Origin of the sequence: Enterovibrio makurazakiensis (assembly GCF_050336585.1) — a bacterium.
Taxonomy (GTDB): Bacteria; Pseudomonadota; Gammaproteobacteria; order Enterobacterales; family Vibrionaceae; genus Enterovibrio; species Enterovibrio gelatinilyticus.
This window is the reverse complement of the sequence record NZ_JAKJSE010000034.1, coordinates 1-57,671: the sequence shown is the minus strand read 5'-3', so window position 1 is coordinate 57,671 and position 57,671 is coordinate 1. Positions and strand designations below refer to the sequence as shown.

At 48.4% G+C, this 57,671-nt stretch carries 50 protein-coding genes (1 of these 50 running past the window's edge); 30 read left to right on the top strand and 20 right to left on the bottom strand.

Annotated features, from left to right (window positions below):
- The 3 genes in view from L4D06_RS22510 to L4D06_RS22500 are tightly spaced (at most 13 nt apart) and all read left to right on the top strand, a layout consistent with a single transcriptional unit that may run on beyond the window.
- Window positions 1-644, top strand: partial view of a fumarylacetoacetate hydrolase family protein gene (locus L4D06_RS22510; RefSeq protein WP_274166568.1) — the 3' portion only. Its footprint begins 355 nt before the window's first position; the window shows 644 of its 999 coding nt (coding positions 356-999); its start codon lies off the left edge, out of view; its stop codon occupies window positions 642-644.
- Window positions 645-657: 13 nt separating this feature from the next.
- Window positions 658-1,278 carry a maleylacetoacetate isomerase gene (maiA, locus tag L4D06_RS22505; RefSeq protein ID WP_274166569.1) on the top strand — a complete coding sequence of 207 codons (621 nt, stop codon included), beginning with the start codon at window positions 658-660 and terminating at the stop codon, window positions 1,276-1,278.
- Between the two features lie 8 nt (window positions 1,279-1,286).
- Complete coding sequence (locus L4D06_RS22500; protein WP_429741472.1) at window positions 1,287-3,242, top strand: acetoacetate--CoA ligase; 1,956 nt, start codon at window positions 1,287-1,289, stop codon at window positions 3,240-3,242.
- Between the two features lie 126 nt (window positions 3,243-3,368).
- On the opposite strand, the gene L4D06_RS22495 is transcribed toward L4D06_RS22500, so the two are convergent.
- Window positions 3,369-3,878, bottom strand: coding sequence for an FxsA family protein (locus L4D06_RS22495; RefSeq protein ID WP_274166571.1), 510 nt, complete (start codon window positions 3,876-3,878; stop codon window positions 3,369-3,371).
- Window positions 3,879-4,311: 433 nt separating this feature from the next.
- Here L4D06_RS22495 and aspA point away from each other — a divergent pair, with 433 nt between their 5' ends.
- From aspA to L4D06_RS22455, 8 genes are all read left to right on the top strand, one after another.
- Window positions 4,312-5,772 (top strand): aspartate ammonia-lyase, encoded by a 1,461-nt coding sequence (gene aspA, locus L4D06_RS22490; RefSeq protein WP_274166572.1) that lies wholly within the window; start codon window positions 4,312-4,314, stop codon window positions 5,770-5,772.
- A gap of 212 nt (window positions 5,773-5,984) precedes the next feature.
- Complete coding sequence (locus L4D06_RS22485) at window positions 5,985-7,292, top strand: anaerobic C4-dicarboxylate transporter (RefSeq protein ID WP_429741469.1); 1,308 nt, start codon at window positions 5,985-5,987, stop codon at window positions 7,290-7,292.
- Between the two features lie 201 nt (window positions 7,293-7,493).
- Window positions 7,494-9,362, top strand: a complete 1,869-nt coding sequence (locus tag L4D06_RS22480) for a protein-disulfide reductase DsbD (protein WP_429741467.1) — start codon at window positions 7,494-7,496, stop codon at window positions 9,360-9,362.
- 135 nt (window positions 9,363-9,497) lie between these two features.
- The gene (locus L4D06_RS22475; RefSeq protein WP_274166575.1) at window positions 9,498-10,136 is read left to right on the top strand and encodes a response regulator transcription factor; all 639 of its coding nucleotides are present in this window, start codon (window positions 9,498-9,500) and stop codon (window positions 10,134-10,136) included.
- Between the two features lie 143 nt (window positions 10,137-10,279).
- Window positions 10,280-10,912, top strand: a complete 633-nt coding sequence (locus L4D06_RS22470) for a MarC family protein (protein ID WP_429741465.1) — start codon at window positions 10,280-10,282, stop codon at window positions 10,910-10,912.
- A gap of 191 nt (window positions 10,913-11,103) precedes the next feature.
- Window positions 11,104-11,376, top strand: coding sequence for a DUF4212 domain-containing protein (locus tag L4D06_RS22465; RefSeq protein WP_028024502.1), 273 nt, complete (start codon window positions 11,104-11,106; stop codon window positions 11,374-11,376).
- Window positions 11,377-11,387: 11 nt separating this feature from the next.
- A complete protein-coding gene (locus L4D06_RS22460) occupies window positions 11,388-13,115 on the top strand; it encodes a sodium:solute symporter family protein (protein ID WP_274166577.1) in 1,728 nt (575 codons plus the stop codon).
- Between the two features lie 156 nt (window positions 13,116-13,271).
- Complete coding sequence (locus tag L4D06_RS22455; RefSeq protein ID WP_429741463.1) at window positions 13,272-13,760, top strand: hypothetical protein; 489 nt, start codon at window positions 13,272-13,274, stop codon at window positions 13,758-13,760.
- Between the two features lie 51 nt (window positions 13,761-13,811).
- Here L4D06_RS22455 and L4D06_RS22450 read toward each other — a convergent pair whose 3' ends face one another.
- From L4D06_RS22450 to L4D06_RS22440, 3 genes are all read right to left on the bottom strand, one after another.
- A complete protein-coding gene (locus L4D06_RS22450) occupies window positions 13,812-14,030 on the bottom strand; it encodes a hypothetical protein (RefSeq protein WP_274166579.1) in 219 nt (72 codons plus the stop codon).
- 1 nt (window position 14,031) lies between these two features.
- Window positions 14,032-17,487: a PAS domain-containing hybrid sensor histidine kinase/response regulator gene (locus L4D06_RS22445; RefSeq protein WP_274166580.1), complete on the bottom strand. Its 3,456-nt coding sequence runs from the start codon at window positions 17,485-17,487 to the stop codon at window positions 14,032-14,034.
- 128 nt (window positions 17,488-17,615) lie between these two features.
- Window positions 17,616-18,785, bottom strand: a complete 1,170-nt coding sequence (locus L4D06_RS22440; RefSeq protein WP_429741460.1) for a 3-phenylpropionate MFS transporter — start codon at window positions 18,783-18,785, stop codon at window positions 17,616-17,618.
- A 227-nt stretch (window positions 18,786-19,012) separates the two neighbouring features.
- On the opposite strand from L4D06_RS22440, the gene L4D06_RS22435 reads away from it, so the two are divergent.
- The 12 genes from L4D06_RS22435 (at window position 19,013) to L4D06_RS22380 (ending at window position 32,145) form a co-directional block, all read left to right on the top strand.
- A complete protein-coding gene (locus L4D06_RS22435) occupies window positions 19,013-20,815 on the top strand; it encodes a DUF294 nucleotidyltransferase-like domain-containing protein (RefSeq protein WP_429741458.1) in 1,803 nt (600 codons plus the stop codon).
- A 1-nt stretch (window position 20,816) separates the two neighbouring features.
- Window positions 20,817-21,440, top strand: a complete 624-nt coding sequence (locus tag L4D06_RS22430) for a 3'-5' exonuclease (RefSeq protein WP_274166583.1) — start codon at window positions 20,817-20,819, stop codon at window positions 21,438-21,440.
- Window positions 21,441-21,672: 232 nt separating this feature from the next.
- Window positions 21,673-23,622 carry an acetate--CoA ligase gene (gene acs, locus L4D06_RS22425; protein ID WP_274166584.1) on the top strand — a complete coding sequence of 650 codons (1,950 nt, stop codon included), beginning with the start codon at window positions 21,673-21,675 and terminating at the stop codon, window positions 23,620-23,622.
- A 379-nt stretch (window positions 23,623-24,001) separates the two neighbouring features.
- Window positions 24,002-24,457 carry a type II 3-dehydroquinate dehydratase gene (gene aroQ / locus L4D06_RS22420; protein WP_274166585.1) on the top strand — a complete coding sequence of 152 codons (456 nt, stop codon included), beginning with the start codon at window positions 24,002-24,004 and terminating at the stop codon, window positions 24,455-24,457.
- A gap of 27 nt (window positions 24,458-24,484) precedes the next feature.
- Complete coding sequence (accB, locus tag L4D06_RS22415) at window positions 24,485-24,946, top strand: acetyl-CoA carboxylase biotin carboxyl carrier protein (protein WP_274166586.1); 462 nt, start codon at window positions 24,485-24,487, stop codon at window positions 24,944-24,946.
- A 12-nt stretch (window positions 24,947-24,958) separates the two neighbouring features.
- Window positions 24,959-26,305 (top strand): acetyl-CoA carboxylase biotin carboxylase subunit, encoded by a 1,347-nt coding sequence (gene accC / locus L4D06_RS22410; RefSeq protein WP_274166587.1) that lies wholly within the window; start codon window positions 24,959-24,961, stop codon window positions 26,303-26,305.
- Between the two features lie 278 nt (window positions 26,306-26,583).
- Window positions 26,584-26,865, top strand: a complete 282-nt coding sequence (locus L4D06_RS22405; protein WP_274166588.1) for a YhdT family protein — start codon at window positions 26,584-26,586, stop codon at window positions 26,863-26,865.
- Complete coding sequence (gene panF / locus L4D06_RS22400) at window positions 26,858-28,315, top strand: sodium/pantothenate symporter (RefSeq protein ID WP_429741455.1); 1,458 nt, start codon at window positions 26,858-26,860, stop codon at window positions 28,313-28,315. The genes L4D06_RS22405 and panF overlap by 8 nt, the downstream gene beginning before the upstream one ends.
- Before the next feature lie 151 nt (window positions 28,316-28,466).
- Entirely contained in the window at window positions 28,467-29,351 is an 885-nt protein-coding gene (prmA, locus tag L4D06_RS22395) for a 50S ribosomal protein L11 methyltransferase (RefSeq protein ID WP_274166590.1), read from the top strand.
- A 147-nt stretch (window positions 29,352-29,498) separates the two neighbouring features.
- On the top strand, window positions 29,499-30,464 hold the full coding sequence (gene dusB / locus L4D06_RS22390) for a tRNA dihydrouridine synthase DusB (protein ID WP_274166608.1): 966 nt from the start codon (window positions 29,499-29,501) through the stop codon (window positions 30,462-30,464).
- A 23-nt stretch (window positions 30,465-30,487) separates the two neighbouring features.
- A complete protein-coding gene (gene fis, locus L4D06_RS22385) occupies window positions 30,488-30,784 on the top strand; it encodes a DNA-binding transcriptional regulator Fis (RefSeq protein ID WP_002542007.1) in 297 nt (98 codons plus the stop codon).
- A gap of 197 nt (window positions 30,785-30,981) precedes the next feature.
- A complete protein-coding gene (locus L4D06_RS22380; RefSeq protein ID WP_429741451.1) occupies window positions 30,982-32,145 on the top strand; it encodes a glycosyltransferase family 4 protein in 1,164 nt (387 codons plus the stop codon).
- 124 nt (window positions 32,146-32,269) lie between these two features.
- On the opposite strand, the gene ppnP is transcribed toward L4D06_RS22380, so the two are convergent.
- Window positions 32,270-32,548: a pyrimidine/purine nucleoside phosphorylase gene (gene ppnP / locus L4D06_RS22375; RefSeq protein ID WP_274166592.1), complete on the bottom strand. Its 279-nt coding sequence runs from the start codon at window positions 32,546-32,548 to the stop codon at window positions 32,270-32,272.
- A gap of 260 nt (window positions 32,549-32,808) precedes the next feature.
- Here ppnP and tpx point away from each other — a divergent pair, with 260 nt between their 5' ends.
- Window positions 32,809-33,312 carry a thiol peroxidase gene (gene tpx / locus L4D06_RS22370; RefSeq protein ID WP_274166593.1) on the top strand — a complete coding sequence of 168 codons (504 nt, stop codon included), beginning with the start codon at window positions 32,809-32,811 and terminating at the stop codon, window positions 33,310-33,312.
- 58 nt (window positions 33,313-33,370) lie between these two features.
- Here the strand turns inward: tpx and zntR are convergent, their stop codons facing one another.
- Window positions 33,371-33,781: a Zn(2+)-responsive transcriptional regulator gene (gene zntR / locus L4D06_RS22365; RefSeq protein WP_429741449.1), complete on the bottom strand. Its 411-nt coding sequence runs from the start codon at window positions 33,779-33,781 to the stop codon at window positions 33,371-33,373.
- A gap of 180 nt (window positions 33,782-33,961) precedes the next feature.
- On the opposite strand from zntR, the gene purH reads away from it, so the two are divergent.
- A complete protein-coding gene (gene purH, locus L4D06_RS22360; RefSeq protein ID WP_429741447.1) occupies window positions 33,962-35,569 on the top strand; it encodes a bifunctional phosphoribosylaminoimidazolecarboxamide formyltransferase/IMP cyclohydrolase in 1,608 nt (535 codons plus the stop codon).
- A gap of 125 nt (window positions 35,570-35,694) precedes the next feature.
- Window positions 35,695-36,993, top strand: a complete 1,299-nt coding sequence (gene purD, locus L4D06_RS22355) for a phosphoribosylamine--glycine ligase (protein WP_429741445.1) — start codon at window positions 35,695-35,697, stop codon at window positions 36,991-36,993.
- A 76-nt stretch (window positions 36,994-37,069) separates the two neighbouring features.
- Here the strand turns inward: purD and L4D06_RS22350 are convergent, their stop codons facing one another.
- Window positions 37,070-37,768 carry a DUF1481 domain-containing protein gene (locus L4D06_RS22350; RefSeq protein ID WP_429741443.1) on the bottom strand — a complete coding sequence of 233 codons (699 nt, stop codon included), beginning with the start codon at window positions 37,766-37,768 and terminating at the stop codon, window positions 37,070-37,072.
- Window positions 37,769-37,793: 25 nt separating this feature from the next.
- On the bottom strand, window positions 37,794-38,066 hold the full coding sequence (gene hupA / locus L4D06_RS22345; RefSeq protein WP_002542017.1) for a nucleoid-associated protein HU-alpha: 273 nt from the start codon (window positions 38,064-38,066) through the stop codon (window positions 37,794-37,796).
- A 236-nt stretch (window positions 38,067-38,302) separates the two neighbouring features.
- On the opposite strand from hupA, the gene L4D06_RS22340 reads away from it, so the two are divergent.
- Complete coding sequence (locus L4D06_RS22340) at window positions 38,303-39,487, top strand: hemolysin family protein (protein WP_429741440.1); 1,185 nt, start codon at window positions 38,303-38,305, stop codon at window positions 39,485-39,487.
- A 50-nt stretch (window positions 39,488-39,537) separates the two neighbouring features.
- On the opposite strand, the gene L4D06_RS22335 is transcribed toward L4D06_RS22340, so the two are convergent.
- A complete protein-coding gene (locus L4D06_RS22335; RefSeq protein WP_274166599.1) occupies window positions 39,538-40,125 on the bottom strand; it encodes a YjaG family protein in 588 nt (195 codons plus the stop codon).
- A 138-nt stretch (window positions 40,126-40,263) separates the two neighbouring features.
- Between L4D06_RS22335 and L4D06_RS22330 the strand changes: the two genes are divergently transcribed.
- Entirely contained in the window at window positions 40,264-41,172 is a 909-nt protein-coding gene (locus tag L4D06_RS22330) for a D-2-hydroxyacid dehydrogenase (protein ID WP_429741482.1), read from the top strand.
- A 2-nt stretch (window positions 41,173-41,174) separates the two neighbouring features.
- Window positions 41,175-41,753 carry a uracil-DNA glycosylase family protein gene (locus L4D06_RS22325; RefSeq protein ID WP_429741438.1) on the top strand — a complete coding sequence of 193 codons (579 nt, stop codon included), beginning with the start codon at window positions 41,175-41,177 and terminating at the stop codon, window positions 41,751-41,753.
- A 389-nt stretch (window positions 41,754-42,142) separates the two neighbouring features.
- On the opposite strand, the gene hemE is transcribed toward L4D06_RS22325, so the two are convergent.
- Together hemE and nudC are read right to left on the bottom strand one after the other, a co-directional pair.
- A complete protein-coding gene (hemE, locus tag L4D06_RS22320; protein WP_429741436.1) occupies window positions 42,143-43,210 on the bottom strand; it encodes a uroporphyrinogen decarboxylase in 1,068 nt (355 codons plus the stop codon).
- 432 nt (window positions 43,211-43,642) lie between these two features.
- On the bottom strand, window positions 43,643-44,404 hold the full coding sequence (gene nudC, locus L4D06_RS22315; protein WP_429741434.1) for an NAD(+) diphosphatase: 762 nt from the start codon (window positions 44,402-44,404) through the stop codon (window positions 43,643-43,645).
- 142 nt (window positions 44,405-44,546) lie between these two features.
- Here nudC and L4D06_RS22310 point away from each other — a divergent pair, with 142 nt between their 5' ends.
- On the top strand, window positions 44,547-45,026 hold the full coding sequence (locus L4D06_RS22310; protein ID WP_028024468.1) for an Rsd/AlgQ family anti-sigma factor: 480 nt from the start codon (window positions 44,547-44,549) through the stop codon (window positions 45,024-45,026).
- A 266-nt stretch (window positions 45,027-45,292) separates the two neighbouring features.
- Here L4D06_RS22310 and rpoC read toward each other — a convergent pair whose 3' ends face one another.
- From rpoC to L4D06_RS22265, 9 genes are all read right to left on the bottom strand, one after another.
- Window positions 45,293-49,507 carry a DNA-directed RNA polymerase subunit beta' gene (gene rpoC / locus L4D06_RS22305; RefSeq protein WP_274166603.1) on the bottom strand — a complete coding sequence of 1,405 codons (4,215 nt, stop codon included), beginning with the start codon at window positions 49,505-49,507 and terminating at the stop codon, window positions 45,293-45,295.
- A 114-nt stretch (window positions 49,508-49,621) separates the two neighbouring features.
- On the bottom strand, window positions 49,622-53,647 hold the full coding sequence (gene rpoB / locus L4D06_RS22300) for a DNA-directed RNA polymerase subunit beta (RefSeq protein ID WP_274166604.1): 4,026 nt from the start codon (window positions 53,645-53,647) through the stop codon (window positions 49,622-49,624).
- 231 nt (window positions 53,648-53,878) lie between these two features.
- Entirely contained in the window at window positions 53,879-54,244 is a 366-nt protein-coding gene (gene rplL / locus L4D06_RS22295) for a 50S ribosomal protein L7/L12 (protein WP_274166605.1), read from the bottom strand.
- A 60-nt stretch (window positions 54,245-54,304) separates the two neighbouring features.
- Complete coding sequence (gene rplJ, locus L4D06_RS22290) at window positions 54,305-54,799, bottom strand: 50S ribosomal protein L10 (RefSeq protein WP_274166606.1); 495 nt, start codon at window positions 54,797-54,799, stop codon at window positions 54,305-54,307.
- 233 nt (window positions 54,800-55,032) lie between these two features.
- Complete coding sequence (gene rplA / locus L4D06_RS22285; RefSeq protein ID WP_274166607.1) at window positions 55,033-55,737, bottom strand: 50S ribosomal protein L1; 705 nt, start codon at window positions 55,735-55,737, stop codon at window positions 55,033-55,035.
- Window positions 55,738-55,741: 4 nt separating this feature from the next.
- The gene (rplK, locus tag L4D06_RS22280) at window positions 55,742-56,170 is read right to left on the bottom strand and encodes a 50S ribosomal protein L11 (protein WP_062710350.1); all 429 of its coding nucleotides are present in this window, start codon (window positions 56,168-56,170) and stop codon (window positions 55,742-55,744) included.
- 125 nt (window positions 56,171-56,295) lie between these two features.
- Window positions 56,296-56,841 carry a transcription termination/antitermination protein NusG gene (gene nusG, locus L4D06_RS22275; protein WP_028024461.1) on the bottom strand — a complete coding sequence of 182 codons (546 nt, stop codon included), beginning with the start codon at window positions 56,839-56,841 and terminating at the stop codon, window positions 56,296-56,298.
- A 10-nt stretch (window positions 56,842-56,851) separates the two neighbouring features.
- Window positions 56,852-57,223 (bottom strand): preprotein translocase subunit SecE, encoded by a 372-nt coding sequence (gene secE, locus L4D06_RS22270; protein ID WP_028024460.1) that lies wholly within the window; start codon window positions 57,221-57,223, stop codon window positions 56,852-56,854.
- A gap of 218 nt (window positions 57,224-57,441) precedes the next feature.
- Window positions 57,442-57,671: EF-Tu C-terminal domain-related protein (locus tag L4D06_RS22265; protein WP_489685850.1), on the bottom strand; the 230-nt coding region annotated here is incomplete at its 5' end.

Sequence of the window (57,671 nt, the reverse complement as noted above, 5' to 3'; positions counted from 1 at the left end):
AATTTATTGGACCATGCGAAAACATCGAGTTGTGTGATGAAAGCTGGGGCTGTGATTTTGAAGCAGAAGTCGCCGTTATCACTGACGATACCCCGATGGCAGCCTCTGTCTCCGACGCATCAACACATATCAAACTGCTGATGCTGGTCAACGATGTATCATTGAGAAACCTTATTCCTGGCGAGCTTGCAAAAGGGTTTGGCTTTTTTCAATCTAAACCCGCATCTTCATTTTCCCCCGTTGCCGTCACACCCGATGAATTAGGTGATAGTTGGCAAAGCAGCAAAGTTCACTTGCCATTACACGTCCAACTCAATGGGGATACTTTTGGTGCACCAAACGCAGGTGTCGACATGACGTTCGATTTTTCCGAACTGATTGCGCATGCCGCCAAAAGCAGACCGTTGAGCGCGGGAACGATCATTGGTTCTGGCACCGTATCGAATCTTGATCGTTCAAAAGGATCATGTTGCATTGCAGAGAGACGAATGTTGGAAATTCTGGATCTTGGAGCACCAAAAACACCGTTTCTGCTCTATGGTGATAAGGTCAGTATCGAGATGCATGACAAGGAAGGTCGTTCAATCTTCGGACGGATTGAACAAACGGTTGTCCCCTACCAGATAGCCGAACAAGGAAAGTGAGGAAGAACACGCAGTGAAGCTCTATGACTATCCAAAATCATCAGCCTCTTACCGTGTTCGTATCGCGCTCAATGTTAAGGGGCTGACGTATCAGTCCCATTGTGTGTCTTTACTCGATGGCGACCAAAAAAGTGATGCTTATACAGCCCTCAATCCTAGCGGGTTAGTGCCAACCTTGGTCGACAACGGACAAACACTGACACAATCGCTGGCAATCATAGAGTATTTGGAAGAGGCCTACCCTTCCCCCTCCTTGTTGCCCGCGGCATACGCAGCACGAGCCAAATGCCGTGCACTCGCGTTAGACATTGCTTGTGATATCCATCCATTGAACAACCTTCGGGTACTCAAACACCTAACAGGCCCTATGGGGCACAGTGAGGACGAAAAGCTAGATTGGTATCTGCATTGGCTCCGTGTTGGATTCAGTGCAGTGGAAAAGAAAGTAGAGAATACGCAAACCGCGTTTTGCTGTGATCATATCCCAACACTCGCTGATATTTGCCTCGTCCCACAGCTGTTTAATGCCCGGCGATTTAATCTTGATCTGGCTCCTTACCCAACACTAAAAGAAATAGAACAGCGCTGCCTGGCCCTACCTGCCTTTGAGCTGGCGCATCCAGATAATGTTTAGGAGCAAGCATGCCACATCAGCCTCTTTGGCAACCCAGCACAAAGCGAATTGCCAACGCTAACCTGACAGACTTTATCAACACGATAAACGGTCAGTACGGGTTAAGCCTCACCAATTACGACCAACTGTACGCATGGTCAATCAAAGACAGTGAAGCATTTTGGCAATCACTTTGGCAGTTTTCAGGAGTAGTAGGCGATCAAGGCGAACGCATCGTTGATAAACCCGACACCGACCCGAACAAAAATAGCCGCTGGTTTCCAGATGCAAAACTCAACTTTGCAGAGAATCTCCTGCAATGGGTAAAAGACATGCCAGACAAAGACGCCATTGTCTTTTCCGGCGAGGATGAAAAAGCCAGCACGGTATCGTGGGCTGAATTAGTTCGACAGGTCAGTTGCGTCGCCGCCTACTTAAAGCGTTGCGATGTTCAGAAAGGAGATGTTGTCGCTGGGTATCTACCCAATATCGCCGAAACCGTTGTCGCCATGCTTGCCACCTCATCACTTGGTGCAATTTGGACATCCACCTCTCCCGATTTTGGCACAGACAGTGTGCTAGATAGATTCGGTCAGACCCAACCTAAGGTGCTATTTACCACCGATGCTTACCACTACAACGGTAAATCTCACGACAATATCAACAAGGCACGATCAGTACGCGCTGGCGTTGACAACCTCACTCATATGGTCGTGATCCCTTATGTTGGCGGTACTGCGCTCAATGAAGACGAAACCTGCTGGCGTGCCATATTGGCAGAGCAAGCAGAACCACTCACCTTCACGCGTGTTGGCTTTAACGATCCGCTTTATGTGCTGTATTCCTCCGGCACAACAGGCAAACCGAAATGCATTATTCATAGTGTGGGCGGCATGCTGCTCAACCACTTGAAAGAGCATCAACTTCATTCTGACGTCAAAGCAGGCGACCGCGTCTTCTATTTCACCACCTGTGGTTGGATGATGTGGAACTGGCTAGCGAGCGCATTGGCAAGCGGTGCAACACTGGTGCTGTTTGATGGGTCACCATTTTATCCGGACGCTGGCGTATTGTGGCGTCTCACAGACGCCCAAAAAGTGTCATTGTTTGGTACGTCCGCCAAATACCTCGAAGCACTAGAAAAACAACACTACTCACCAATGCGTGAGCACTCACTAACCAGCCTTCAAGCCCTATGCTCAACAGGTTCGGTGTTGGCACCGGAGCAATTTGACTATGTCTACAAAGACATTAAGAAAGATGTGCAGCTCAGCTCCATTGCCGGCGGCACAGACATCTGTGGGTGCTTTGTATTGGGAAGCCCCATCTCCCCCGTATATCAAGGTCAAAGTCAGGTGCGTGGACTTGGCTTAGACGTCGAAGTGTTCAACAACGAAGGCAAGCCCGTTAGCGGGGAAAAAGGAGAGCTGGTGTGTTGCAACAGCTTTCCCAATCAACCGGTTGGCTTTTGGCACGACACGAACGGCGAACGCTACCACAAAGCCTATTGGGACAAAATTGAAGACATCTGGTTTCACGGCGATTACGTCGAGCTGACAAAAGAAGGTGGCATGGTGTTCTTCGGCCGCTCAGATGCCATCTTAAACCCGGGAGGCGTGCGCATAGGAACCGCTGAAATCTATCGACACGTCAATCAACTGGATGAAATCATCGACTCTGTGGTGATTGGGCAAGAATGGCAAAACGACGTGCGTGTGGTGCTGTTTGTTAAGCTTAAACCCGGTGTCGATTTGGGTGACAACTTAGAACGGAAAATTCGCTCTACGATTCGAACCAGCTGCACACCAAGGCATGTACCCGCCAAAATCGTTGCCATTACCGACATTCCTCGCACTAAGTCAGGTAAGCTCGCTGAACTCGCAGTACGAGACGTCGTTCATGGCCGTGCTGTTGCACAGCTCAGCGCCCTAGATAACCCTGAGTCTCTCGATCAATTTAAAGACAGACCAGAGTTACAGGAATAACCGCTTGTCTCGCCGCGTGAATGCATTTAGCTGCGGTCAATAAAGCACAAAGCCAACCGAAAGGTTGGCTTTGTCGTATCTAAACGCACCGTTCAACTGACCCGTTCGGGCGTTTTTTCAATACGGCTAATTCAGGCGATCGTTATCGTCATTTTTTCGCTGATACTCACCTTCAAACGTACTGCCATTACCAGAGCCGTCACGAGAGGAACCATTGTCATGCCCCCCAAATGGGCCTTGACCAAACGGACCTTGTTGCTGGAATCCACTTTGGAAACTCGCCACCTTCACGCGGCTCATAAATTGTTTGGCTAACCACGCACGCGGCCACGGTAAAAGCACGGCCATGCCCATTGCATCCGTCATAAATCCTGGAGTAAGCAGCAACACACCAGCTACAGCAAGCATCACCCCTTCAACAATCTGCTGCGCGGGTAATTCGCCTTGGTTCATTCGCTGTTGGACCGTCAGCAGCGTTTGTAGCCCCTGACTACGAACTAAAGACGCACCCACAATCGCGGTCAACAGAATCAAAGCAACCGTTGGCCACAGCCCTAATACGCCGCCGACTTGAATGAACAGAGCAATTTCAATAATAGGAACGACAATAAACATCAAAAGCAAAATAGGAAACACGCTGGAACCTCGTTTTCGTTCAAAGGGTCATAAAGCTCACGACCATACTAACACCGCACAACCTCGAATGTTGAGATCACCCATTCATTCGGCTTTACGCCGCTCACGCCATTTCGTCGTCGCGTTCTTTTCATTATCAAGTTCAACCACGATATCGTACAGAGGTTAACAGTATCAATACGTTTCTATAGCGTTGGAAAACAATGAGAAACAAACTCAATGAAGATCTAGATCACATAACTGTGCAATTCGTATCACTTCGTTTTGATTGGTGATCTGACTCATGTTTTTGCGGGAAAGGATGAGTAAAATCCAACAGTATAAACCGGATGAAAACACATCATCATCCAGCCAAAATCTCTGGCGAACGGACTCTACAGCGAAATTTGCGGCTAATTATTATCCAATATAAGTTTCTTTTTAGGGCCAAACTATGTCACAGACGATTGATATCGCAAACAACCTGATCCCTCCGCATCTTGCTACTCGCATTGAAGAAGACTTACTTGGTGAGCGTCACGTTCCTTTTGATGCGTACTATGGTATTCACACTCTACGCGCTATCGAAAACTTCAATATTTCTCGCACCACCATTTCAGATGTCCCTGAATTTGTTCGCGGCATGGTATTCACCAAAAAAGCCGCTGCGATGGCAAACAAAGAGCTTGGCGTGATCCCTTCCGTTGTAGGTGACTACATCATCAAAGCCTGTGACCTAATTTTGGACACTGGCAAGTGCATGGATCAATTCCCGTCTGACGTTTACCAAGGTGGCGCTGGCACTTCCGTTAACATGAACGCCAACGAAGTGATCGCCAACCTAGCGCTGGAGCTCATGGGCAAAGAGAAAGGCGATTACGACGTTGTTAACCCTAACGACCACGTAAACAAAAGCCAATCCACCAACTGTGCATACCCAACGGGATTCCGTGTGGCGGTATACAACAGCATCCTGACGCTAATGAACTCCATCAGCTACCTGCAAAGTGAATTCGAAGGCATTGCCAACGCGAACAAGAACGTACTGAAAATGGGTCGTACCCAGCTTCAAGATGCCGTGCCAATGACAGTAGGCCAAGAATTCCACGCGTTTGCCGTACTGCTAAAAGAAGAAGAGAAGAACCTCAAATACACCGCTGAATTACTGCTAGAAGTTAACCTTGGCGCAACCGCGATTGGTACTGGCCTTAACGCTGCGGCAGGCTACCAACAACTGGCTGTTCAGCGTTTGGCTGAAGTGACAGGTTTGAACTGCACTCCAGCAGAAGACCTTATCGAAGCAACCTCTGACTGCGGCGCGTATGTGATGGTTCACAGTGCGCTAAAACGTCTTGCAGTGAAGCTATCGAAAATCTGTAACGACCTACGTTTGCTCTCTTCTGGCCCTCGTTCAGGATTAAATGAAATTAATCTTCCTGAAATGCAGGCTGGATCGTCTATCATGCCAGCCAAAGTAAACCCAGTTATCCCAGAAGTGGTGAATCAGGTGTGCTTTAAGGTTATCGGTAACGACACCACCATCACCTTTGCAGCAGAAGCGGGTCAGCTTCAATTGAATGTGATGGAGCCTGTGATTGGTCAAGCGCTGTTCGAATCGATTGAGATCCTGTCTAACGCATGTATCAACTTGGGTGAGAAGTGCGTGAAAGGCATTACGGTGAACAAAGAGATCTGTGAGAGCTATGTATTTAACTCAATCGGTATCGTGACCTACTTGAACCCGTTCATCGGTCACCATGAAGGCGACATCGTCGGTAAAATCTGTGCTGAAACCGGCAAGAATGTTCGCGATGTGGTCCTTGAACGTGGACTTCTGACCGAAGAGCAACTCGACGATATCTTCTCTGTCGAAAACTTGATGCACCCTCAATACAAAGCGAAACGCTATAACTAAGTATTGATAAAAAGGGTACTCACATTGAGTACCCTTTTTTATAATCGCTCGCCAGCATCTGGCTGGACACTGAAAACAAACGCAGCGGCTTTTCTCGTATGACATTCCCCACCAAAATCCATTCAAATGATGGTTAAGGGCGACATCGAAGATAGCTACTCCGTTTGTTTTTTTGTTTTTTGTTTTTTGTTTTATTTAAGTAGGAGTTACCTATGGTAGCCGTAGAGTTATTCGTCGTTCTGGCCTTTATCTATTTAGGGGCCCGCATCGGTGGTATTGGTATCGGTTTAGCCGGTGGCGCAGGCGTTATCGCACTGTCATTGTTTCTAGGAATGCCCACCAGCCAAAGCTACATTCCTATCGATGTCATTCTGATCATTATGTCAGTTATCACCGCAATTGCCGCCATGCAGGTTGCTGGCGGTATGGATTGGCTTGTTGAGAAAGCTGAGAACTTCCTTCGCAAAAACCCAAAGAAAATTACTTTCTATGCGCCGATTGTGACTTACCTGATGACACTGATGGCGGGGACGGGTCATACCGCGTTTTCGACATTGCCAGTGATTGCCGAAGTCGCCAAAGAGCAAGGTATTCGTCCATCTCGCCCACTTTCTATTGCCGTCGTCGCCTCTCAAATCGCTATCACAGCGTCTCCAATTTCGGCAGCAGTCGTGTTCTTCTCCGGTATCCTTGAGCCACTTGGCATTGGTTATCTCACTCTGCTGGCGATTTGTATCCCAACCACTTTCATCGCCTGTATGGCGGGGGCTTTCGTGGCGAACTTTATGGGCTGCGAATTAAAAGACGACCCTGTGTATCAAGAGCGTTTATCGAAAGGCCAAATTAAGCTTCAAGGAACGGATAAACGCGTCATCGCGCCAACAGCTAAAAAAGCGACCTACATCTTCCTGACAGCCATCGTTCTTGTGGTGGCTTACGCGGCGGCAATCTCAGGCTCTATCGGCTTGATTGAAAACCCAACATTGGGCCGCAATGAAGCAATCATGACATTCATGCTGGCTGCCGCATCACTCATCGTTCTCACAACGGGCATTGACGCGTCTAAAATTGCCGCTGCGCCAACGTTTCGCTCAGGCATGACAGCCTGTGTGTGTGTGCTGGGTGTGGCTTGGTTAGGGTCGACCTTTGTTAACTCGCACGTTGACGGCATCAAAGAAGTGGCTGGCACTCTGCTGTCTGACTACCCGTGGATGCTGGCTTTGGTGTTGTTCTTTGCCTCAATGCTGCTCTACTCACAAGGCGCAACCACGGTTGCACTGATGCCTGCCGCTTTAGCGATTGGTGTTGCGCCACTGACTGCGATTGCCTCGTTTGCGGCGGTTTCAGCACTGTTTGTATTGCCAACGTATCCAACCTTACTCGCTGCTGTGGAAATGGATGACACAGGGTCCACGCGTATCGGAAACCTTGTCTTCAACCACCCGTTCTTCATTCCAGGCGTGGTGACTATCACGACCTCCGTCGCGCTAGGCTTTATCGTTGGCGGGATCGTGTTGTAGCTCTAGGAGCTATCAGAAAAAGGCTCTTCGGAGCCTTTTTTTATGTTTAAATATCTCGCCACAACCTATCTATAGCAGCACATCCTATCGTTCTATACCGCCCACCATCGATTAAAATTAACAGGCACTTTCTGAAACGAATTCGGGCTTTTCCGGTCTCAGTGATATAGTTCTTTTCTCTTTTAGGAATAACGGTTGCTAATGAAGGCCATGTCAAAGATAGGCTCACGATTTTTCGCCCTTTTTGCCTTTACGCTGATCAGCGTATTTCCAGCGCATGCAGAATTTTCTCTGTTTAATTCACCTGTTCCTTCGATGGACAGTGCCCCCAAATTTATGCCGGCTGATCAAGCGTTTCCATTCAACTTCACGCAGCAAGGCGATCGCGTTTATCTTGATTGGCAAGTCACGCCTGGGTATTACCTCTATCAAGATAAAATAGAGGTCAATGCCAGTGAAGATGCAAAAATCGGCGCCCTCACCATGCGCCAAGGCCTACCTCACAACGATGAGTTTTTTGGCGAAGTCTTTATCTTCAAAAAGCCTCTCACCGTGACCGTGCCGATTGTTCACGCGACTGACAACAGCTCACTAAAAGTGACCTATCAAGGGTGTGCGGACGCAGGTTTTTGCTACCCACCAGAGACAATATCTGTCCCGTTAAGTGCCGTGAGTGGTAGTGGTAGTGGTAGTGGTAGTGGTAGTGGTAGTGGTAGTGGAAATAAAACCACAACCCTTGATACGACGAATACACAAAACTCAAGCTCTACTTTGCCTACAACGGTCGAGGCTCAAACCGCCTCATCAAATTCAAATACCGACGTCAGCAGCTTAGCGGACAATTGGTGGCAACCATTGTTGTTCTTAGGGCTAGGCATTGGCTTGGCTTTCACGCCTTGTGTGTTACCTATGTACCCAATCTTGACTGGCATTGTGCTAGGTGGAGGCAAGAAAACACACGGGCAAACGTTCAAGCTCTCTATGCTCTACGTGCAAGGCATGGCGTTGACATACACCCTTTTAGGCCTCGTCGTCGCATCAGCTGGCTTGCAGTTTCAGGCGGCATTCCAACATCCCTATGTGCTCATGGGGTTAAGCAGCTTATTCGTGTTATTGGCACTGTCGATGTTCGGCGTGTTTAACTTGCAGCTTCCTGCCAGTATTCAAACCAAACTCAGTGAGATGAGTAATCATCAGCAGGGTGGCAGCAGCGCCGGTGTATTTGCGATGGGAGCCATTTCAGGGCTGATCTGCTCACCTTGCACTACAGCACCTCTCTCTGGCGCGTTGTTGTATGTCGCACAAAGTGGCGATTTACTCACAGGAGCAGTAACGCTATACGCACTGGCGTTAGGCATGGGGATTCCACTGATTATCGCCGCCATGTTTGGCAACAAATTACTGCCAAAAGCCGGAGCATGGATGGATCGCGTGAAAACCTTCTTTGGGTTAGTGTTACTCGCAGCCCCAATCTTCCTGTTGGAGCGCTTGTTACCAGAACACATCAGCGTATGGTTGTGGGCGTTGTGGTTATTGGTGTATCTAAGTTGGCTTTATCACATTAGTCGCACGCTTCAACCGGGCAAACTGGCGAGTGCTCTAGGGATCATGGCGATTCTTGGATTAAGTGGCGGCGCTGCCTACACATATAACGCGCTACTCACACCCAGCGTAAAAGCCGCTATACCTTCTGTGGAATTCATCAAGATAACGACAACGGAAGATCTCAATCGCGAATTGGCGGCAGCCAAAAGAGCAGGAAAACCGGTTATGCTCGATTTCTATGCAGACTGGTGCGTAGCCTGTAAAGAGTTTGAAAAATACACCTTTCATGACCCCAGCGTCGCTCCGGAATTACACGACTTTGTCTTGCTGCAGGCCGATGTAACAGCAAATCGCCCGCAAGACATCAAGCTACTCATGTCGCTGAATGTTCTCGGTTTGCCTACGCTAGATTTTTGGGATGAGAATGGCGCCCCAATGCCCGATGCGAGACTAACGGGCTTTATGAGACCCGCTCCCTTTCTTTCTCACCTCGCGCAAAATCAGCTGATTAATTCTCAGAACTAATTGCAGTCAAACTTGATCCCGACGACATTGCCCGCCAATGACGGGGGATCAAGCTCTTAATTCCCACCTATGCAAATTGATCAATTTAATACCGAGTGTTAACTTTTTTGTTAAAGACGTATTAATGAAATTGCTATGGACGCTCAATACACCATTGTCATCGCTGACGATCATCCCTTGTTTCGCAATGCACTGTTTCAATCAGTGCATATGGCGATCAGTGGTGCCAATCTGCTGGAAGCCGATTCACTCGACAGTTTGTCAGCACTCTTAGAAAAAGAACCTGACATTGACTTGCTGCTGCTGGATTTGAAAATGCCCGGTGCCAATGGCATGTCAGGACTGATCCATTTACGTGTGCAATATCCCGAGCTTCCTATTGTGGTGGTTTCAGCCAGTGAAGAAGCCAGTGTTGTTCGACAAGTCAAAGCCAATGGCGCAGTTGGGTTCATTCCTAAATCCAGCGACATGCGTGAGCTGATAAACTCGCTCAATCATGTACTCGATGGGGAACCTTGCTTCCCCGAAGGTATCGACTTTAGCGGACATAGCGACGAAGAAACCATCATGGAAAAAGTCGCCTCTCTGACCCCGCAACAATACAAAGTGCTGGGTATGTTGTCTGATGGTTTGCTCAATAAACAAATTGCCTACGAATTGGATGTGTCCGAAGCGACCATCAAAGCACACATGACGGCGATTTTTCGTAAACTAGGGGTCAAAAACCGCACTCAAGCGGTGATCTTGCTGCAGCAAAGCACTCCCGATCACTAATTCTCCTCGAAGCACTCAAGCTTTACGCGTTATTTTTCTTACATTCAGCCCGCAGTCAGCGCCATGTGATAACATTGCTTATCACAGTTCGCTGTTCTCGCGAGCCATCTTTTGACCTTCTCTACCTGTTTAGGAGGCCATTCTTGCTAACTGCACTGATCACTCAATTTGTCGTCCTTTGGGCTGTCATCGACCCCATTGGCTCCGTTCCTGTTTACCTATCTCAAACCAGCCACATGACCAAACAGCAACGTCGTATTGTCGCCATTAAAGCGGTGACTATCTCGGCGTGTATCTTGCTATTTTTTCTCATTGCCGGACAGTTTTTACTCGAAGCAATGCAAATTCCGCTACCGGCCTTTCAAGCGGCTGGCGGCTTAGTGCTGTTACTGTTTGCATTAACCATGATATTTGGTGAAAGCAAACCCGATCAAGAAACAAAAATGAGCGATGATAACCTGTCACGCTCTGATCTATCTGCCACTGCCGTTTACCCATTAGCCGTGCCTTCTATCGCCTCGCCCGGCACCATGATGGCGATTGTCATGCTGACTGATAACCATCGCTTTGCCCTCGTCGAACAAGCCATGACCGCGGGTATTATGCTGCTTGTATTGGTAGCGACATTGTTGCTACTGCTCAGTGCCAATCTTATCCATAAAATCATCGGTCATGTCGGTGCATCCATCATAAGCCGCGTTATGGGTTTAATCCTTGCAGCTGTTGCAACCAGCAATTTGCTACAGGGCATCCTCGACTTTTACACCTTAGCCTAAAGACTATTAGACCTTTGGCGTAGTTAACAACTCGTTAACACACCAAAGGTTTGTCTCATATCACACAAACCCCTATCTCACAGGCAGTTACGGCCATTTTCGCCTCGACTAAAGTTGCAGTGTTTCCTAATACCTAGGCTGCTATTGTCGAAGCGTAACAATCCGTTAACTCGTCACTTAAGGAGATGGTGATGTCTGAGGAACAGAAAAGAGATAACGCCCAAGCGTACTGGCAGAAAAATGTCAGGCTAATGGCTGGCCTATTAGTCGTTTGGTTCGTGGTGTCATTTGGATGCGGCATCTTGTTTGTCGATGAGCTCAATCAAATTCGCATTGGCGGCTATAAATTGGGCTTTTGGTTTGCACAGCAAGGTTCTATCTACACCTTCCTAGCAATCATTTTTATTTACGCTTTTCAAATGCGCAAACTCGACCGTGAGTTTGGCGTAGAAGACGACGAGTAAGGAGCTGTATCATGGATTTGAAAACCGTTACTTACCTTGTCGTAGGTTTCACGTTTGTGCTGTATATCGGCATCGCAATTTGGGCACGTGCAGGTTCAACGAAAGAGTTCTACGTTGCCGGTGGTGGTGTTAACCCAGTTGCAAACGGCATGGCAACCGCTGCGGACTGGATGTCAGCCGCATCGTTTATTTCAATGGCTGGCCTGATCGGCTTCATGGGATACGGTGGCTCAGTATTTTTGATGGGCTGGACTGGCGGCTACGTGTTGTTGGCTCTGCTTCTCGCTCCTTACCTACGTAAGTTTGGTAAGTTTACTGTGCCCGAATTTATTGGTGAGCGTTTCTACTCAAACACAGCCCGAATTGTGGCCGTTATCTGTTTGATTATTGCGTCTATCACTTATGTAATCGGTCAAATGAAAGGTGTTGGTGTTGCGTTTGGTCGCTTCCTAGAAGTGGACTACGAAACAGGCCTTTACATTGGTATGGCTATCGTATTCATGTACGCTGTTTTCGGTGGTATGAAAGGGATTACCTATACCCAGATTGCTCAGTACTGTGTACTTATTCTGGCATACACCATTCCAGCTATCTTTATTTCGCTACAACTGACAGGTCACCCTCTGCCACAAATTGGCTTAGGCAGTACCATGACAGGTACAGATACTTATCTGCTCGATCGGCTTGATCAGGTGGTGTCCGAACTCGGCTTTAGCGAATACACCACATCGGTACGCGGTGACACTCTTAACATGTTCGTTTACACCCTGTCACTGATGATTGGTACAGCTGGCTTACCACACGTTATCATTCGCTTCTTCACCGTACCTAAGGTGCGTGATGCACGTATCTCTGCGGGTTGGGCACTGTTCTTCATTGCGATCCTTTACACCACTGCACCTGCTGTTGCTGCAATGGCGCGTTTGAATCTAATGGATACTGTTAACCCTGCACCAGGTCAGCACCTCGCCTATGACGAGCGTCCTGATTGGTTCAAAAACTGGGAAAAAACAGGGCTACTCGGTTTTGATGACAAGAACAATGACGGCGAAATCAACTACACCTCAAGCGCTGCAACTAACGAGCTGAAAGTTGACCGTGACATCATGGTTCTGGCGAACCCTGAGATCGCGCAACTTCCTAACTGGGTCATTGCATTGGTTGCGGCAGGTGGTCTTGCGGCAGCACTGTCAACGGCTGCGGGTCTACTATTGGCCATCTCCTCTGCGGTGTCGCATGACCTCTTGAAAGGGGTTCTGATGCCGAGTATATCTGAGAAGAATGAGCTTATGGCGAGCCGGATAGCTATGGCCTTTGCCATCGCCTTTGCGGGGTACCTCGGGCTCAATCCGCCCGGATTTGCCGCAGGCACGGTGGCACTCGCCTTCGGCCTGGCAGGCTCATCCATCTTCCCCGCTCTGATGATGGGTATCTTCTCGAAGACCATCAACAAAGAAGGCGCTATCGCCGGTATGATTGCGGGTATCAGCGTGACCTTGTTCTATGTATTCCAACACAAAGGCATCTTGTTTGTTTCTGATTGGAAATACCTACAAGACTGGGGCAGCAACTGGTTCTTCGGCATTGAGCCAAACGCATTCGGTGCAATCGGTGCGATGGTTAACTTTGCAGTAGCAATTGCAATTTCTCGTGTCACAGCAGAAACACCACAACACGTGAAAGACCTAGTGGAACACGTGCGTATTCCTGCAGGCGCAGGCGATGCACAGTCACACTAATCCTCTTTGTCTCGCTGCTCGCAGCGTAGGAAGCGACTCGCTTCTAAAAAGAAGGGTATAAGCATCACGTTACCGCTAAAAAGCCCCTTAATGGGGCTTTTTTTAAGGTATGTTTAGCCCATAAGCCCAAGGATGAAAGCGAATAGCCTACCTATTATGTTAAAAAACAAACATATAATTGCCGCAATGCTCGTTGCCCCTATCTTAGCCATCATCGCTTATTTCGGTGTAGATCTCGCCGTGAGCGAAAAGCCACATGCGGCAAAAGAAGGGGAATCTTACAAGTTGGTAGCCAGCTCAAACTGCCGATATACCAGTGGTATCTGTACGTTAGAAAATGGCGACTTTAAACTAAAACTGCGCTCAGAACAGCTTACCGACAATGCCTTAGTTATTAAGCTTGTCTCTGATTTTCCTTTGGATGGCGCCAAGATAAGTTTGGTACAACAAGAAGGGAAAAGTGCTACGCCTATCGACATGAGCGTCACCCAAGAAGATAGAAAAGAATGGTTTGTCGACCTTCCTGCACCTACAACAGCAGAAAGTGAGATTCATTTGGTGGTCAAAGCAGGCGAAACGCTCTATTACGGCGAAACTCCCGCTGTATTCGCTGAATACAAAACAATATTTACAGAAGATAAGTAACATCAGTGCGCGTTGCGTTTTCGCATACAACGCGCAACAACAATTCAGTGTTTATTGACCCAAAAGATAATGCTTGGCAGCACTTACCACCGCTGCCACTCTTCCTTCGTGTTCTTGCTCTGAAAGCCAAAAAGTCACATCAACCCAGCCATCAGTACTCATCATCGCTAACTCTGCGAATTGGATATCTACCGTCAATGGATCCCACGCGCCATCAGCACGAATAAGGCCAACTTCAGTATCTAACCTAGGTATAGAAAATGCTTCCATGTCAGCTCACTTTTTGTTGAAGAAGGGTTCTTAGCTTTAAGGGCTTCACTGGCTTGGCGATATAACTAAAACCCAACTCGCGAATTAATGTTCGAGTATCCACAGTGCGATCTGCCGTGATTATCGCGCCAATAAACGCATCATCACCCAGTATTTCCCTGCAGCGTTGCAGTACATCTATCCCTGTTAACGATGGCGCAAGATGATAGTCACTGAGGATGGCATCCGGTACGAGGCCACCTTCCAATAAACTGACGACGTCATCAAGGTCTTCCGCGAGGTCAACCTGGCAGCCCCAGCGAGTTAGCAAGCTTTCCATACCGGACAAGATGTCTCTTTCATTATCCACACAGAGCACACGAACCCCAGCAAGTGGTTCATCAATTTTCACCGATTCTTCAGCCACAACCCCAGTGTTACAATACTGAGGCACTGCGGTGTCACATTGCGCCGTGATAGAAAATACCGTTCCTTCCCCCGGCCAAGATCGCAGACCCAACGGCTGATTGAGAATATGGCTAATGCCTCGCGCGATGGCCAACCCAAGCCCTAACCCCAACTCAGCGCCTTTACGGTCAATACGCGTAAATTCATTAAAAATGTCTTGCTGGCGATCTTCCGGAATACCCAACCCGTTGTCCCACACTTCTATGCGGCATTGTGAGCCTTGCCGGCGCACACCGAGCAAAACGCGGCCATCTGGGTTATAACGAAAGGCATTGGTGAGGAAGTTTTGCAGCACTCTTCGCAGTAAACGTCGGTCTGATCGAATCCATAAGCCGGTGTGTTGCACACGAAAATCCACGCCCTGCTGACGGGCGATCATGCCAAACTCTGCGGCAAGGGTGGAAAATACCTCATCGAGTTGAAAGCGAGTAATCTTGGCTTTCATCTTGCCAGACTCTAGGCGGGAGATATCCAATAAATCACCAATCAAATCTTCAGCTGCACCCAAGGCACTCTCAATGTGAGAGGATGTTTTTTGTACGTCCTTATCTTGTGCCATTTCACTGAGTGATGATGCAAACAAGCGCGCTGCATTCATCGGTTGCATCAAATCATGGCTTACCGCCGCAAGCAGGCGACTCTTCGATTGGGAAGCTTGCTCTGCCTTCGCCGTCGCGCTGATCAGGCGTCGGTTTAGTGACTCTAGCGCTTGAGTACGTTCAACGACACGCGCTTCCAAAGTTTCATTGGACTGCTTCAACGCTTCTTCCGCATCACGGAACGCTGTGATGTCTGTGAAACTCATAACAAACCCACCACCGGGCATAGGATTACCCTGCACTTCGATCACTCGCCCGTCAGGGTGAACGCGCGATGACGTATGCGAGGAGCCTTGACGAAGATAAGAGACTCGCTTTTTCACATGGTCTTCAATCTCACCTGGGCCACATAGCCCGCGCTCTGCGTTATAACGCACCACGTCCGCAATCGGCCTGCCGACTTGAATCAAATCCGGCGGGAAGTTGAATAGCTCCACATATCTTTGGTTCCACGCCACCAGCCTCAATTGCTTATCAACCACTGAAATACCTTGGCTGATATGCTCTATCGCGCCTTGCAATAATCCTCGGCTAAAATCAAACAACTCAGACGCTTCATCAACAATGGTGGCGATTTCTTCGAGTTGCATGTTGCGCCCTTGCAGCGCGGAGGTCAGCACGAGCTTGGCAGACGATGCACCAAACACCCCTGCCAGCACACGCTCGGTGTGACGAATCAGCGCTGCACTGGCTTGTTGTTGTGGCAGTAGCACTTCACCGCGTTGCTCACCAAAGGCGCGGAAAGTTTGACGCATCCGTGTGCGGCCAACAAAACGCGCTGCCAGCATCTCGAGTTCAGCAACCGTCACACGGCTTTGATACAAACTCGAATCATCACCTTCAGGTAATGGCGTTCCCACAAAGCTTGCGGCTTGCAGACGCTCACTTAACGACGGGCGCGTGGCCATCGACACCACCACAAAGCAGGATGTGTTTACCATCAAGCTCAGTACCATGCCCCAATCAACAGGGCTTAATGAGCGGAAAAAAGGAATGTCTGGCGGCGCCAACAACCACAACACGATATTGGTATTGGCGTCCCCAGCCAGCATGCCAGTTTGCATCATCAGGGTCATGAGCCACACGATGAACCCTGAAAGCAATCCCGCATACACGCCTTTTTTATTGGCTTGTCGCCAGTAGATACCGGCGACTAACGGCGGGGCGAATTGCGCAATCGCCGCGAAAGAAAGAAAACCAATCGCAGATAACGACGGCACTTCGAGGATCAGTTGATAAAAGCCCCATGCCGCAATCAACAGCAAGAAAATCAAAGCACGACGCACATTGAGCAAAAGGCCAGAAAATTGCGTAAAGTTGCGGTTAGACACGCGCATTCTGCGCAGCAACTGAGGCAAGACTAAATCGTTCGACACCATGATCGCCAAAGCAATCGTCGACACGATTACCATGCCACTTGCCGCCGAAGCGCCGCCTAAAAACGCCAATAACGCGATGCCTTCATTACCTGTGGAAAGCGGCAATTGGATCACATGGGTTTCGGCTGACAAGTGCGGCAAGAATATCTGCCCCGCATACGCCAGCGGCAGCACAAACATGCCCATCAATAATAAGTAGGAAGGGAACACCCAACGCGCCGTATGCAAATCTTGGGCGCGAGCATTCTCAACGACCATGGTATGGAATTGGCGCGGCAAACAAATAATCGCAGCCATGGTGAGCAAGGTGTGTACTAACAAAGCTCCCCACTGAGGTTCACCAACGAGGTTGGTTTCTTTTAAACTCGGCAAAGGGCCGGGGGCATCAAATAACAAAAAGACCGCAAAAACACCGACCACCAAAAAAGCGACCAGCTTGACGATAGACTCAAAAGCCACCGCCATCATCATGCCTCTGTGATGCTCGGTAGAATCGATATGTCGCGTACCAAACAGCACGGTGAACATCGCCAACGACATACACACAAGCCAAGCTACTTGCCCTTGATTCAGCCCTGCACTTTGACCGATATCTGGCGCAATGACATCTAACCCCATGGTGATCCCACGAAGTTGCAACGCGATATAAGGCAAGATCCCCAGTACGGCGATCACCGTGACCATCACAGCCAATCCCTGCGATTTTCCGTAACGCGCAGCAATAAAATCCGCGATGGAGGTGATGTGTTCGCGCTTGGCGATCAGGATAATTCGAGCGAGGAATCGCCATCCAATGGTGAATACCAATATCGGGGCAAGATAGATAGGAAGGAAAGACCAAGGTTGACTAGATGCTTGCCCTACCGTGCCGAAAAAGGTCCACGAAGTACAATACACCGCAATCGATAGGCTATATATCCACGGACGCCAGCCGCGCAACCAACGCGGTCGGCTATCGCCATACCACGCAATTAAAAACAAAACGCCAAGGTACGCCAGTGCCACTGGCACCACTATCCATCCAGCCGACATAAATCCTTCCATGACATGCGGTTATCAATCGATTATTTACCACGGCAGGTAAAATGCAACAACGTGCATTCCGAATGCCGTGAGCCATCTCTCCCTGACGCATCAACCTCCCTGCTGCATCAACCCTTCTAAGTACGATTCATTGGTGACGTATCTTTTGTTGCTCCTAAAGAGAGGAACAACACTGGTACACCCAAAAGTGCCATGGTGTAAAAACTGTCGCCGGCCCACAACGAATAAAATTCACCACTGATCACCGTCAACACCGCCATCACACCTCCTAGCGGCAATGCGCTATAGAGTGCTTGTAACGCCATGATGTTCTCCGGCACTTGCTGTTGGATGTACCGCATAGCTGCAAGGTGTGCAACGCCAAACGTCACGCCATGCAAGGACTGCGCAACCACGAGAATACCCAATTCCGTCGACCATCCAGTGAGTAACCAACGCACAATCACCGCAAGTGCAGCCAGTCGAAATAGCGATTGCACCGACCAATGCCCAAATAGCCGCTGGCTGAACGCAAACATCAACACTTCCACACCAACGCCCAAACTCCATAAATAGCCCACCCACAAATCTGACACGCCGGATTGCGTCCAATGGAGTGCACTAAATGCATAGTAAGTGGCATGACTACCCTGAATCAGCGAGACAATCAAAAAGAAGACCAACACATTGCGTGATTTGAGCACTTGAATAAGAGGCGGCCTAATCGGGGACGTGAGCGCTTCGTTCTTGGGCAACGGATTGGGTGACACCAAACTCCAGCACCAAGAAATAAGTAATGCACTCGCGGCGAGCGGAACAATGATAGAAGGCCCAAATGTATCAATCATGCTGCCCGTGATCGTCGACCCCACAACAAACGCGAGTGACCCCCAAAGTCTGGCTTTCCCATAATCCACCAGTTTGCGGCGATGGTAATGGTTCGCCAACGCATCAGAAACAGGGATCGCTGGCCCGATCACCGCATTAATCATCACTGACAAAGCCGTTAACCACAGCACATTCGGAGAGGCAATAAGATGAAGAAAACCAATAACAGTAGCAAGAAACGCCAAACCACGAACGGCTGGAAGCAAATGCTCTGGCAAATGAAAACGCGGCGTAACCGTCAGGTTGACGACAAATCGCGTCATGATGCCAGCCCCCAGCACGATGCCAATATCTTCAGGAGAAAGCCCAAGCCAAGCGAGCCAGACTGACCAAAAAGGCAGATATACGCCAAACGCGAAGAAGAAGGTCCCGTAATACATAGACAGCCAACGAAATGGGGAGGGACGATGACGTTTCAAACTGGCGGATCCTTCTACCAAGGTTGAGCCCCTAGCAAGCTGAAGATGCACTGACTTCAGGTGACATAGAGCGAGATAGTTGGAATTCTGACAGCGAATGCAAAAAACTGATAGCGCAAAAAGGTAGCAATGACGCATAGACTAAAGTCTGCTGGCAAGCGTACGAGTCGTAAGACACACTGGAACTATACGCAATGTGCCGTGTTTACTATGCAAAGGGAGTTGCCATGCCAGAGCCATTTGATACGTCTTCTCCGCCGTTTGACCGCCTTGATACTAAGCAGGCGCAAACTTTGCTATCGGCACTCGACGTGGCTTATTACCGCCGCGGTGACACTTTGATTGAAAAAGGCGATCAGAACAGCGCGCTAAACATAGTCATCAAAGGACGGGTACAAGAAGTTAACCCCGACACCAAAGAAGTGCAGGCACAATACATCAAAGATGACTTGTTCGATGCCCGCGCACTTTTGCTCGGGCATTCCCACCATAGCTATCGCGCCGTTGAAGACACCTTATGTTACGTTCTTCCCAAAGCCGTTTTCGTCACTCTTTACGACGAAAATCAAGCGTTCGCTGATTACTTCAACACCAGTTTTAGTCAGCGAAAGCGTCTACTTGAGAAAGCACAACAACAGCAAAATTTGGCCGAATTCATCCTAACTCAAGTTGACGAGACGAATATTCAACCCATTGTCACCTTAAATCACGACACCTCGATTCATGACGCCACACATATCTTGCGCAAACAACGACAAGACTGCGCATTGGTCGCGATGAAAGGAGGGGAAAACGACATAGGGATAATCACGCGAACCAACCTATTACATGCTTTAGTCGAAGATGGTCATTCTCAAGCCCACCCTATCGGCGACGTTGCCAGCGCTCCAGTGATCAGTGTTGAAGTCGGTGATTTTCTCTTTAATGTGATGATATTAATGACCCGAGATAGGGTGAAGCGCGTACGAGTCACTGACAATGGTGAAACCGTGGGTATGCTAGATATGACACAGGTGTTGAGTCTATTCTCAACACACTCCCACGTGCTTACGTTACAAATTAACCGAGCTCACTCTATCGAAGAGCTGGCGCTTGCCGCCAACAACCAACAGCAGTTGGTGACATCACTCACCAACAACGGCATTCACACCCAATTCGTGATGGAGCTCATTTCCGCTGTGAACGAGCAGATTATCGAAAAAGCCTTTCGCCTCACCATGCCAGATGCGTTTTACGATAAATGCTGTTTGTTTGTTATGGGCTCAGAAGGGCGCGGTGAGCAAATACTGAAAACCGACCAAGACAATGGTCTGATCTTGGCGGACGACGCAGATTGGCCAGATGTTCAACATTACATGGCACGCTTTAGTGAAGTATTAAGTCGGCTGGGTTATCCCCCATGCCCTGGCAACGTCATGGTCAGCAACCCTCGCTGGGTAAAAACACAATCTGAGTGGCAAAAAGAGGTACTCGCTTTGTGTCAGATCTCAGATGAAAGAAGTTTAATGGACTTGGCCATCATTGCGGATAGCCATGCCGTAGCGGGCAACAAAAGCTTATTGGAGCCTGTCGCCGATCGACTTCGTAGCACGCTAAAAGGCAATATGCTTGCGCTTAACACCTTTGTTCGTCCCTGCCTTGCGTTTCGTGTTCCTTTGACATTATTTGGCAGCCTTAAGACCGACAAAGAAGGATTGGATGTCAAAAAAGGAGGAATATTCCCATTGGTTCATGGCGTGCGAACACTCGCATTGGAAAAAGGGATCCGCGAAACCAATACCTTCGATCGACTCAATGCATTGGTTGAATGCCATGCTCTCGAACAGGAGACGGCTAACAACCTCACCGAAGCATTGAAGTTATTCGTCAAAACTCGACTGCGCCAACAACTCAATGATGACGCAGCATCAGGCAACCAACTTGATGTCACGCTGCTTCCTCGAACCGAACGAGATTTGCTACGTGATTGCCTAAGTGTCGTGAAGAAGTTTAAAGAACGACTTGCCTCTCACTACCAAGTGAGGGACTAACATGAACGTGCTGTCGCGTTATTGGCATCAGTACAAATGGCGAAATACGTTATATGCCCCGCTTTTTGAGACGCCAACAGATCACGAGCTGGTTGCGCTCGATTGCGAAACCACCAGCCTCGATCCTCACAAAGCCGAGTTAGTGACGATTGCAGCAACAAAAATACGCAACAACACCGTTATTACCAGTGAGCCTCTGACACTCACCTTGCGCGCACCTTCATCGTTAAACGCCCAATCGGTCAAAATACATGGTATACGCCATCAAGATCTCAACGATGGTTTGACCGAAAAAGATGCCATGCAACAACTGATCGATTTCATCGAAAATCGGCCCATCGTGGGGTATTACATTCACTATGACAAAGCCATTCTTGATCGCTATGCCAAACGGCTATTAGGGTTCAAATTGCCTAACGCCACCATTGAGGTCAGTGACATCTACCGCAAAAAGCTCGAACACGTGCTTCCCAACGCCGATTACGATTTGAGTATGGAGGCAATAGGACACAACTTGGATTTACCACTGTCTGGACGACATGATGCACTTCAAGATGCCGTCAGCGCAGCCTTGATATACGTACGTTTAAAGTACGGTGACGTGCCAGTACCCAGATCGTATTGAACATCACGCAACTAGGTGCATTCAAGTGAGATCAGTACCTCATTGCGAGGCTCGTCAGTTCACAAATATCAGAGAAAATGTACACGTCATCCTAAAGTCTAATTGTCGAGAACCCTCATCTGACCGACCTTAATGTAAAACAAGACCACAATACCGTACCCTATTCTTATATGACGTGGTCGAAAAATCAGGATGCCTGACAGCATCACGCAGGAACACAAGGAGAAAGATAATGAGTGAGGTTCACCTGCACCCGGTAATGCCGGAGATTGAAGCAAACGCGCACGTAAACAACGATGGCTACCGTGAGATGTATCAGCAATCTGTTGTTAACCCAGAAGGATTCTGGCGCGAACACGGCAAGATCGTTGACTGGATCAAACCGTACACCAAGGTGAAGCACACCTCTTTTGATACAGGCCACGTCGACATCAAGTGGTTCGAAGATGGCACACTCAACGTTTCTGCTAACTGTATCGACCGCCACCTTGCAACCAAAGGCGACCAAGTCGCGTTAATTTGGGAAGGTGACGACCCAGCTGATGACAAATCACTGACCTACAACGAACTGCACACCGAAGTGTGTAAGTTTGCCAATGCATTGAAAGGCCAAGGTGTTCGCAAAGGCGACGTAGTTTGCCTATACATGCCTATGGTACTTGAAGCTGCCGTCGCAATGCTGGCTTGTACCCGCATCGGCGCAGTTCACACCATCGTATTCGGTGGCTTCTCACCAGACGCCCTTGCAGGCCGCATTGTCGATTCCAACGCAAAAGTCGTTATCACTGCCGATGAAGGCGTACGTGGTGGACGCGCTGTTCCTCTAAAACAAAACGTTGATGCTGCGCTAGCGAATCCAGCGGTCAACTGCGTGGAAAAAGTGGTTGTGTATCAACGCACTGGTAACACTGTTGAGTGGCAATCAGATCGCGACGTATGGTGGCATGAAGCCACGGCTGTCGTATCAGACAACTGCGAACCCGAAGAGATGAGCGCGGAAGATCCACTGTTCATTCTTTACACTTCAGGCTCAACGGGCACACCAAAAGGCGTACTTCACACTACAGGTGGTTATTTGGTTTACGCCACCATGACGTTCAAGTACGTATTCGATTACCAAGAGGGCGAAGTTTTCTGGTGTACAGCAGATGTAGGTTGGATCACTGGCCACAGCTACCTAGTCTACGGACCGCTGGCAAACGGCGCTAAAACCATTTTGTTCGAAGGTGTACCTAACTATCCATCAACGGCGCGCATGAGCGAAGTGGTTGATAAGCATCAGGTCAACATCTTGTATACCGCACCAACGGCGATTCGCGCATTGATGGCGAAAGGCAACGAAGCCGTTGAAGGCACCAAGCGTGATTCATTGCGCATCATGGGCTCCGTGGGCGAACCGATTAACCCTGAAGCGTGGGAGTGGTACTACAAGACCATCGGCGACAGCAAATGTCCTATCGTTGATACTTGGTGGCAGACTGAAACTGGCGGCATTTTGATTTCACCACTGCCAGGCGCAACCGCGTTGAAACCTGGCTCAGCAACCCGTCCATTCTTTGGTGTTCAACCTGCTCTTGTCGACAACATGGGCAACATCGTAGAAGGGGCGACAGAAGGTAACTTGGTCATGTTGGACTCATGGCCAGGTCAAATGCGTACTGTCTTTGGTGACCATGAACGCTTCGAGCAAACCTACTTCTCAACCTTCAAAGGCATGTACTTTACGGGTGACGGTGCACGTCGTGATGAAGACGGTTACTACTGGATCACAGGACGCGTTGATGACGTATTGAACGTATCAGGCCACCGCATGGGTACGGCGGAAATCGAATCTGCGCTCGTCGCATTCGACAAAATTGCCGAAGCCGCTATTGTCGGTGTACCGCATGATATTAAAGGCCAGGCAATCTACGCGTACATCACGCTTAACTCTGGCGAAGTACCAAGTGCAGAGCTAACCAAAGAAGTGAAAAACTGGGTACGTAAGGAAATTGGTCCTATCGCCACTCCAGATTTCATCCATTGGACAGATGCATTGCCAAAAACCCGCTCAGGTAAAATCATGCGCCGAATCCTACGCAAGATTGCAACTGGCGATACTGGCACACTGGGTGACACTTCCACATTGGCCGATCCGGGCGTGGTTGATAAACTGATCGCTGAGAAGTCTAGCGTGGTTTAATGTTCACTTAAGTCGATGAAAAGGCCGCAGTGCGGCCTTTTTTATTCCTATCGTTTTAAACGCAAAGCCACTACTCACCTTTATCAATATCAACGTATTGCACATCGGTTCATGGGAGCGAGATAACACTTTTCGTTTCGGAAGTGGTCAAATCGTGAACTATCACCTCTTAATCCCAGTCATAAACCCGTAATCTATAACGCTGAATGTCTTAATATGTCTGATTAGACCAGTATTTTGCTGCCATTTGCGGTGATTTCTCTATAATTGCCAGTGAGTGAATGGTCGGAGTGCCATTTTATAGGCTCTCGCACCACTCTGTGTTGAAAAGCAGAAGTTACGGTCTTTTCGCAACAAGAACAGGAACAAAGCGATCAATATGACGACAAATCGCAAAGTTTTACTACTCAATGGCCCCAACCTCAATATGCTGGGCGTTCGTGAGCCTGGGCACTATGGACAGAGAACGTTAGACCAAATTGTCGCCGATCTGACCTCACTTGCTGCAAACCTCAACCTCCAGCTTGAACATCTTCAGTCAAACGCCGAATACGCGCTGATTGACAGAATTCATCAAGCCATGGGTAATGTTGATTTCATTATTATCAACCCTGCTGCTTTTACACATACAAGCGTGGCGCTTCGTGATGCCATCCTTGCAGTGGGTATCCCATTCATTGAGGTACACCTATCTAACGTCCACGCACGCGAACCTTTTCGCCACCACTCTTACTTTTCTGATAAAGCAGAAGGAGTGATTTGTGGCTTAGGTGCCGACGGATACGAATTTGCACTGAAGGCAGCGGCTCGCCGCCTGCAGTCAGACGCCAACTGAACAACAATTTTGAAGAGACTAGACACCATGGATATTCGTAAAATCAAGAAACTGATTGAGCTGGTTGAAGAATCAGGCATTGCTGAACTAGAGATTTCGGAAGGTGAAGAATCCGTGCGCATCAGCCGTGCAGTTGCACCTGTTGCAGCTCCAGTACAGTATGCAGCAGCGCCGGTTCCAGCACCTGTAGCACCTGCACCAGCGGCGGCGGCACCTGTTGCAGCTCCAGTTGAAGCAGCACCTGCAGAAGTCTCTGGCCACAAAGTTCTTTCGCCAATGGTAGGTACTTTCTACCGTTCGCCAAGCCCAGAGGCTTCAGCGTTCGTAGAAGTCGGCCAATCAGTCAACGTTGGCGATACACTGTGTATCGTTGAAGCGATGAAAATGATGAACCAGATCCAATCTGACAAAGCAGGTGTGGTGAAGCAGATTTTGTGTGTAGACGGTCAAATCGTTGAGTTTGATGAAGCACTGATCATCATCGAGTAATCGAGGACAGTTATGTTAGATAAAATTGTCATCGCTAACCGCGGTGAGATCGCGCTTCGTATCCTGCGTGCATGTAAAGAGCTAGGCATCAAAACCGTTGCCGTTCACTCTACCGCTGACCGCGATCTGAAGCACGTGCTGCTGGCAGACGAGTCGATTTGTATCGGCCCTGCATCAAGTGTTGAAAGTTACCTGAATATTCCACGCATCATCAGTGCAGCAGAAGTCACTGGTGCTGTGGCTATCCACCCAGGCTACGGTTTCCTGTCTGAGAATGCGGATTTCGCAGAACAAGTCGAGCAATCTGGCTTTATCTTCGTTGGCCCTCGCGCTGAAACCATTCGCATCATGGGCGACAAAGTTGCAGCCATCAATGCGATGAAAAAAGCGGGCGTTCCATGTGTACCGGGTTCAGATGGCCCGTTGGACAACGATGAAGCGAAAAACAAAGCATTTGCTAAACGTATTGGCTACCCAGTAATCATCAAAGCCTCTGGGGGCGGCGGTGGTCGTGGTATGCGTGTTGTACGCTCTGAAGCTGAGCTGGTTGAATCTATCGCGATGACTCGCGCCGAAGCCAAAGCAGCGTTCAATAACGATGTGGTTTACATGGAGAAATTCCTAGAAAACCCTCGTCACATTGAAGTGCAAGTATTGGCAGACGGTCAAGGTGGTGCAATTCACCTTGGTGAGCGTGATTGTTCAATGCAGCGTCGCCACCAGAAAGTGGTGGAAGAAGCCCCTGCACCGGGTATCACCGCTGAAATGCGTCGTTATATCGGTGAGCGTTGCTGCCGTGCATGTATCGAAATTGGTTACCGCGGCGCGGGTACGTTTGAATTCTTATATGAAAACGGCGAGTTCTACTTCATCGAGATGAACACCCGTATTCAGGTTGAGCACCCTGTGACCGAAATGGTCACTGGCGTTGACTTGATCAAAGAGCAACTGCGCATTGCTGCAGGTCAGCCATTGTCATTCACGCAAGACGATATCGTGATTCGTGGCCACGCCATTGAATGTCGAATCAATGCGGAAGATCCAGTGCGCTTCCTGCCGAGCCCAGGTAAAATCGATCGTTTCCATGCACCCGGCGGTATGGGCGTGCGTTGGGAGTCTCACGTATACTCTGGCTACACTGTGCCTCCTCACTACGACTCCATGATTGGTAAGCTGATTTGTTTCGGTGAAAACCGTGACGTAGCAATCGCTCGCATGCGTAATGCATTGAGTGAGACCATCATCGATGGCATCAAAACTAATATCCCGCTTCAGCTGGAAATTATGAAAGATGAAAACTTCCAGCACGGTGGCGCGAACATCCACTACTTGGAAAAGAAATTGGGTATTCATAAGTAATCACGCGATACGCGGATTCCTCAATCTCTCGAAAGGCTGCAGCAATGCAGCCTTTTCTTTTTTCGAAGCCAAATACTCCCCGATTCCATTGCCGATTTATCTTAAGCGATAGAGTCATCTAGCAGGTTGTCCTCGCCGCCCTCTGCTCGACATAAACTAACACGCATCTTACCCCCTGCACCTTATGCAAGATTACGAGTACAATATGCGCCTTTTCTTCACACTGTATTGTTGCAAACAGACGCTGGAAACCACCGTTTCTGTTTTGGAGACGTCTTATGAAGACACTTAGCAGCCGATACCGCCAAGCACATAAAGAAGCTAAATGGGCCATTGCGCTCGCCATCGCTTATTTCGTTTGGTGGTATGCCTCCGCCTATGGACTTGCCCCTGAAGGCATCGAGCAAACACTTCCGACGCTGTATTTCGGCATGCCACTTTGGTTTCTCATGGCATGCGTTATCGGTCCGTTCATCTTTACCGTACTGTGCGCCTTGATGGTGAAGTACCTCTATAAAGATATGCCTCTCGATATCGAACAGGACTCGTCCAATGAATAGCCAGTTACTCATTCCGATGGCGCTGTATTTGGTCGCCGTGTTTGCCTTAGCTATTTACTCGCGCCGAGAAGGTCAAAAGAGCCAAGGTTTTTTAAGCGAATACCTACTCGGTAACCGCAGCATGGGCGGTTTTGTGCTTGCTATGACATTAGCGGCAACTTATGCCAGTGCAAGTTCGTTCATCGGGGGCCCAGGCGCCGCGTATAAAATGGGATTAGGCTGGGTATTACTGGCGATGATCCAACTGCCCGCAGCTTGGCTCACGCTCGGCGTTCTGGGTAAAAAGTTTGCCATTGAGTCTCGCCGCCACAATGCACTCACACTGAATGACATGCTCTACGCACGATATAAAAACCGTGCCGTGGTCATTTTTGCCTCCCTTGCGCTGCTACTGGCCTTTTTCGGCACCATGGTGGTTCAGTTTGTCGGTGGCGCACGTTTGCTTCAAACCGTCACCGGGCTTTCTTACATGCACGGGTTAATGCTATTTGCCTTAACAGTCGGCATATACACCACCATTGGCGGCTTCCGCGCAGTGGTGATGACCGACACCGTACAAGGCATCATGATGATCATCGGCACCATTGCACTCTTGGTTGGTATCGTGCATGCAGGTGGCAGCATTGGTGAGATGATGACAGAGCTGCACGCCATCGACCCTGCACTTATTACACCTTACGGCCCTGATGAATTCCTCTCACAGCCCTTCATGCTCAGTTTCTGGGTATTGGTGTGTTTTGGTGTGATAGGGCTACCTCATGCCGCGGTGCGCTGCATGTCGTATAGATCGAGTGGTTCTTTGCACAAAGGCATGGTGATCAGCACCGCCATGGTGGCATTTTTAATGCTAGGGATGCACCTCGCTGGCGCGCTCGGTCGTGCCATCGTGCCAGACGTGGCAAACCCCGACCAAATCATGCCAACGTTAATGATGACGGTACTCCCTCCAGTGGTTGCGGGGGTGTTCCTTGCTGGGCCGATGGCAGCCATCATGTCCACCATTGATTCGCAACTGATTCAGGCATCTGCGACGTTACTGAAAGATTTGTACCTCAACTACATCAACCCTAACGCCGAACGCCAACCTGAAATAGAAAGCAAGCTACCAACACTCTCTCTTTGGGTGACCGGAATTTTCTCATTGCTTGTGTTTGTCGCCGCCACTAACCCACCAGATATGATTATCTGGCTTAACTTACTGGCCTTCGGGGGTATGCAAGCTGTTTTCCTTTGGCCTCTTGTTCTCGGTTTGTATTGGAAGAAAGCGACAGCAGCAGGTGCAATGGCTTCCATGTTGACAGGGCTGGGTAGCTATGCGGCATTGTCGACCTTCAAACCAGATATGAGCGGTATTCATGCCATTGTACCTGCATTGAGTATTAGCCTCGTGGCATTCATTATGGTCAGCACACTCCAGCATCAACGTCTTCAGCCCACCGCAGACGCGTAAGGTAATACATTCCCCCTCTCGGACAGCCTCGGCTGTCCGTTTTTTTATGTTTTCTTAGCGATACGCTTCCTCGACCCTATGCGAGCTGACTACTTTTTATGCTAGAATCCGCCCCCTAAAACCGTAGTGAAACGAAAAAAGTGAATTAACCATGCCTTGGATTCAAATCAAACTGAACGCAACAGCGGAAACGGCAGAGCCAATCGGCGATATGCTGATGGACGACGCAGGCGCACTGTCAGTGACTTTCCTTGATGCTAAAGACACACCTGTCTTCGAACCTATGCCAGGTGAAACCCGCCTGTGGGGTGAAACAGACATCGTGGCACTTTACGATGCAGAAACCGACATGGATGCGGTAATGAGCATACTGAAAGCAAGCCCACTGCTTGTTGAAGGTTTCGCGCATAAAATCGAACAATTGGAAGACAAGGATTGGGAACGCGCTTGGATGGACAACTTCAAGCCAATGCGTTTTGGTCAGCGTCTTTGGGTTTGCCCAAGCTGGTGTGATGCACCCGATCCAGACGCCGTCAACATCATGCTAGATCCTGGTCTTGCATTTGGTACGGGCACACACCCAACGACCTCTCTTTGCTTAGAGTGGCTGGATGGCCTCGACCTCAATGGTAAAACCGTGATCGACTTTGGTTGTGGCTCAGGCATTCTTTCGCTGGCAGCTTTACTGTTAGGTGCAGAAAAAGTGATCGGTATTGATATCGACCCTCAAGCACTACAAGCGTCAAAAGCTAACGCAGAACGCAATGGCGTTTCAGATCGTCTAGAGCTTTACCTGCCAAAAGACCAACCAGAAAACCTACAGGCTGAAATTGTGGTCGCGAATATTCTCGCTGGTCCATTACGTGAGCTTTCTCCTGTGATCAAAAGCCTGATGATGCCAAACGGTAAATTGGCAATGTCTGGTGTTCTTGAAGCACAAGCAGAGTCTGTTGCCGATTGTTACCGCGATGAATTGAACGTAGATGACATCATTGTGAAAGAAGAATGGTGTCGTATTACGGGCCAGAAAGCCTAACTCAGTGATAATTGAACATTTTTTGTACTAAAAAATTGAATTCACTGACTTTTTAGAAAATCAAGACAGAACGCTCAAATATTGGCCTTTTCAGAGCGAGAAAAAATGCGTAAAATGCGCGCCCTTGCTGAGTTAGAAGGTAATACCTTGCAAATCGGACCATACAAGCTGGAAAACACCCTTATCGTCGCGCCCATGGCTGGCGTAACAGATAGGCCATTTCGCGAGCTTTGCCTTAGCCACGGTGCAGGCATGGCTGTCAGTGAAATGATGTCTTCCAATCCAGCGATGTGGCGAACCGCTAAGTCGATGAACAGGATGGTTCATCTCGATGAAAAAGGGATTCGTTCTGTTCAGATTGCAGGTGCAGAACCAACTTTGATGGCAGATGCCGCACGTTACTGTGTTGAGAATGGCGCTCAAATCGTCGATATCAACATGGGTTGTCCGGCAAAAAAGGTCAATAAAAAACTGGCCGGTTCAGCATTGCTGACCCGACCCGACATCATTGAGCAAATCCTGAAAGCAGTGGTTTCTGCGGTTGATGTTCCTGTCACCCTGAAAACACGGACAGGATGGGATCCGGAGAACAAGAATTGTCTCCAGATTGCCAAACTGGCTGAAGACTGCGGCATACAAGCACTGGCCCTACACGGTCGTACACGTGCTTGTATGTATAAAGGAGAAGCTGAGTACGACAGCATTCGTGCCGTTAAAGAGGCTATTTCTATTCCCGTTATCGCCAACGGAGATATTGATACCCCTCAGAAAGCGAAACATGTGCTGGAGTACACAGGTGCAGATGCCTTAATGATCGGCCGCCCGGCACAAGGGCGTCCATGGATTTTCCGAGAAATCCAACACTACCTCGACACGGGTGAAGAGCTTGCTGCTCCACCTATGAAAGAAGTAGAAGCAATTTTGTTAGGTCATGTTCAAGAGCTACACCAATTTTATGGTGAACTTAAAGGACTACGTATCGCACGCAAACACGTGGGATGGTACCTGAAAGAACATGATCTAATTGGCGATTTTCGCCGGACTTTCAACGCAATCGAAGACGCCAACCAGCAGATCGATGCGCTGCAAGATTATTTCGTAAACGTTGCATAAAATACGAGAAGAGCTGACAGAGTATGTTCGAACAAAACCTGACTTCAGAAGCATTGACAGTGACTACTGTGACTTCACAAGATCAAATCACCCAGAAGCCACTGCGTGACTCAGTAAAAGCCTCCCTAAAAAACTACCTAGCGCAGTTGAATGGCCAGGAAGTCAATGACCTGTACGAGCTGGTACTGGCAGAAGTTGAGCAGCCACTGCTGGACACCATCATGCAATACACTCGCGGTAACCAAACCCGCGCAGCAACCATGATGGGTATCAACCGTGGTACTCTGCGTAAGAAACTGAAAAAATACGGCATGAACTAAGTTCAAGCCCTATAAACAGTTTTAAAACAAAGGCCAAGCTTCTAAAGCTTGGCCTTTGTTGTTTCTGCTTCATTAGAAATGAATTCCTCACACAGCCCTCACGCCTCTTTCACAATCTCAAATTGCACGCGCCTATGCTCTGAACTTATACTCTCTCCCTAAATCGCTCGGCCTACACGTATGACTGGAGAGACACAATGGGGCACACCAACGCCACCAGCGACACCCAAAAGATGAGCAACCAAGACAAGCCTGCCATCTTGCATATCTGTCTTTCTACTGGCTGGGGCGGCCTTGAGATGTACCCTTCTCGTATGGGCAAAGAATTTATCGACAAAGGCTATCGCGTGTTTGGGCTGGCATCAGAAAACTCTCGCGTTGCCAATGCCATGAAAGAAGCAGGCATGGACGTGTTTACCGTCCCGAAAAAAGCAGCACTTTTTGGCCCAACGCTTTTTGCGCTCAATAAATGGCTCAAGGCCAACAATGTACAGATTGTGCATTGCCACAAATCCGGCGACATCTTGATCTCTGCTTTATTGAGCCTTTTGACACGCAGATACACCCTGTTTACCGAGCATATGGGTGTGAAACGCCCTAAAAAAGATATCTACCACCGCTGGGTCTATGGTCACGTCGATCAGGTGCTTTCAATCAGCAACGAAACCTACCAACGCAATATCAAAGCGCTCCCTGTCGTCGAAAACAAAGTCGAAAGGCTATGGCTAGGCACCTACATTGAGAACAAAACGTTCGATGAAGAAAATCGCCCCCACCTTTTAGCGGACGAATATGGCCTTTCTCACGACACCACTTTTATTGGCTCTGTGGGTCGTATCTGCGATGGAAAAGGTCAGGCCGACTTGTTAGCAGGGTTTGAATTGATCGCGGCTGATTATCCCAATACGCACTTGGTATTGATTGGTGGGCTCAACCCTGATGAAGGCGCAGATGAAGATTTTTCTAACAAGCTGCAAGAGAAAGCCAAGTCTTCCGTTTTTGCAGACAGAGTGCATCTCGCAGGGTACCGTAAAAATGTGCCTACGCTGTTAGAAGAAATTCAGATTGTCTGTCTACCCTATTGGAATGAAGCATTTGGCTTAACGGCGATTGAAGCCATGGCCCAGCATTGCGCCATCGTGGCATCAAATACAGGGGCGCTACCTGAGATATTGGAAGAAACAGGCGTGTATTGCGCACCTCAAGATCCGCAGTCTATTGCTGCAGGGCTGAAACAGTATTTGGATGATCCCGCGCTAATGGCGAAAAATGCACAAGAAGGATATTTACGCGCTGTTGAGCATTTTTCGATGCAGGGGCACGCAGACAAGCTTGAAGAGATCTATTTGAGAGGTGTTTAGTCTTCCTTCCTCTTGAATGCCTCTTGAATGCCGCACAATGAACAACTAGCCAAAAAACATAAAAAAAGCGCCAACAATGGCGCTTTTTTTTATGAAAGCCTAAAGATGATTAGGCTCTGAGCAATTACAGGTATTCACACAGGTAAGCTGTGGTTTGCTCAACCTTCACTTGGAAAGATGATTCACCTGGGATTTCAAAGTCATCACCTGCGCCGAAGGTTTCCCATTCGATATGACCCGGCAACTTAACAGTCAGCTCACCTTTAATCACTTTCATACGCTCAGGGGCTGCTGTACCAAACGTGTACTCACCCACTTCCATCACGCCTATGCTCAATGGGCCTTTGTTTTCAAAGCTGATGGACTTCACGCCACCATCAAAATATTCGTTTACCTTTAACATCTTTGTCCTTACTTATCTTGTGATGTACCCATTCGATGGCAAGGTGTGTGTTTGTCACTGCGCTATATTCGGCGGGTACGTATCCTTTCGGTTTCCCTGACGCTATCACACTCTTTTTGCGTTCCCAAACACTATTTAGTCTAGTGACGAAGAGAACCAAATCAGAGTCTTAAGCCGTATCACGTATTTTATACACTTGGTATGCGCTGCATGTGCCAGACTTACCAATCACACGCGTTTTTATTAACAAGGAACCCACAATGTCACAAGTTACGTTTCATGGACAGCCTCTTCCACTCTCAGGTTCAATCCCAGCCACTGGCGCACCAGCACCTGACTTTTCACTGACGGCGGGCGATCTGTCTGATCTCACGCTAGAAAGCCTTCGCGGTAACAAAGTCGTTCTCAACATTTTCCCAAGCATCGATACGCCTACTTGTGCAAGTAGCGTGCGTGCATTCAATGAAAAAGCGGCATCAACCAGCAACACAAAGGTCGTGTGTGTGTCTGCTGATCTGCCATTTGCTGTTAGCCGTTTCTGCGAGCTGGAAGGTCTGGAGAACGTTCAACACGCGTCAACTTTCCGAAGCCCTGCATTCTTGAAAGACTACGGTCTTTTGATTGCTGAAGGGCCACTACGCGATTTAGCAGCACGAGCAGTCGTGGTATTGAATGAAGGCGGTGTAGTGACTTACGTTGAGCTTGTTGGTGAATTAGGTGACGAGCCAAACTATGATGCCGCACTAGCTGCATTGTCTGCATAATTGCGCTAAGGCAAGAAAAAAAGCGAGCCTATCAGGCTCGCTTTTTCGTTCGAATTAGCTATTCATCTGCGAGCGCTTCAAGTATCGAGCAATGGCTTGCGTCATCATCAACGTGCCCACAGCACGCATCGTTGAGCTTTTTAAGCGCCACACGAATTTGCGCCAGTTCAGCGATTTTCTGATCTATTTCATCCAGCTTCTTTTGAGTGATCCCTTTTACTTCTGCGCAACTATGCTGGCTCGCTTCAAGACGGATATCCAACAATTCTTGAATTTCATCGAGCGTCAGGCCGATACGCTTTGCTTTCAAAATAAAGTGGATACGCGACACGGCATCTTCATCATAAAGACGATAGCCGCTGTCACTTCGTGAAGAAGGCTGAAGTAGTCCGACTTTCTCATAAAAACGCAGAGTATCGCCCGACACGCCCGTCCGCTTGGCTAACTGCCCAATCTGTAACATCTTCATGAATTGTTTCTTCCGGATTCTGTGACAAAACAACAAAAGCAATCGATTGCGTCACCAAATTAGGTTAGAATGTGCGCCATTCCAACGTGAGACACCGCGGTGTCTGGGTCTTTGGCAAAAGGGTCTCTTTCTGACCATTTTGCCAAATATCCTATCCCCACAGTTAAAGAGATGGTAGCAATGGAAAACGCTCGTCCTATTCGTCGCGCATTGATTAGCGTATCTGACAAAACTGGCATTGTAGAATTTGCCAAGACCCTCGCAGAAAAAGGTGTCGATATTCTCTCCACCGGCGGTACTGCTCGCCTACTGGCAGAACAAGGTCTCACGGTCACTGAAGTTTCAGATTACACCGGTTTTCCAGAAATGATGGACGGACGTGTCAAAACCCTGCACCCGAAAGTGCATGGCGGTATTTTGGGCCGTCGTGAAACTGATGACAACATCATGAACGAACATGGTATCGCACCTATCGACATGGTAGTGGTTAACCTTTACCCGTTTGCTGAAACCGTCGCAAAAGAAGGCTGTACGCTAGAAGATGCGGTTGAGAACATCGATATCGGTGGCCCAACCATGGTTCGCTCTGCGGCGAAAAACCACAAAGACGTTACCATCGTGGTGAATGCTTCTGATTATGGTCGCGTTCTGTCTGAGCTAGACGCAAACAATGGTTCACTCTCGTTGCAAACACGCTTTGACTTGGCCATATCTGCCTTCGAACACACCGCTGCGTATGACGGCATGATCGCTAACTACTTTGGTACCATGGTGCCATCGTATGGCGACAACAAAGAAGGTGATGAACCTTCTCCTGAGAACAAGAGCAAGTTCCCACGCACCTTCAACCAGCAATTCATCAAAAAACAAGACATGCGCTATGGCGAGAACAGCCACCAAGCGGCGGCGTTCTACACAGAAGCGAACCCAGAAGAAGCCTCTGTTTCTACTGCGACTCAGCTTCAAGGTAAAGCACTGTCTTACAACAACATCGCAGATACCGACGCCGCACTTGAGTGTGTGAAAGAGTTCGTTGAACCTGCGTGCGTTATCGTTAAGCACGCCAACCCATGTGGCGTTGCGCTCGGCGACAACTTACTTGAAGCGTACGATCGCGCTTACAAAACCGACCCTACCTCGGCATTTGGCGGCATTATCGCCTTTAACCGTGAACTGGATGCGGAAACCGCACAAGCCATTGTTGACCGCCAGTTTGTAGAAGTCATCATTGCACCATCCGTTTCTGCAGCAGCATCTGACGTTGTCAGCGCGAAGAAAAACGTTCGCCTTTTGGTATGTGGCCAATGGAGCACACAAACCACGGGCTTCGACGTGAAACGCGTTAACGGTGGTTTGTTGGTGCAAGACCGCGACCAAGGCATGGTGTCACTGGATGATTTGAAAGTAGTTTCTAAACGTCAACCGACGGAAGAAGAACTTCGTGACGCGCTGTTCTGCTGGAAAGTGGCGAAGTACGTGAAATCAAACGCGATCGTCTACGCAAAAGGCAACATGACCATCGGCGTAGGTGCAGGTCAAATGAGCCGCGTTTACTCTGCGAAAATTGCAGGCATTAAAGCCGCTGATGAGAATTTGGAAGTGGCAGGTAGCGTAATGGCTTCAGATGCCTTCTTCCCGTTCCGTGATGGTATTGATGCAGCCGCTGAAGCGGGTATTACCTGTGTGATTCAACCAGGTGGTTCTATGCGTGATGACGAAGTGGTTGCTGCCGCTGACGAGCACGGCATGGCAATGGTCTTCACTGGCATGCGTCACTTCCGTCACTAAGAGACAGTCACTAATAAATAACACGCGATGCGCAGTATCTCGAAGAGACTGCGCATCTATCCACACTTACGTTTTTGCCCTTTTAAGCGCGCTCTTGCCTTAAAAGAAAGAGGGAACGCAAAAATATGAACATCCTTGTTATTGGTGGCGGTGGTCGTGAACATGCACTTGCATGGAAAGCCGCTCAATCTGCAAATGTTGAAACGGTTTTTGTTGCACCAGGAAACGCAGGCACTGCGCTAGAACCAAAGCTTGAAAATGTCGCTATCGATGTTGAAGATATTGCGGCTCTTGTTGATTTTGCCAAATCAAAAAATGTGGCATTGACGATCGTGGGCCCGGAAGTACCTTTGGTACTCGGTGTGGTTGACGCTTTCCAAGCAGAAAGCCTCGCCATCTTTGGCCCAACACAAGCTGCAGCGCAGCTTGAAGGCTCAAAAGCCTTCACCAAAGATTTCTTGGCACGCCACGCGATTCCTTCTGCGGATTACCAAAACTTCACCGAGATTGAGCCAGCATTGGCTTATGTACGTGAAAAAGGTGCGCCTATCGTCGTCAAAGCTGACGGTCTTGCTGCAGGTAAAGGCGTTATCGTTGCCATGACCTTGGCAGAAGCGGAAGACGCTATCCGTGACATGCTGGCAGGCAACGCATTTGGCGAAGCGGGTCACCGTGTGGTGGTTGAAGAATTCCTTGATGGCGAAGAAGCCAGCTTCATCGTGATGGTAGATGGCGAGAATGTATTGCCAATGGCCACCAGCCAAGACCACAAACGTGTCGGTAACGGCGATACGGGACCAAACACTGGCGGCATGGGTGCGTATAGCCCTGCACCGGTTGTTACCCCTGAGATTCATGACCGCGTGATGAACGAGGTTATCTTCCCGACCGTTCGCGGTATGGCTGCAGAAGGCAACCCTTACTCAGGGTTCTTGTACGCAGGCTTGATGGTTATGGCTGACGGCACACCGAAAGTGATCGAGTATAACTGCCGCTTTGGTGACCCTGAAACGCAACCTATCATGCTACGTCTTCAATCTGACTTGGTTGCACTTTGCCAAGCTGCTGTTGCGGGCAAGCTTGATACGGTTGAATCTAAGTGGGATCCTCGTGCTTCAATTGGTGTTGTGCTGGCAGCAGGCGGATACCCTGCGTCTTACAACAAAGGCGACGTGATTTCAGGATTGTCCGCTGAATCGTCTGACAGCGCGAAAGTCTTCCACGCAGGAACAGCGGAGAAAGACGGTAACGTTGTGACTGCAGGCGGTCGTGTGCTGTGCGCAACAGCGATGGGCGATAGCGTATTAGACGCTCAGCAGCGCGCATACGCGCTTGCATCGCAAATTAGCTGGGATGGTATGTTCCACCGCGATGACATTGGCTACCGCGCAATAGCGCGTGAAAAAGACGCATCGTCTAACTAACACCTACATCAGTGCCAGTACCAAACGCAAAAACGCGCCCATGAGGCGCGTTTTTTAATTCGTGTTTTTTCTTGGTTTAAAACGTTGGTCGTTCGAAACAATCTTCGCTGTCATTGTTGAGCGCAATGATCGCGTCAACGGTATTGGTTTTTCGCCCCACGTTTCCGACAGCTGCAATAAAATTGTCTTCTTGGTTCAGACGCTGCACGATGAAATTCGGTAAAGCGACCTCAAATGACAACTTTTTCTCACGCCCAGTATCACATTCTTCCAAGATACCTTCACTCCAGTACCCCTGGAAGAACTGCTGACCGTTCTTTTTGAGCTCTCTCGCTTGAACCAGCGCTTTTTCTGCTTGCTGGTAATACAGTTCAAGGTCTGTGTTACGCAATGGCCGCATATCGCCATCTAGGCGATTCTGCTGATACACAGCTTGTCCTTCGGAATCATAACGAATAACAAACGATTGGTGCGTTAATTTGTCGTCCATCATCACTTCGCCGTCACGGTGAATTTCGCGGACAATGCCTTTTCGCCAATGATACTCTGTGCTGTATTGGCCGTAATCGCCCATCAACACGTGTTCTGACAAAATTTCTGGAAACCCCTGACGTTCATCCAACCAAAAAATGGTGGTTGCATCACCTTGGACGATAGCCGTTTGGGTTTGTGTAGGAGGCTTGATGCTCTCTGTCGAGCCGCAGCCCGCCAAAGACAAAATTAGGAGTGTTGCGAGAGGTGTTAGCGCTAAACGCATAAATATCCGCCAAAACATAAGACATGCTTTGGCGGAGTATAACTTACTTCACTGCGTCTTTAAGCGCTTTGCCCGCTACAAACGCAGGAACGTTTGCTGCTGCAATTTGAATTTCCTGACCAGTTTGTGGGTTACGGCCAGTGCGCGCAGCACGGTGGTTAACTTTAAACGTACCGAAACCGATCAGTTGAACCTGGTCACCGTCTTTCAGTGCACCTTCGATGCCTGCTAGCGTTGCTTCAAGTGCTGCTTTTGCTTGTGCTTTAGACAGGTCTGCTTTCTCAGCAATCAGGTCGATCAAGTTGGTCTTGTTCATTAGGTCTTCCCTTCTTTAGGTTTTCTTGAGACAAGGCAACTCTAATTCAAAAGAAGCCCGACTGGCAAAGGTTTGTAGCGCTACAAGTGACTGTCTGCAGAGTCTTTAACCACAAACTGAGCGCATCCTCACAAAATATTGGGTATATTCCCTTATCAACACTTGTATTTACTGCGCTAAGACCCGATCTTTGGCGCTACTTTATTCCTGTTTTATTACTATTACGCTGGAAAACGATGATCCTGCTTATCATGTTTGTGGCACTATCTATTGGTGTCTCATTTATTTGTTCTGTACTCGAAGCGGTTCTTTTGAGTATCACTCCCAGTTACTTGGCCCAAATGCGACAACAAGGCCACCCTGCAGCAGCACGCTTACAAGAACTCAAAGATGACATTGATCGTCCACTCGCTTCTATCCTAACGCTCAATACCATTGCTCACACCGTGGGTGCAGCTGCATCCGGTGCGCAAGCGACCAAAGTATTTGGTGATGCATGGCTCGGCGTATTCTCTGCGGTCCTTACATTGGCTATTTTGTTGCTGTCAGAAATTGTACCGAAAACCATCGGTGCGACTTACTGGCGTCAAATGGCACCAGGTGCTGCCTCTATCCTTCGTTGGATGGTATGGGCTCTAACCCCAATCGTTTGGGCATCAGAGCAACTGACACGTCGTTTGTCTCGTGGCAAGGAACAACCAAAGCTGCGTGATGAAATTTCTGCAATGGCACTGCTTGCAAAAGAAAATGGCGAGTTGGCGGATGATGAATCGACCATGTTGACCAACCTACTTAGCTTGCGCGATGTGTCTGTCACCAAACTCATGACGCCACGCCCAGTGTTGTTCCGCGTTGATGCAGACATGACCATTGAAGAATTTCTTGATCAACACCATGACACGCCATTCTCTCGCCCTCTGGTATATACCGAGCAGCGCGATAACATCATGGGCTTTGTTCACCGCCTAGAATTGTTCTACGCACGCCAACATGGTCGCGGCGGCGATAAGCTCGGCACCATGATGCGTCCAATCCCTGTGTTGCACGACTCAACCCACGTACCGAAGGCGTTTGATCGCTTGATGGCACAGCGTTCGCAGTTGGCATTGATTGTGGACGAATATGGTGATGTTCAGGGCATCATCACCTTGGAAGATATTTTTGAACACCTCGTCGGCAAAGACATTGTCGACGAAGCCGACACCACGACCAGCATGCAAGAACTCGCGCATGAGCGTTGGGCTGACTGGAAAGAAACCCATGGTGTGATTGAAAGTAAAGATGATGATGAAGAAGAGGCAAAGCAAGAAGCGATGAAAGCGGAAGCGGCCTCTGCTGAAACCGAAAATACACAAGCAGAAGATGCAAGAGAAAAAGTCGGTGCATCCAGCGACGAAGAAGACGCAAAATCTTCAAAATAAAAAAACGGGCGAAAGCCCGTTTTTTTTTTCATCTCAATCTTCACGGTTTCTTACAGTGACAAACCAAGGTTGCTGACACCGTCTTCGCGAAGTTCAGTACGAATGCCACGGATCAATTCAATATCACGCGACTCTGCCTCTTTAAGTGCTCGGAAGATTTCCCACTGCACATCCCACTCCGCACAAACAGATTCAATTTCCTTTTGATTCTCGTTAGTCACCTCAATCCCAGTTTGTGCTTCTTCTAACTGAGCAACACTCGCGACTGACTGCTGACTGATTTTCAGCACGGATTCCATCATCAAATCGCGATCGAGCAGGGTGTGAAGCAAGGTCGACATTGACACACACGCATCTACGGCCGGGTAGGTCAGATACATGTCGAACTCTTCGTTAGTTGGGATCAACTCCTCGAGCTTCTCAAGTTGATTCTCAAAGTTTATCTTGGCCGTTTTTACAGTCAGGATTTCCCATACTGCATCCAGCAGATTACGAAAAGCCTGCGGTTCAGCAAAGTTTGTTTGCTGACAGAACACCGCATAATTGGGATACATGCGCTCCACCAGCGCTGTCATAAAAGTGATATGCTGCCAAGGTTCAAGTTTTTCGAGTCGCAGCTGGATCGGATTTTGTAACATGGTCTGCCGTCTATCTTATGACACAGCAAGTGCTGGCCAGAAAGGAATTTGGGGCAAGTTTACTTGATAACCACGAACGACCTCAAGAAACATGCTTCATAGGCGTTTCAAGGATGATTCAAAATAGAAAAGGAAGGGATTTTGAACCGACTTTATCTTTGTTCTGAAAACCATGACCAATATATGGATTTGCTCGCGAAAGCCCGTCTGCCTGATCTCGCGATCACCACACAGATTGAAGACGCTAATGTGGTTCTTGCTGACCCTCCTCTGTTTGCGCCTCACATTGAACACGCCCAAAGGCTAGTATGGCTGCAATCCACATTTGCGGGTTGTGACGCGTTGCTTGCCAACCCCAAGCGCGATTACCAACTGACAAACGTGCGCGGTATTTTTGGCCCCCTCATGTCCGAGTATGTCTTTGGACAATTACTGTCCATCACCCGTCATCTGCCTGAATACCAAGCACAACAAGCTAAGCGCCATTGGTCCGCTATCCCTTACAGCAGCCTTCAAGGTCTGCACATGGTGATCCTCGGAACTGGCTCTATTGGGTCACATGTCGCAACCACCGCCAAACATTTTGGAATGAAGGTAACAGGGGTGAGCCGCAGAGGTGCTATGGTTGCGCCATTTGATGACGTAGTATCTAACGCCCAGTTACACCAAGCGCTCGCATCAGCGGATGTCATCGTGTCAACACTGCCTTCAACCCCCCAAACCAAACATCTGTTAAATGCAGAGTTACTGTCACACTGTCATCAAGCTTTGTTGTTTAATGTAGGTCGAGGACCAGTATTGGAAGAGCAGGGATTACTGACGGCCATTGAAAAGCAGCATATCAGGCACGCGTTTCTCGATGTGTTTGTAACGGAACCCCTTGGCAGTGAACACGCGTTTTGGTCTCACTCTGCCATTTCTGTGACGCCACATATTTCTGCCATCAGCTTTCCTGAACAGGTAGTGGCGCTATTCAAAAAGAACTACTTGCGATGGATCGAAGGCACTTCTCTGCAGCACATTGTCGACTTTGAGTCAGGCTACTAAGCATGTCTAAAACGCTATTCACTCTCCTTGAAGAGATAAAACAATGCCAATTATGTACTGAGAACTTACCATTAGGTCCGCGCCCCGTGGTACAAGCCGCATCATCAGCGCGTTTATTGATCATCGGCCAAGCACCAGGAATACGCGTACATGAAACGGGGATACCTTGGAACGACCCTAGCGGCGATCGCCTTCGAGAGTGGCTTCAAATTGAAAAACCATGCTTCTACGATCCCAATAACATTGCCATCGTTCCCATGGGGTTTTGTTATCCAGGGAAAGGAAGCTCAGGGGATTTGCCTCCACGCCCCGAGTGCGCGCCAACGTGGCATGCGTCGATCAAACAACACCTGCCAAACGTAGAACTGACTCTGCTGATTGGTGATTACGCGCAACGCTACTACCTACCCAATAAACCCCGCACTCTGACAGAGACAGTCAAAGCCAACATACAATGGTCACCTGATTTTATTGCGCTGCCCCACCCATCGCCGCGCAACAATATTTGGCTGAGAAAGAACCCTTGGTTTGAGGAAGATGTGCTTCCTTATTTACGAGAGAGAGTTGAGCAGCTTTTATAAAAACATTCACCTTTTCGCTGATCGAGAAATTAAAATACAAACCTATAGAGAAATAAGTGTTTGATATTTAATGTTATTTATAGTGCGTACAGCTTTCTTAGCGATTTTCCGATAGAACCCAGCACAGTAAAATCCGTTCATATTTACCGTATAGACAGATATTTTCAACATGATCAGCTTTTAGATTAAATGGCAGCTTTTTGGATCATGATAGTTATGAAAAAACAACCGGCCACTCTATCTTATTGATAAAATTAAGTTAATTTCAATGTGCAGCTTTACAAGGTATTTTCCAAGTGAACCTCTGCACTAAGCATCCTCATTAGAATATCGCCCAAACAAAAATGGTCAGCAAGCGCTGACCATTTTCAAACTAAGCAAGACGTTGATTACTTGTGGTAAGGCTTTGAAAGCTCATGTACCGCTTCAACGAACACACCCGCATTTTCAGGTGGCACATCCAAATGAATGCCGTGGCCCAAATTGAATACGTGGCCAGTATTGCTGTTACCAAACCCTTCAAGAATGGTGCCCACTTCTTGGCGAATGCGTTCAGGTGATGCATACAGCATGGAAGGATCCATATTGCCTTGAAGCGCCACTTTGTCGCCAATGCGGCGTTTTGCTTCACCAATGTCAATGGTCCAATCCAGGCCAACACCATCACAGCCCGTCGCTGCAATTTTCTCTAGCCACATGCCACCGTTCTTAGTGAACAAGGTCACAGGTACGCGGCGACCTTCATTTTCACGGATCAAGCCATCAACGATTTTGTGCATGTATTGCAGTGAGAAGTCATTGTAATCACGTGGCGTCAATACACCGCCCCATGTATCAAATACCATCACAGATTGTGCGCCCGCTTTGATTTGCGCGTTAAGGTACTCAATCACACTGTCCGCCAGCTTATCCAAAAGCAGGTGCAGCGTTTGAGGATCGGCGTACATCATCTTTTTGATTTTGGTGAAGGCTTTCGAGCTGCCGCCTTCGACCATGTAGGTGGCCAGTGTCCAAGGGCTTCCAGAGAAACCGATCAATGGCACGTCACCGTTCAACCCTTTTCGACAAGCACGTACTGCATTCATGACATATTGCAGTTCACCTTCCGGGTCAGGAAGACCGATTTTTTCGACATCAGCTTTGCAGGTAATTGGGCGTTCAAACTTTGGACCTTCACCGGTCTCAAAATACAAACCAAGTCCCATTGCATCTGGGATAGTCAAAATGTCTGAAAATAGAATAGCAGCATCAAGAGGGAAGCGACGCAATGGTTGCAGAGTAACTTCACACGCCAGCTCTGCATTTTTACACAATGACATAAAGTCGCCAGCTTCCGCACGCGTCGCCTTATACTCTGGCAAATAACGACCTGCTTGACGCATCATCCATACCGGCGTGTAATCGACCGGCTCTTTTAACAGAGCACGCAAATAGCGATCATTCTTTAGTTCTGTCATTGTTCACATCCTAAAAGTTGAGTGGCGCTATTGTATCACCCTCAGAGAGCAACAAAAGCCGCCCTTTGTGGAGACGATCATAAATATCATCTCTCAGGATGCAGGATGTTTGCTGAAGCATTACGCACATGTTAAAAATTTGCTTCTAATAACAAAATGTCTGATAGACACTACCCATAAATATCGCATCTTACTCCCGCCTCCCTACGGCGGGTTTTTTTTGGCTATTCATCGGCTCGCAGGCTAGAAAAACTCTCGTAATGGCGGGTGACTCCCGCTTTTTTTGATTCGTCGATTTACAGTAGGGCGATCGCCTCCCTGCGCCCTCGCTGCTAACGGATGATTGGCTGTAGAAAGAGGGTTACTTTCTCACCCCTCTTTGCATTGATCAGGCCTCTTTCTCCAGATTTTCTGAACCAATCTCCGCTTTATTCACCCTCGTTGCAGGCGCACTTCTTCAATCAACCGCCGTGCAATCGTACCCTCCGGAGCCACCAGCGGTAAGTCATCTAACCCAAACCACTGCGCATCCGTAAGCTCTTCATAATCTGGATTAATATCGCCTGACGCGTAATCTGCAATGAAGCCAATCATGAGGTTCGATGGGAACGCCCACGGCTGGCTATCGAAGTAGCGAATGTTCGTCACGACGATACCTGTCTCTTCAAGCACCTCTCGAGCGACACACTGTTCTAGCGTTTCACCAGCTTCAACAAACCCTGCAATCACGGTATACATTCCATTTCTATGACGGGGGTGATGAGCCAACAATATTTCCCCTCCTCGCCTAACCGCAACAATGACACACGGTGAGACACGCGGATAATGTACGGTATGACACTGCAGACAAACCATCGCGACATGTTGCGCATCAAAGCAATTGCTACCACCGCACTGACTACAAAAGCGCTGTGTATTGCGCATATAGTCGAGTTGAATTGCTCTACCAGCAAGATTGAACAACGAAGGGTTAATAGAAAGCTGGCTACGAAGGCTATCAAAATCGGCGAAGGAAAAACCTCCACTATCAGAGGTATAGTGAACGGCCTTATTCTCAAATTCGCCGATGACATAGCTAGATAACGCCATTTTCTCAAGCTCTACTTGGGAAATTAAGGGTAAGCTGTGATCGGGTAACCATAACTTTCCGTCGTTTGCACAACACAAGTACACAAGATCTTTTTGATCAGACATAACGCAGTTTCGATCCTTGCTAACCGTGACAAATTGGGGCACTCTAAAATCAACTACCTGATGTTAGTAAAATGATAGCCAGAATGATATGGCTCAAATCCTATAAGAGCGCTCAGGTGCGCTGATCATGAGGAACGTGGTCATGCTAAATAAACTCGAAAAAGCACAACAACAGTGGGGCGGATATAGCGATGTCATCGACTATTGGTTGACGTTGCGACAAGAACTACTGGTTGAATATTCAAAGGTCGCTGGGCTGTCAGGCGGCAATAAAAATTGTCTTCCTACTGAACAGGAATTGAATCGATTTTGCGAAGCATTAGTCGATTACATCTCCGCAGGACATTTTAAGATTTATGACATGGTCATGAATCGTTGGCAATCCACAGGGTTTTCTAGCAACGCTGAGATAGACACGCTCTACTCGCGCATAGTAGAAACCACTGAACCCTTGCTGACTTTCAACGACAAATACAGCGCATTCGTATTGGATGAAGATAATTTTGCCCGTTTTGACAATGATATTTCTCGTGTCGGCGAAATAATGGAACTGCGCTTCGAACAGGAAGACATGCTGATACAACTGATTGCTGATAGCCTGTCGATTCCACCAGGTGCTTAACGCTTAGTATCTTGTCTTTGCCAATCCCATAGTCCGGTTAGTGGCCTCACTAGCCGGTCTCTGTTGTCTTCATCGCTTCTCGCTTCTCGCTTCTCGCTTCTCGCTTCTCGCTTCTCGCTTCTCGCTTCTCGCTTCTCGCTTCTCGCTTCTCGCTTCTCGCTTCTCGCTTCTCGCTTCTCGCTTTGCAGCAGAATATTCAGGTTGGTTTTCTTTCGGCAATAAAAAAGGCACCCCGAAGGGTGCCTTTTATCACTTTAAGTCAGGACTTAAAGGTCGTCGTTAAGACCAGCGTTCAGAAGTGCAGCTAGATCCTGAGATGCTTGTTCAGCATCCATTTGCGGAGCAACAGGTGCTTCTACCACTTGACGACGAGTTTGACGCGTCTTGTGATAAGCAAAGCCTGTACCTGCAGGGATCAAGCGACCAACGATAACGTTCTCTTTAAGACCACGAAGCTCATCACGCTTACCAGATACCGCTGCTTCAGTAAGAACGCGAGTGGTTTCCTGGAACGATGCTGCAGAGATGAACGACTCAGTTGCCAGAGACGCTTTAGTAATACCCAACAGATCGCGACCGAAAGAAGCAATTTGCTTACCTTCGTCTTCAAGCTTACGGTTCGCAATGGTTACGCGAGAGAATTCTACCTGCTCACCTTCTAGGAACTCAGAGTCACCAGAAGATGTGATAGTTACCTTACGTAGCATCTGACGAACGATAGTCTCGATGTGCTTATCGTTAATCTTAACGCCTTGCAGACGGTAAACGTCTTGCACTTCGTTAGTGATGTATTCAGTTACCGCACGCACACCACGTAGACGCAGAATATCGTGTGGAGACTCTGGACCATCAGCGATTACGTCACCCTTCTCAACTTTTTCACCTTCGAATACGTTCAGCTGACGCCACTTAGGAATCATCTCTTCGTATGGTGAACCGTCAGTTGGCGTGATGATCAGGCGACGTTTACCTTTGGTTTCTTTACCGAAGGAGATTGCACCAGTGATCTCTGCCAGAATTGCAGGTTCTTTAGGCTTACGAGCTTCGAATAGATCCGCTACGCGTGGCAGACCACCGGTGATATCTTTCGTACCACTTGCAGCTTGCGGGATACGTGAAAGCACTTCACCAATACCAACGGTTGCACCATCTTCCAACTGGACAATTGCTTTACCAGGTAGGAAGTATTGTGCAGGCATGTCAGTACCTGGGATCATGATATCGTTACCAGCAGCGTCAAGCAGCTTAACGGTTGGACGCATGTCTTTACCGGCAGATGTACGCTCAGCAGCGTCCAAAATCACCATTGAAGACAGACCTGTCAGCTCATCAGTTTGACGCTGAACAGTCACGCCATCGATCATGTCATGGAACTGGATACGACCTTCCACTTCCGTGATGATTGGCATTGTGTGCGGGTCCCAGTTTGCTACGGTTTCACCGATAGCCACTGCGTCACCGTCTTTCTTCGCAAGGATAGTACCGTAAGGAAGCTTATAGTTTTCCTTCGTACGACCAAACTCATCAACGATAGTCAGCTCAGAAGCACGAGACGTGATAACCAGCTTGCCTGCGTTGTTCGTAACGAACTTCGCATTGTGCAGGTGCAACGAACCCTTGTTCTTCACTTGGATGCTGTTTTCTGCTGCCGCACGCGATGCCGCACCACCAATGTGGAACGTACGCATTGTCAGCTGTGTACCCGGCTCACCGATTGACTGAGCAGCGATTACACCGACTGCTTCACCGTGGTTAATGATATGACCACGCGCCAAGTCACGACCGTAACAGTTTGCACAACAACCGAAGTCTGTCTGACAGCTAACTACAGAGCGTACTTTCACTTGGTCAACAGAGTTCAGTTCTAGGATCTCACACCACTTCTCATCAAGAAGCGTGTTACGAGGTGCAAGAACTTCATCTGTACCAGGCTTCATCACGTCTTCAGCAACAACACGACCAAGAACACGCTCACGCAGTGCTTCTTTAACGTCGCCGCCTTCGATAACAGCCATCATGTGGATACCTTCGCTGGTACCACAGTCGGATTCAGTTACAACAACATCTTGTGCAACGTCTACTAGACGACGAGTCAGGTAACCTGAGTTCGCAGTCTTAAGTGCGGTATCCGCAAGACCCTTACGAGCACCGTGCGTCGAGATGAAGTACTGAAGTACGTTCAAACCTTCACGGAAGTTCGCAGTGATTGGCGTTTCGATGATTGAGCCATCCGGCTTAGCCATCAGACCACGCATACCCGCCAACTGACGAATCTGAGCAGCAGAACCACGAGCACCTGAGTCGGCCATCATGTAAACGCTGTTAAACGATTTCTGTTCTTCTTGTTCGCCGTCGCGGTTAATAACGGTGTCGTGAGACAAGTTATCCATCATCGCTTTAGCAACTTGTTCGTTCGCCGCAGCCCAGATATCGATAACTTTGTTATAACGTTCGCCAGCGGTTACCAGACCAGACTGGAACTGCTCCTGAATTTCAGCAACTTCAGCTTCAGCCGCTTCGATCAGGTCGTATTTAGCCTGTGGGATCACCATGTCGTCGATACCAACAGATACACCAGACAGTGCCGCGTAAGCGAAACCGGTGTACATGATTTGGTCAGCGAAGATAACGGTGTCTTTCAGACCCAGCTTACGGTAACAAGTGTTCAGCAAGTTAGAGATCTGCTTTTTACCCAACGCTTGGTTAACGATGTCGTATGGCAGGCCTTCAGGCACGATTTGCCACAACATTGCACGACCAACGGTGGTGTCACGCAGTTCTACTGACTCGGTGCGGTTACCCATCTCGTCAAACAGCACTTCTTTCAAGCGTACTTTTACGCGAGCATGCAGTTCAGCGTTGCCAGTACGGTAAGCTTTTTCAGCTTCCGCAGAGCCTGACAGGTAAAGGCCTTCGCCTTTCGCATTAACTTTGTCACGGGTCATGTAGTACAGACCCAATACAACGTCCTGAGAAGGTACGATGATTGGATCACCGGACGCTGGAGACAGGATGTTGTTGGTCGACATCATCAGAGCACGTGCTTCAAGTTGAGCTTCCAACGTCAACGGTACGTGTACCGCCATTTGGTCACCATCGAAGTCGGCGTTGTATGCCGCACAAACCAGCGGGTGAAGCTGAATCGCTTTACCTTCGATCAGTACAGGTTCAAATGCCTGAATACCCAAACGGTGAAGTGTTGGTGCACGGTTTAGCAGTACTGGGTGTTCACGGATAACTTCATCCAAGATATCCCAAACGACAGCTTCTTCGCGCTCAACCATTTTCTTAGCAGCTTTGATCGTAGTCGCAAGACCACGTGCTTCTAGTTTGCCGTAGATAAATGGTTTGAATAGCTCAAGTGCCATCTTCTTAGGAAGACCACACTGGTGTAGACGAAGGTATGGACCTACGGTGATTACCGAACGACCAGAGTAGTCTACACGCTTACCAAGCAAGTTCTGACGGAAACGACCTTGCTTACCTTTGATCATGTCAGCTAGAGACTTAAGCGGACGCTTGTTCGAACCAGTGATGGCACGACCACGACGACCGTTGTCTAGCAGGGCGTCAACTGACTCTTGCAGCATACGCTTTTCGTTACGTACGATGATGTCAGGTGCAGCCAGATCAAGTAGGCGTTTCAGACGGTTGTTACGGTTGATTACACGACGGTACAGATCGTTAAGATCTGAAGTCGCGAAACGACCGCCATCCAGTGGTACCAATGGACGAAGGTCCGGTGGCAGAACTGGAAGTACAGTCAGGATCATCCACTCAGGGTTGTTTCCAGACTGTAGGAATGCTTCAACAAGCTTCAAACGCTTGGTGATTTTCTTGCGCTTAGTTTCAGAGTTGGTTTCTTCCAGCTCTTCACGCATTAGTTCAGTTTCAGCTTGCAGGTCCATGTTGGCTAGCAATGCTTTCACTGCTTCGGCACCCATGCGAGCGTCGAATTCGTCACCCCATTGCTCAAGCGCGTCAAGATACTGCTCTTCAGACAGCATTTGGCTACGCTCAAGATCGGTCATGCCTGGTTCGATCACAACATATGATTCGAAGTACAGAACACGCTCGATGTCACGCAAAGGCATGTCCATCAGCAAACCGATACGAGACGGTAGTGATTTCAGGAACCAGATGTGGGCAACAGGTGAAGCCAACTCAATGTGACCCATACGCTCACGGCGTACTTTGGTCTGAGTAACTTCAACACCACATTTTTCACAGATCACACCACGGTGCTTAAGGCGCTTGTATTTACCGCAAAGACATTCGTAGTCTTTTACCGGGCCAAAGATACGTGCACAGAAAAGGCCGTCACGTTCAGGCTTAAAGGTACGGTAGTTAATGGTTTCTGGCTTTTTAACTTCACCGAAAGACCATGAACGAATCATGTCTGGTGAAGCTAGACCGATTTTGATTGCATCAAATTCTTCGGTCTTATGCTGTGCTTTCAGAAACTTAAGTAAGTCTTTCACATTTGGCTCCTGTGAGGAGTTGACCCAGAAAGGCGCTGGCAGTCAGCGCCTTCATATTGATACCGGAAATCCCTTCGCAGTTTAGTGCGAAGGGAGTTACGAGCAAGCCTTGGCTTATTCGTCTTCCAGCTCGATGTTGATACCCAACGAGCGGATTTCTTTCAGCAATACATTGAAAGATTCCGGCATACCCGGCTCCATGCGGTGATCGCCATCGACGATGTTCTTATACATCTTCGTACGGCCGTTCACGTCATCCGACTTAACAGTCAGCATTTCTTGCAAGGTGTATGCTGCGCCGTATGCTTCAAGCGCCCACACTTCCATCTCACCGAAACGCTGGCCACCGAACTGAGCTTTACCACCCAGCGGCTGCTGAGTAACTAGGCTGTAAGAACCGGTAGAACGAGCATGCATCTTGTCATCAACCAAGTGGTTCAGTTTCAGCATGTACATGTAACCAACAGTTACAGGACGCTCAAACTTCTCACCAGTACGGCCGTCGAACAAGTTCAACTGACCAGACTCAGGCAGATCACCGAGCTTCAACAATTCTTTGATTGAAGGCTCTGGTGCACCGTCGAATACTGGCGTTGCAATCGGAAGACCTGCACGCAAGTTTTGGATCAATGTACGCACTTCGTCATCAGTCATTGTGCTGATATCGACTTTCTGACGAGTATCACCCAGGCTGTATACCTTCTGCAGGAATTCGCGGAATTTCGCTAACTCTTGCTGCTCTTTAAGCATCTTGTTGATCTTGTTACCGATACCTTTCGCCGCTAGGCCAAGGTGGGTTTCAAGGATCTGACCGATGTTCATACGAGACGGTACACCCAGTGGGTTCAATACGATGTCTACTGGTTCACCAGTTTCGTCGTACGGCATGTCTTCAACAGGGTTAATCTTAGAGATAACACCCTTGTTACCGTGACGACCCGCCATCTTATCACCAGGCTGGATGCGACGTTTAACAGCAAGGTAAACCTTAACAATCTTAAGGACACCTGGTGCTAGATCGTCACCCTGAGTGATCTTGCGACGTTTGGTATCGAACTTCTTATCGAAGTCAGATTTCAGCTCGTCGTACTGCTCAGCCAGTTGCTCAAGCTGAGTTTGCAGCGCTTCGTCGTCAAGGGTTTGCGTTAGCATGCTCTGACGATCCATGTTCGCCAGTTTTTCTTGGCTGTAACCGGCATGACCCAGTACGCCACGAACACGTGCCACCAAACCACCTTCAAGAATAGAGAACTCTTCTGTCAGGTCTTTCTTGGCTTCTTTAAGCTGCATTTCTTCGATTTCTAGCGCACGCTTGTCTTTCTCTACACCGTCACGGGTAAATACTTGTACGTCGATAACCGTACCAGATACGCCGTTAGGAACACGTAGAGAAGAGTCTTTCACGTCAGACGCTTTCTCGCCGAAGATTGCACGTAGTAGTTTTTCTTCTGGTGTAAGCTGAGTTTCACCTTTAGGTGTTACTTTACCTACCAGAATGTCACCGCCTTTCACTTCCGCACCGATGTAAACAACACCAGATTCGTCAAGTTTAGACAGAGCCGCTTCACCCACGTTAGGGATATCAGCAGTGATTTCTTCGCTACCCAGTTTAGTATCACGCGCCACACAAGAAAGCTCTTGGATGTGGATGGTAGTCAGGCGGTCTTCCTGCACTACACGCTCAGATACAAGGATGGAGTCCTCGAAGTTGTAACCATTCCAAGGCATGAACGCGATACGCATGTTCTGGCCAAGTGCTAGTTCACCTAGGTCTGTTGAAGGACCATCAGCCAACACGTCACCACGTGCAACTGGCTCACCAGGCATCACAGTTGGACGCTGGTTGATACAGGTGTTCTGGTTAGAACGGGTGTACTTCGTCAGGTTGTAAATATCGATACCAGCTTCACCAGAAACCAGCTCTTCTTCATTAACCTTAATAACGATACGTGATGCATCTACTGACTGAACCATACCGCCGCGCTTAGCAACAGCTGTTACGCCCGAGTCAACCGCTACTGCACGCTCAATACCAGTACCTACTAGCGGCTTATCAGCACGCAAAGTTGGAACTGCCTGACGTTGCATGTTCGCACCCATAAGTGCACGGTTAGCATCATCGTGCTCTAGGAACGGGATCAGAGATGCTGCCACCGATACAACCTGGTTGGTTGCAACGTCCATGTACTGAACGTGATCGCGTGGGTGCAGACCTGAATCGCCTTTCTGGCGAGCAGTGATCAATTCTTCACCGAAAGAACCGTCTTCGTTCAACACGGCATTCGCCTGTGCGATAACGAATTGACCTTCTTCGATAGCAGAAAGGTAATCAATTTGATCCGTAACTTTACCGTCAACAACTTTACGGTAAGGCGTTTCCAGGAAGCCGTACGGGTTAGTACGTGCATATGCTGAAAGCGAGTTAATCAGACCGATGTTTGGACCTTCAGGCGTTTCGATAGGACATAGGCGACCGTAGTGGGTAGCGTGAACATCTCGAACTTCAAAGCCTGCGCGCTCACGCGTCAGACCGCCTGGACCCAATGCAGAGATACGACGCTTGTGCGTCACTTCTGACAACGGGTTGTTTTGGTCCATAAACTGTGACAACTGAGAAGAGCCAAAGAACTCTTTCACTGCCGCAGAGATTGGTTTAGCGTTGATCAGATCTTGAGGCATGATTGCATCAAGGTCGCCAAGGCTTAGACGTTCTTTAACCGCACGCTCAACACGAACCAGACCTACACGGAATTGGTTCTCTGCCATTTCGCCAACAGAACGAATACGACGGTTACCCAAGTGGTCAATATCATCAACTTCACCAATACCGTTACGGATATCGATAAGCTTACGCATAACCTGGATAATATCGTCATGGCTCAGCACGCCAGAACCGGTCATTTCTTCGCGGCACAGTGAACTGTTGAACTTCATGCGACCTACCGCAGACAGATCGTAACGATCTTCTGAGAAGAACAAGCTTTCAAAAAGCTGCTCCGCTGCTTCGCGCGTTGGTGGCTCACCAGGGCGCATCATGCGGTAAATTTCAACCAACGCGCTTAGACGGTCAGTCGTGCTGTCGATACGCAAGGTATCAGACATGTACGGGCCGTTGTCCAAGTCATTGGTGAACAGGGTTTCGATCTTCTTGTGGCCTGCTTGAGAAAGAAGCGCTAGCGTTTCTAGGCTCAGTTCTTGGTTAGCAGGTGCAATGATCTCACCGGTTTCCTCGTTGATGTAATCACGTGCAGCAACTTTGCCCACGATATACTCAACAGGAACTTCAATTTTTGTCACGCCGTCTTTTTCAAGCTGACGAATGTGGCGCGCAGTAATGCGACGACCTTGTTCGATGTATACCTTGCCGTCTGCTTCGATATCAAAGCTCGCAGTTTCACCACGTAGACGATCAGGTACCAGCTCCATCACCAGAGACTTGCCTTGTACTTCGAACACAATTTTGTCGAAGAACATGTCAAGAATTTGCTCTGTGGTGTATTCCAGCGCACGAAGAATGATCGATGCAGGTAGCTTACGACGACGGTCAATACGGACGTAAACAGCATCTTTAGGATCAAACTCAAAGTCCAACCACGAACCGCGGTATGGAATGATACGTGCGTTGTACAGCACTTTACCTGAGGAATGGGTTTTACCCTTATCGCTGTCGAAGAAGACGCCCGGGCTACGATGCAGCTGGGATACGATAACCCTCTCAGTACCGTTAATTACGAAGGTACCATTGTCGGTCATGAGTGGAATTTCACCCATGTAGACTTCTTGTTCTTTAATGTCTTTTACGGTGCCAGCCGGTGCGTCTTTGTCAAACATCACTAGGCGCAATTTCACGCGAAGCGGTGCAGAATAAGTTACGCCACGAATTTGGCATTCTTTAACATCAAAAACTGGCTCACCGAGACGATAGCTAACGTATTGCAGCTCGGAATTGCCATTGTAGCTCTGAATCGGAAATACAGAGCGAAAGGCAGCTTCAAGACCGTATTGCCCTTCTGGATCCTGCTCGATAAATTTTTCGAAAGAATCAAGCTGGATAGACAGTAAGTATGGTACGTCCAAGACTTGCGGACGCTTACCAAAATCCTTACGGATACGCTTTTTCTCGGTATAAGAGTAAACCATAGGGTTCCTCAGCTCGCTGATAAGTGACCCAAACTGTCCAGACTGAGGGACAGTAACTAAACAACCAACCGTTTACTGTAGGAACATCAGAGGGTTAATCTGATGTCTTTTTGCATGGATAGTAGTGACTAAACGGGGTGCAAAATTCACTACTGCCCTACAGCGCAAAAAGGCCGGTGACTATTTAGCCACCAGCCATTAGCCATTTCAGGCTAAGAAGCTAAGCAATAATTACTTAACTTCAACAGAAGCACCAGCTTCTTCTAGCTGTGCTTTAAGAGCGTCAGCTTCTTCTTTAGAAACAGCTTCTTTCAACGGAGCTGGAGCACCGTCAACAACAGCTTTAGCTTCTTTCAGACCTAGGCCAGTTGCGCCACGTACTGCTTTGATAACAGCAACTTTGTTTGGACCACAAGAAGTTAGGATTACGTCGAATTCAGTTTGCTCTTCAACAGCTTCTGCTGCTGCGCCGCCTGCAACTACTGCTGCTGCAGCAGAAACACCGAACTTCTCTTCCATAGCTTCGATTAGTTCAACAACTTGCATTACAGACATTTCTGCAACTGCGTCTAGGATTTGCTCGTTAGTGATAGACATAACAATTCTCTTTAAAGTCAACAATTAGTTTAAATAGCAACCAGTTAAAAGCAAGGCAAATTATGCCGCAGCTTCTTCTTTTTGGTCGCGAACAGCCGCAATGGTACGTACCAGCTTGCCAGCAGACGCTTCTTTCATGCACATCATTAGGCGTGCGATAGCTTCGTCGTAAGTTGGCAGCGTTGCTAGAACGTCAGCATCAGTGATAGAGCCTTCGAATGCAGCAGCTTTGATTTCGAAATTTTTGTTCTCTTTAGCGAAGTCTTTGAAAAGACGCGCCGCAGCACCTGGGTGCTCATTAGAGAACGCAATCAGTGAAGGACCAACGAAGATGTCTTGAAGACATGCATAGTCAGTGCCTTCAACTGCACGACGAGCAAGGGTGTTACGAACAACTCTCATGTAAACGCCAGCTTCACGAGCTTGTTTACGTAGAGAAGTCATTGCACCAACCGCTACACCGCGAGAATCAGCTACAACTGCAGAAAGGGCACCACTGGCAGCTTCGTTGACTTCAGCAACAATTGCTTTTTTGTCTTGAAGATTTAATGCCATTTGGATTTGCTCCTGGATTATATATACACCACTCGCTACTTCTCAGCAGGAGAGTAAGTACGGCGCAGATCCAAGAAAGAATTTATCTATCATGTTCTGGCACCGTCTACGTAGGCTAATTAAGTTCCTATCCGAAGATGAAACGCCTACGGTCTTGGACGAAGTCCGACTAGCGGACATCAGCCATTATTTTAAAGCGGGAAATTGTACAGTAACTCCCCGCTTTAAGCAAATTAGATTGCTTGTGCGTCCAGAGTGTTCTGGTCAACCGCAACACCTGCACCCATAGTGGTAGAGATGCTTACTTTCTTAACGAAAGTACCTTTCGCTGAAGAAGGCTTAGCTTTCTTCAGAGCTACCAACAATGCTTCAAGGTTACCCTTAAGTTTGTCAGCATCGAAATCAACCTTACCAATTGTGGTGTGGATGATACCGTTCTTGTCGTTACGGTAACGAACCTGACCAGCTTTAGCATTTTTAACTGCTTCAGCAACGTTAGGGGTTACAGTACCAACTTTAGGGTTTGGCATCAGGCCGCGTGGACCCAAGATAGTACCCAATTGACCTACAACGCGCATTGCATCAGGAGATGCGATAACAACGTCGAAGTTCATTTCGCCTTTCTTGATTTGGTCAGCCAGATCTTCCATACCAACGATATCAGCACCAGCTTCTTTCGCAGCTTCAGCGTTTGCACCTTGAGTGAATACCGCTACGCGGATGTCACGACCAGTACCGTGTGGCAACACAGTTGCGCCACGAACGTTTTGATCTGATTTACGTGCATCGATGCCCAGGTTTACTGCAACATCAACACTTTCTACGAATTTAGCAGTAGCCAGTTCTTTAAGAAGAGCAACAGCTTCGTTGATATCGTACTCACGAGTAACATCAACTTTGTCGCGGATAACGCGCATGCGTTTAGTCAGTTTAGCCATTGTCTTAACCCTCTACTACCAGACCCATTGAACGAGCAGTACCAGCAATTGAGCGTTTCATCGCTTCAATGTCTGCACCAGTCATGTCTTTCGCTTTAGTTTCAGCGATTTCCTGGATCTGAGCGTCAGTAATAGTACCAACTTTCTCAGTGTTAGGACGGCCTGAACCAGACTTGATACCAGCAGCTTTCTTAAGAAGAACTGCAGCAGGTGGAGTCTTCATTTCGAAAGTGAAAGAACGGTCGCTGTATACAGAGATAACAACTGGAGTCGGCAGACCTTTCTCTAGAGATTCTGTACGTGCGTTAAACGCTTTACAGAATTCCATGATGTTTACGCCATGTTGACCAAGAGCTGGACCAACTGGTGGACTTGGGTTAGCCATACCTGCTGCAACTTGCAGCTTGATGTAAGCTTCTACTTTTTTAGCCATTACTAAATACCTAAATTTGGGTTCAAACGTCTGTTTCTAAATAAACAGACTCCCCGTTTAACAAAAGGGCGCGAAATTGTATTCAAATTTCGCGCCCCTAGCAATACTTTCCGAGCAAAAAACGATCAGCTTTTTTCAACCTGACTGAATTCTAGCTCTACTGGTGTCGCACGACCGAAGATAGATACAGAAACCTTAACGCGGCTCTTCTCGTAATCAACTTCTTCTACCACGCCATTGAAGTCCGCAAATGGGCCTTCAGTAACACGGACAACTTCACCCGCTTCGTACACAGTTTTGTGCACTGGAGATTCGCTCGCTTTTTCCAGACGGTTCAGGATAGCATCAGCTTCTTTATCAGAAATCGGTGCTGGGCGGTCAGGTGTACCACCAATGAAGCCCATCACACGCGGCACACTACGTACCAAGTGCCATGATTCATCATTCATGATCATCTGAACCAGAACGTACCCTGGGAAAAACTTGCGTTCACTCTTGCGACGCTGTCCTGCGCGCATTTCTACAACTTCCTCGGTAGGTACAAGTATCTCACCGAAGAAATCTTCCATTTCGTGAATCTTGATATACTCGTTCAGAGACTTAGATACACGGCCTTCAAAGCCGGAGAAAGCCTGAACAACATACCAACGTTTTTTAGGAGCTTCGCTCATGTAGTTATCCTCACACGCCAGTGAATAGGCGGACCAGACGGACCATAATACCGTCGATACCCCACAGGATGAGCGCCATGACGACAGTAACAGCCAGAACGATGAGAGTGGTCTGCAAAGTTTCTTGGCGCGTTGGCCATACCACTTTGCGCACTTCCATACGCGACTCACGTGCAAACGTGATCGCCGCTTTGCCTTTACCTGTTAAGGCAGCAACACCACCGGCCGCTGCAACAAGCACAACAACCGCAGCTGCACGTAGTACGACGGACATATCGCCGTAAACGCTATTTCCTACTACAGCAGTCGCCACTAAGGCAAAAACCACAACCCATTTTAGGGTGTCCATTGACCCGGTTGGGGCTTCAGCATTCGCTTTCATACATTCTACCTGTACTAATCTATTTCATCGACGACAACAACCTCGCGTTAGCGAGGTGAAAAGAACAAGAAAAGCTGTGCGGACTTACATCGTCGCTCATTTTCTTCTCTTAAAACGTATATCACTGCGACCAATCGGCGAAAAAAAGTTCAATCTAAAGATTTGGTGCAGAAAAAGGGCATCAAATGATGCCCTTTTTGCTAGTGTGTCGTCAAATCTTATTCGATGATTTTAGCAACAACACCCGCACCAACTGTACGGCCACCTTCGCGGATTGCGAAGCGTAGACCTTCGTCCATCGCGATTGGCGCGATTAGAGTAACAGTCATAGAAATGTTATCACCAGGCATTACCATCTCAACGCCTTCTGGCAGTTCGATAGTACCGGTCACGTCAGTTGTACGGAAGTAGAACTGTGGACGGTAGCCTTTGAAGAACGGAGTATGAC

What these genes read in the sequence shown, in the direction of transcription:
- L4D06_RS22500 (WP_429741472.1), top strand. Translation starts at nt 1,287, where the DNA reads ATGCCACATCAGCCTCTTTGGCAACCCAGCACAAAGCGAATTGCCAAC.
- aspA (WP_274166572.1), top strand. Translation starts at nt 4,312, where the DNA reads ATGTCACAGACGATTGATATCGCAAACAACCTGATCCCTCCGCATCTT.
- L4D06_RS22485 (WP_429741469.1), top strand. Translation starts at nt 5,985, where the DNA reads ATGGTAGCCGTAGAGTTATTCGTCGTTCTGGCCTTTATCTATTTAGGG.
- L4D06_RS22480 (WP_429741467.1), top strand. Translation starts at nt 7,494, where the DNA reads ATGAAGGCCATGTCAAAGATAGGCTCACGATTTTTCGCCCTTTTTGCC.
- L4D06_RS22475 (WP_274166575.1), top strand. Translation starts at nt 9,498, where the DNA reads ATGGACGCTCAATACACCATTGTCATCGCTGACGATCATCCCTTGTTT.
- L4D06_RS22465 (WP_028024502.1), top strand. Translation starts at nt 11,104, where the DNA reads ATGTCTGAGGAACAGAAAAGAGATAACGCCCAAGCGTACTGGCAGAAA.
- L4D06_RS22460 (WP_274166577.1), top strand. Translation starts at nt 11,388, where the DNA reads ATGGATTTGAAAACCGTTACTTACCTTGTCGTAGGTTTCACGTTTGTG.
- L4D06_RS22455 (WP_429741463.1), top strand. Translation starts at nt 13,272, where the DNA reads ATGTTAAAAAACAAACATATAATTGCCGCAATGCTCGTTGCCCCTATC.
- L4D06_RS22450 (WP_274166579.1), bottom strand. Translation starts at nt 14,030, where the DNA reads ATGGAAGCATTTTCTATACCTAGGTTAGATACTGAAGTTGGCCTTATT.
- L4D06_RS22445 (WP_274166580.1), bottom strand. Translation starts at nt 17,487, where the DNA reads ATGTCGGCTGGATGGATAGTGGTGCCAGTGGCACTGGCGTACCTTGGC.
- L4D06_RS22435 (WP_429741458.1), top strand. Translation starts at nt 19,013, where the DNA reads ATGCCAGAGCCATTTGATACGTCTTCTCCGCCGTTTGACCGCCTTGAT.
- L4D06_RS22430 (WP_274166583.1), top strand. Translation starts at nt 20,817, where the DNA reads ATGAACGTGCTGTCGCGTTATTGGCATCAGTACAAATGGCGAAATACG.
- acs (WP_274166584.1), top strand. Translation starts at nt 21,673, where the DNA reads ATGAGTGAGGTTCACCTGCACCCGGTAATGCCGGAGATTGAAGCAAAC.
- aroQ (WP_274166585.1), top strand. Translation starts at nt 24,002, where the DNA reads ATGACGACAAATCGCAAAGTTTTACTACTCAATGGCCCCAACCTCAAT.
- accB (WP_274166586.1), top strand. Translation starts at nt 24,485, where the DNA reads ATGGATATTCGTAAAATCAAGAAACTGATTGAGCTGGTTGAAGAATCA.
- accC (WP_274166587.1), top strand. Translation starts at nt 24,959, where the DNA reads ATGTTAGATAAAATTGTCATCGCTAACCGCGGTGAGATCGCGCTTCGT.
- L4D06_RS22405 (WP_274166588.1), top strand. Translation starts at nt 26,584, where the DNA reads ATGAAGACACTTAGCAGCCGATACCGCCAAGCACATAAAGAAGCTAAA.
- panF (WP_429741455.1), top strand. Translation starts at nt 26,858, where the DNA reads ATGAATAGCCAGTTACTCATTCCGATGGCGCTGTATTTGGTCGCCGTG.
- prmA (WP_274166590.1), top strand. Translation starts at nt 28,467, where the DNA reads ATGCCTTGGATTCAAATCAAACTGAACGCAACAGCGGAAACGGCAGAG.
- fis (WP_002542007.1), top strand. Translation starts at nt 30,488, where the DNA reads ATGTTCGAACAAAACCTGACTTCAGAAGCATTGACAGTGACTACTGTG.
- L4D06_RS22380 (WP_429741451.1), top strand. Translation starts at nt 30,982, where the DNA reads ATGGGGCACACCAACGCCACCAGCGACACCCAAAAGATGAGCAACCAA.
- ppnP (WP_274166592.1), bottom strand. Translation starts at nt 32,548, where the DNA reads ATGTTAAAGGTAAACGAATATTTTGATGGTGGCGTGAAGTCCATCAGC.
- tpx (WP_274166593.1), top strand. Translation starts at nt 32,809, where the DNA reads ATGTCACAAGTTACGTTTCATGGACAGCCTCTTCCACTCTCAGGTTCA.
- zntR (WP_429741449.1), bottom strand. Translation starts at nt 33,781, where the DNA reads ATGAAGATGTTACAGATTGGGCAGTTAGCCAAGCGGACGGGCGTGTCG.
- purH (WP_429741447.1), top strand. Translation starts at nt 33,962, where the DNA reads ATGGAAAACGCTCGTCCTATTCGTCGCGCATTGATTAGCGTATCTGAC.
- purD (WP_429741445.1), top strand. Translation starts at nt 35,695, where the DNA reads ATGAACATCCTTGTTATTGGTGGCGGTGGTCGTGAACATGCACTTGCA.
- L4D06_RS22350 (WP_429741443.1), bottom strand. Translation starts at nt 37,768, where the DNA reads ATGTTTTGGCGGATATTTATGCGTTTAGCGCTAACACCTCTCGCAACA.
- hupA (WP_002542017.1), bottom strand. Translation starts at nt 38,066, where the DNA reads ATGAACAAGACCAACTTGATCGACCTGATTGCTGAGAAAGCAGACCTG.
- L4D06_RS22340 (WP_429741440.1), top strand. Translation starts at nt 38,303, where the DNA reads ATGATCCTGCTTATCATGTTTGTGGCACTATCTATTGGTGTCTCATTT.
- L4D06_RS22335 (WP_274166599.1), bottom strand. Translation starts at nt 40,125, where the DNA reads ATGTTACAAAATCCGATCCAGCTGCGACTCGAAAAACTTGAACCTTGG.
- L4D06_RS22325 (WP_429741438.1), top strand. Translation starts at nt 41,175, where the DNA reads ATGTCTAAAACGCTATTCACTCTCCTTGAAGAGATAAAACAATGCCAA.
- hemE (WP_429741436.1), bottom strand. Translation starts at nt 43,210, where the DNA reads ATGACAGAACTAAAGAATGATCGCTATTTGCGTGCTCTGTTAAAAGAG.
- nudC (WP_429741434.1), bottom strand. Translation starts at nt 44,404, where the DNA reads ATGTCTGATCAAAAAGATCTTGTGTACTTGTGTTGTGCAAACGACGGA.
- L4D06_RS22310 (WP_028024468.1), top strand. Translation starts at nt 44,547, where the DNA reads ATGCTAAATAAACTCGAAAAAGCACAACAACAGTGGGGCGGATATAGC.
- rpoB (WP_274166604.1), bottom strand. Translation starts at nt 53,647, where the DNA reads ATGGTTTACTCTTATACCGAGAAAAAGCGTATCCGTAAGGATTTTGGT.
- rplL (WP_274166605.1), bottom strand. Translation starts at nt 54,244, where the DNA reads ATGTCTATCACTAACGAGCAAATCCTAGACGCAGTTGCAGAAATGTCT.
- rplJ (WP_274166606.1), bottom strand. Translation starts at nt 54,799, where the DNA reads ATGGCATTAAATCTTCAAGACAAAAAAGCAATTGTTGCTGAAGTCAAC.
- rplA (WP_274166607.1), bottom strand. Translation starts at nt 55,737, where the DNA reads ATGGCTAAACTGACTAAACGCATGCGCGTTATCCGCGACAAAGTTGAT.
- rplK (WP_062710350.1), bottom strand. Translation starts at nt 56,170, where the DNA reads ATGGCTAAAAAAGTAGAAGCTTACATCAAGCTGCAAGTTGCAGCAGGT.
- nusG (WP_028024461.1), bottom strand. Translation starts at nt 56,841, where the DNA reads ATGAGCGAAGCTCCTAAAAAACGTTGGTATGTTGTTCAGGCTTTCTCC.
- secE (WP_028024460.1), bottom strand. Translation starts at nt 57,223, where the DNA reads ATGAAAGCGAATGCTGAAGCCCCAACCGGGTCAATGGACACCCTAAAA.